Origin of the sequence: Geotalea sp. SG265 (assembly GCF_022808985.1) — a bacterium.
Taxonomy (GTDB): Bacteria; Desulfobacterota; Desulfuromonadia; order Geobacterales; family Geobacteraceae; genus Geotalea.
On sequence record NZ_JAKZFT010000004.1, the window covers coordinates 1 to 57,671 of the forward strand.

The following is a 57,671-nucleotide window of genomic DNA, read 5'->3' on the forward strand; positions in this document are numbered from 1 at the left end:
TCGGAAAGAATCCGGGCCGTACCTTCAAAGGAGAGAAGATCTCCAACCAAACTCACACATCAAGCACTGATCCTGAAGCAAAGCTCTACCGTAAGAGCCTCAACCAAGAACCGAAACTGTCGTTTGCAGCACATCTGCTTACCGAGAACCAGAACGGTTTAGTTGTGATGAGCAGAGTTACACAAGCCGATGGCTTTGCCGAGCGAGAAACGGCCAAGGCAATGATCGGTAAGATCGCTCCTCGCAAGCGTCGGATCACTGTGGCGGCTGACAAGAATTACGATACCTTTGGATTCGCCAAAGCTATGCGGGACTTGAAGGTGACCCCCCATGTCACGCAAAACACAACGAAGAAGGGCCGCCGTTCATCAATAGATGGCCGCACTACAAGACACACAAGCTATGCAGCAAGCCAGAAATTCCGCAAAAGAATCGAGGAGGTGTTTGGCTGGCTTAAGACCGTTGGAATGTTCCGCAAGACCCGCTACAGAGGTGTTAAGAAGATCGACTGGCACTTTACTCTGGCGGTGACAGCCTACAACCTGGTTCGGATGCGAAACTTGGGGGTTGGTGCCACTTAAATCGGGTGAAATGGGTTCAACACCCCCGAAAATTGCCAGGAAATCGGCAAAAATGAGTTTCAAAGAGCATAAATTTACTGAGCTAAACAAATAACTTATGCAATTTTGTCCCATAACGGGGCCTTAGCTGCTCAATGCAGAGGTTTTTCAATGCCCTGATATAGGTATTTATTGACCATTCTGCCTGTTATCCATTTGTTCCCTGTATAGGTAACTTGTTGCCTATATCGGCAACCTCATTTTTAAATCCTTCAGCGATCTTTCTTCCAGCTCTGTCGGGCGAATCAGACCATATTGAATACAGCAATACCTTCCCTGTGACCGACCGCCCATCTTCGCAGGGTTGCAGTAGAAATATCTACCATGATGCACAATTCTTTCCTATTAAATTTATCCAAATGAGAGCACAAAAAAGCCCGCGAATGCGGGCTGTGTGGTACAGGATTCCTTCTGGCTAGCAGCATCAAGGTACTGTGCTTTTCCGGAATTCCATGATGCGGTCGGCAATCTCCTCTGGGGTCAGGGTGTCGGTGTCGACAGCGATTTCTGCCGTCTGCTCGTAAATGGGGTTTCTCCGCTCCAGGACTTCGGCAACTTCCTCGGTAAAGGTCTTGCCGTCGGTCAAGGGGGGGCGTTCGGTGTCGGTTGCGATGCGGGCGACGATAGTGGCGACGGTGGCCTTCAGCCAGATGAAACGCCCATTGCTGGCCAGGGCTTGTATGTTTTCACGGCGTTCGATGAGCCCGCCACCGGTGTCGATAACATGGTTGTCCAAGGCGCCCACTTCCCGCGCCACTGCCGATTCCAGGTCGCGAAAGTATTGCCAGCCCATTTTGGCCACAATCTCAGGGGTGGACATGCCCGCCCTCCTGACAATTTCCTCGTCGGTGCTGATAACCTTCATCTGCAGGCGCTCCGCCAAAAGCTTTGCAACCGCGCTCTTCCCCGTCCCTCGATAACCGATCAGCACCAGATTCATTCCATTTCTCCGTTCTGCATTAACTGAAAAGAGCCACAATCAGCGGCAGGATGATGGCCGTCAACAGGCCGTTCAAAGCCATGGCCAGGGCGGAGAAGGCACCGGCCACCCTGCCCCGCTGGATGGCATGGGCGGTGCCGACGCCGTGGGAAGCCACCCCCAGCGCCATGCCGCAGGCCATTTCATCCTTTACCCTCGTCCGCTTGAGGACAAAGTCGCCGATCACCGCCCCGGTAATGCCGGTGAGGACGACAACCACCGCTGTCAATGAAGGGAGACCGCCGATCTTCTCGGAAATGCCCATGGCAATGGGGGTGGTCACCGATTTGGGGGCCATGGTCAGGAGGATAACCTTGTCTCCCCCCAGAAGCCAGCCGATGCCGACGGCGCTGGCAATACCGGTGAGGGAGCCGATGAACAGAGCGACCATGATGGGGAGGAAGGCTGCTTTCACCGCATGCACCTCCCGGTAGAGGGGGATCGCCAGGGCGACGGTGGCTGGACCCAGGAGGAAATGAATGAACTGGGCGCCGCGGAAATAGGTCTGATAGTCGGTGCCACTGATCTTGAGCAGGACCACCAGCAGTATCACTGCCGTCAGCACCGGATTGAGCAGCGGGCTGCAGTCCAGCCTGCGGAACAGCCAGCTGCCAATCTGGTAGGCTATCAGGGTCAGGGTCAGCCAGAGCAGCGGGGTCGCAGAGAGATAGACCCACAGTTCCCGTATATCGCAATTCATGATTGCCTCTCCTTGTGAATCGGACTCCTACGCCGATTCAGGTACTGCATGACCAGGCCGGTAACGGCAATGGTGACCATGGTGCCGATGATGATGGCCCCGGCAAGGGGTGCAGCAGATTTTACCAAGAGATCCAGGTTGCTGATGACGCCGACGCCGGCCGGTACGAATAGAAGCGACAGGTAGCGCAGCAGAAAGCCACCAACAGATTCCATCTCCTGGGGAATACCCCGGCGCACCATGAGCCCCGTAAAGAGGATCACCATGCCCAGCACCGGACCGGGAACAGGCAGTCGTGCGACCCTGGTGACCACTTCGCCGAGCAGCTGGCAGATAAGTATTATTGTCAGGTTTTCCAGCATAAGAATCCCTTAGTATCCCAGAGGCGCTTTCAGGAAAGGAGCATCTTTATACTACAGTCAGTCCAGATGCAAAAGGGGAAATTGGATCAGCTGCGCCCTGCTGAATAAGGAAAGGCCACCCTGGGTCCCCACCGTTTCGATGGCTATGACCGCATCTGGGTCTTCGAAGGCGGTCTTGCCGGGGGTACCGGCTCGCGCCAGATGATGGAGGAGGAATTCGTCGAGAAATCGCTCCTCGTCCATGCTGGAAAGCTTCCCCCTGAAACCTCGCCGGTGCATGCGCACATGGAAACGGGCGTTTGCAAGCCGCGGAATGTAGCCCATGACCTTCTCACGGCAACGCTCTTCGAATTCCTCAGGCGATTGAAAGGTGATGAGCCGCTCAAGGGGCATGAAACGGGAAATCACCAGGGATAGGCCAGGATCGGCGCCGAGCTCCCGATGAAGCTCCGCCAGGACCTGGAAAGGGTCGGCGCTGCGCAAGAGCAGGACGTTGAAAAAATCGGACTTGGCAACGATGCCGTGCCGGTCCAGGAGCCGCCGGGCTTTGGTAAATCCGCCGTCGTGGACGGTCACCACCGCATTCCATTCGCGCATAATGGCCTCCTCTGCCGGTTTCAGCCATGCCGCCTGCAACCGGTGTCGTTATTGAAAGTCTAGCATCCTTTTCCTTCGGGGCACCGGGTGCTCCAATCGCGACAAAATCCTGTGATACAATTTACAAAGCATTTACTGGGGAATGATGACGTCCGGGACAGGCATCATACATGACATGTAAATTGTGCGGCTCCGAAAAAATGCAGGTCTTGCTGATCGTGACGGTCTACGTCGTCTTCAGTACCCTGTGGATATATGTGTCGGACAGGCTGCTGTTTCTAGTAATTGCCCCTCAGCTCAGGACCAACATCTCCATCTATAAGGGAGAGGCGTTCGTTTTACTTTCGGCAGGACTGCTGTACCTGCTGATCGTCCGGTATGCAAGACGTCTGAAAGAGGCTTCATCTGCCGGCGAAAAGAGGTTCCGCCTCATTGCCGATTATATGCCCGGCTTTGTCTGGACGATCAGGCCCGACGGCACGGTGGATTTCTCGAACAAGTTTTTCAAAGAATTCACAGGGCTTGAATCCTACAACGATACATCTTTCGTCCATCCCGATGACCGGGCCTTGACGGAAGCCATCTGGCGTAAGGCCATGCAAACCGGAACTCCATATGAGGTCGAGCATCGCTTCAGGCGACATGACGGCGTCTACCGCTGGTACCTGTGCCGGGCGGTCCCGGAGCGCGACGCTGCTGGAAAGATCGTCAGGTGGTACGGCACATCCACTGACATCGATGACCTGAAGACTACTTCGGAAGCATTGCGATCAAGGACTGCAGAGCTGGAATCGCTCCTTGCCCATGCACCCATCGGTTTTGCCTTCTTCGATCAACGACACCGCTATCTGCGGGTAAACAGAGCTCTCTGCCTGATCAACGGACTAAGGGAAGAAGAGATGCTGGGAAAGACTATACAGGAGGTGCTCCCGGTCAATGCGCGGGCGGCGGACCCGATACTGGACCAGGTTTTCCGTTCCGGCTTAGCGGTGGAAGCGGAAATTGCCGGCGAAACCCCAAAAGAACCCGGAGTGGAAAGGTACTGGCTGACCGGTTTCTATCCGGTCTTCGCCTCCGCAAAGGAACCGATCGCAGTCGGCGCCTATGTGGTCGAGATAACCGAGCGCAAGCGTGCCGAAGAAGCCATGTCCCGTCTTGCGGCCATCGTTCGGGCAGCTGAGGACGCGGTATTCAGTGAGGATCTCAACGGCATCGTCCAGACCTGGAACCGTGGCGCAGAGAAACTTTTTGGCTATTCGGCCGAGGAGATGATCGGTAAACCCATTTCACTGGTCATTCCTCCGGAACTGACAAGCGAGCTGAAGGAAATGACCCGCAAGACGAAGCAGGGACTCCAGGACCATTACGAAACGGTCCGTCTCACCAAAGGAGGGAAGCGAATCTTCGTTTTCCTGACCATGTCCCCCATGCGAGATGCTGCGGGCCAAATCGTCGGGGTCGCGAAAATAGTCCGCGACATTTCGGACAAAAAGAGAGCGGAAGAAGATCTGAAGGAAACGGTCAAGGCCCTGCAACGGACCAATCACGAACTGCAACAGTTTGCCCATGTGGCCTCCCACGATCTGCAGGAGCCGCTGCGGAACGTGACGCGGTACATGGAGCTTTTCTTCCGCAATTATCAGGACCGGATCGACGAAAAGGGCCGCATCTACATCAATTTTGCCATGGAAGGAGCAAACCGGATTCATGCCCTGGTCAGCGACCTTCTCTCCTACTCGGAGCTGGGGGTGTCGGCCAGGGAGTTCAGGCCGGTCTCCATGCATGCCGTTGCAGAAGAAGCCATGGACAATCTGCGGCACACCATGGAGGAAAGCCGCGCCGTGGTCCTGCTGGATGAACTGCCGGAAGTAATGGGCAACAGGCGCCAATTGGTGCAGCTTCTGCAGAACCTGCTCAGCAATGCCCTCAAGTTCGGAAGAAGCGGCATTTCACCCCGGATCAGCATCTCTGCGGAGAGGCTCACCGGCAACTGGCGCTTCGGCGTCCATGACAACGGCATCGGCATCGAGCCCGAATATTTCGACAAGATATTTGTCATATTTCAACGGCTACACGCGCGATCCAAACACCCGGGCACCGGCATCGGGCTCGCCATTTGCCGCAAGATCGTCGAGCTGCACGGGGGGAGAATCTGGGTCGAATCCCGGCTCGGCGAGGGATCCATCTTTTATTTCACCATCCCTGCCCGCGGAGGAACCGATGAAGGTCATGGAAATACTGCTGGTGGAAGACAATGAGGCCGATGCTTTCCTGATGCAGGAAGTGTTGCAGGAAAGCAGTTATCGCAATAATGTCACGGTGGTGCCCAATGGGCTGGATGCGATGGAATTTCTCCGCAGGCAGGGACATTACGGCGGCGCGCCGCGCCCGGACATCATTCTGCTCGACCTGAACCTGCCGAAAAAAGATGGCCGAGAGGTGCTGGAGGAAGTGAAGAGCGATCCCGACCTGAAAATAATTCCGGTGGTGGTGCTGACCACTTCGGAATCGGAAGAAGATGTGAGAAACAGCTACGGCTCCCACGCCAACTGCTACATCACAAAGCCCATGGAGCTGGACCAGACCTACAGGACCATCCAGGGAATTCAGGACTTCTGGTTCGGCACAGTGCGGCTTCCCAAGGGAAACGGATAAGCGGCCGGAACCCCGTCAACCGACAATATGCAGCAGGACGGAAAGAGGTATGGCACTGTAACCGGCCAGGAAGATGACGGCGAGGCCGCTGCCGACCTTGATGATCACCGGCCGGCTTCTTTCGCTGCTCCATCCCATTGTCTGGAAAAAGCTCTGGATGCCATGGACGAGATGGAGGAAGAGCACCGCCATGGCCGCCACGTACAGCGATACCACTGGCAGGCGGCGAAAGCTTGCAACCACCATGGCAAAGACGTCGTACCTCCCTGCCGCATCCATTTTCTGCACCACGTCCGGGGTAACCCGGATGGTGAACTGGAGGAGGTGGAAAATGACGAAGATTCCCAGGAGCAGTCCCGTCCAAATCATGGTCTCACCTGCAAAACCGGCGGTCAAATATCTCCGCGCGACCGTTTGATGCGGTTTGGCAGCCCGGTTCTCCAGCGTCAGTCGGATTCCGTACCAGGCATGGGTAACAAAAAAGACGAGCATGGACAGGCGGAACATCCAGACCAGCGGGGGAAAGCGCCGCAGATGCTCTGCATAGGCGTTGATGCCGTCGGGGCCTTCGAAGATAAGTGAATTGCCGATCAGATGCACGATAACGAAGAGAACCATCGCCTGGCCGGTGACGGCCATGACCATTTTTCTCCCCACCGAACTGCTGAAAAAGCCCATCGGTTCCTTCCTTGATCGAGACGTTTCATGCCAGAGGCACAGGAAGGTTAAATTATACCAATAAAAAAGAGCAGTGCCACAGGCACCGCTCATTTTTTTCATTCAGCCCTATCAGTGGCGATGCCCTTCTCCGGGAGCGGCATGCTCCTTGGTGCCCCCGCGATGGGCGCCAGTCTCCCCGGCAGACTGCTGCAGCCGCTCAAGATAATGGGTGTAGTCAACGTAGGCCGCCACATACTCGCGTCCCTTGGCGACGTTCTCGTCCTTGTGCTTCAATGCCTCGGCCACCCGCTGAAAGCGCTCGCGAATGCCTTTGTTGACCGTTCCGTCCACCATGGTGATCAAGCCGTCGGCAGAACCCTGCTCCAGCGCCTTGTCGGCCATGGCGATGACCGGTTCCACCGTTCCGGCGGGCTTCAATCCCGTGAAAGCAGCCCCCTCCCCTGCCCTGTGAATGCGCACCATGGACTCGAAGAACTTCATCTCTTCAGCCTGCTGCTGTTTCTTCCCCTGGGCGGCCATAGCCCTCGCAAATGAAGTTTTTACCTGCTTCTCGTCCTTTGCCTGAACCCATTTCAGGACCGGCGTCACGTCCCGGGCCGCCAGCGCCTTGCGGGCATCCTGGACGACCGGACCGCCCAGCGTGTCGCAATGGGCACCGGCATGATTACAGACAGCCATCACCAGCACAAGTACAGCAACAGTCGTCATGATCTTCATGGTTTTCATGGCTTTCCTCCTTTCAGGCAACAAGTATACCGTATCGGGTGGAAGGCTGAGTGTCACCTGATTCCCCGGCCGGCTGCCGCAATCAGCACCCTGACCTCGGAGTCCAGGTTGGAGGTATCCAGTCTGGCCCGTTGCAGTAGTGCCCCCCAGCTTCGCCCCTCCTTTTTCACCTCGGAGTAGAGCTGCATGGCCGGCTGACGGGTTCTGGCGGCAAGCAACCCGGCCAGAATCAGCTCCTGGTTCCCGGTGCCCGCCTTCCGCAGTGCCGCCAGCTCCGGTTCTCCAAGGAAGCGAAAGCGCAGCAGCAGCTCATCCACAATGGCACCGGCAATCGTCCCATCACCGGCATCGGTCCGAAGTGCTTGGGCAACTCGTTCCCCCATGGATCGGACAGGAATGGCGAGCGGCGCGGCGACAAGCTTCCAGGAGCCTCTGCTGTTATGGTCCTGCAGTAGTAATTCCGGATCTGTCCCAGAGCGGGCAGCAAGCCAGTAGGCTATCCACAGGTCTTCGGCGGAGCTCCCCCGCTGTTTTTTCATGACGATGGTCTTTTTATCGACGGCAAAAGCTGCCGCGAAAAAGGAGTTCTGAGTGGTGGCCAGGAAATAGGGATCTGCCGCGGCAGGACGTGCGGCATCGTAGGAACGGTCGGTGAAACAATGGCAGGTGATAGCGGATAGGGCCAAGGCCGGCACGGGGCTCAGGAGAAGCAGCAAAAGTGCTGCCGAAAAGCTACTGCGGATAAGGGGTTGCATGGGAAATATCCTTTCTTGCACTACAGCCAATGTTTCGGGTACGAGCGGTGAAACAGCGCCGTTTCATGGCATGCCCATCCTCTCAATGGCTCAGCTGCTGCACCAAGGGCAGGAGCCGCTGGTAATCGGCGAAGGTCAATGAGCTCTGCCAATGGTCGCTGACAATGCCGACGCCGATCCCGCCGAAAAAGACGAAGAGCACGACGGCTGGATATACCCACACGGAAAGAGGCCGCTTCCGGAAAGCTGGCTGCATGGCCAGGACATGCCGTTCGGGGCAGGCGGCCGTACAGGTGAGACAGCCGGTACATTCGGGCGAGGAAACGGCGGTGGCGGAATGGACGGCAAGACCGGAGGGGCAGGCGGCGGTGCAGCGCCGGCAGGCGGTGCAGCCTTCGGCTTCCCGCCGGATCTTGAACGGGCTGAGCAGGCTGATCAGGCCGAGCAATGCCCCATAGGGGCAGAGGTAGCGGCACCAGAAATTCTTGAAAAGCAGGGACAAGGCGATGAGAATCCCGAGAATTGCCATGGTGGTCAAGGACATGCGGGTGAAGAAGTGGAGCATCTTTACGTCGCTCACCGCCCAGTAGGGAGCATCCAGGAATCCACCCACCGCCTCCCCCGGCATATCGATGAGGATGATTTTCACGAAAAAGAAAAGGAGCAGGTACTTGATGCCCCGCAGCGGGATGTCCAGCCAGCCCCAGACATGGAAATTGCAGCCGAAGATTTTCACGCCCAGCTTATGGGCAAACTCCGAAATGGTACCGACCGGGCAGAGCCAGGAACAGAAGGATTTCTTCGCCACCAGACTCATGGCCAGAATGGCCAGGAATATGACCAGCGCAGCCGGATGCACAGGGTGGATCTGCCCCGAGACGAGCCAGTACTTAAGGCTGGTCAGGGCGCCGATGGGAAGAAAACCCTCTACGCCGGGAGGGCGCGAAACCAAAGGAACCGACGTCCCTCGTTCAGCGGATGTGATGAACATGGCGAAACGGATGCCGATGCCGACGGTCCAAATGAAAAATGCCCACTGGACAATGCTTCGTAACCTGGTGACTACTTTCACTTGCTTTTGCATGCGCTCTCTCATCTAAATGTGCCTTGGGGGGGAGATGTCTGTCGCCGCTGTGGCTCTGTCACTCACTCCCGAAGCCACGACAGGCATCCGAGGGAAAGATCTGCTTGAACCAGGCTTCGGTGATGGACGAAGTCGCGGCAGAAAACCCTTCCACCGCAACCACGTCAATATACACTACTTTTCGGCAAAGGTCTTTGATCTCGTGCTCAGGCTTGAACATGAGCTTTTCGCCCCCCGGATTATCCATATGCTGGGGAAGATGATAGCCCCTTCTTTTTTGGTGAGAATTGACCCAAGTCAAAGAGTCGCAGGTTTATGAACGGAGGATGTGATGATTTAAATTTCGGAAAGGCTGGAGTATTACTGGTGGCGTGCTGCAGGGGCGTCCAATGATGGAGCATCCCCTGGATCAGAACAACAGCTGGGCCTGAATCCTTATCTGGTGGTCATCCGTCGCGAAGGGACCTCGGTTAAAGGCCACAGCACGCTGTTTATGGATGGCAGTATAATCGCTCTGAAGCTTGAGATTGTGCTTTTCGAAGTACCATGAGAGCCCCCCGGACGCTTCCACCCAGTGGTCGTTGCCCACCGCGCGGTTCGGATCGAGATAGGAGAAACGACCTGAGGCCTCCAGATGGGACGGAATCAGGAAAAATCCCCCTTGGACATACCATCCTTGCCCCCGCAGCACGGTTCCGGTCAGCTGCCCTTCCCCCTGGGCGAAGAAATATTCCGCCTGCAGTGAAAAACCGTGCCACTTGAAGACGCCGTCAACCCCGACAATGTTAAAATCAATGGGCTCTCCAGCGCTGAATCTTACTCCCGTCGGCATGATCTGGCTGCCGATGGCGAACCACCCCGTGTTCTTACCGAAGTAGAGCGCGTTGCTCTCGCGCCCGAAGCTGCTCCCCCCATTGAGGGTGTCACGAAAGTAATTGGCGCCAAGGGAGACTAACGGTTCGACACTCTGTTCAACGTCAGATTCGGAATACTTCACCTCACCCAGTGGGTCCAATGTGAGCCGGACGACAAAGGCATTGTCACGGGTGCTGCGAAAGGTATTCTGTCCAACGCCGCCATATCCCCCGATCCTGTAGTTGAAGAGCCCGTCGCCAAGCTTCCCATGCAGCATCAGACCGATGTCATAGCCGGGAACGAACGCAGTTGTCACCACCGACAAATCTGGAAACTGGAGAAGGGCGGTGGAGGTGATGAATTGCCTGCCGAAGGGAACCTTGTCCTGACCGAAGCGGAATTGCACCGCATCCCGCAGGCGATAGTTGAGGTAACTCTCCTCAAGAATGCCGCCGTTCATGGTGGTACCCCCCTGAAGGTTTGCGAAATTCAGCTGCAGCTTGTAGGTCAGCGCCTCGGTGAATGCATAGCCGTTGAAATATGCTTTGATGCGGCGAAGCTCGAATTTGCTAAAGTCCTCCGCCTGTTTCGATGGGGTGTTGTCGGCATCGTCGGCGTCGAGCAAGGTATAGCGGATCTGCAGCATGCCGCCGATCGCCCCCTTGAATCTGCCGTCCGGTGATATAAAAGTGAAACCTTCCGCCGGCTTGTAAGAAACCATCTTCTTCTCATTTACCTGGCGGTAGTCCTCCTCGGTGATAACCCCCTTTTCCATCAGGATGTCTTCCAGAGTCTTGGCATCAACAGGACCGGCCAGCGCTGCCAGAAGACATATCGCCATTGCTGAAAGTCTCACCGTGCACCCCCATTAAATTAATAAAATTTTATTATAATGGGGCCGGGGCCGAAGTCAAATGCCCGGTTTCATCTATACCTCCTTTGCTCGGCTGCTAACACTTTCAGAAAAAGCCTACCCTTCGAACCGATCCCTTCTGCCCAGGTACCACGGCGCATTGATGACCAGGACCTGAGGGCCGCCACGCAACAGAATGAGCTCCTTCAACAGGGTCGCCCGATGCCGGAAGAGGAAATTGTACCAGCGCTTCTCAACCAGTTCGGGAATGACCACGGCGATGGGACGCTTGCGGTGCTGTGCCGAAAGCCTGTTGATATGCTGGAGAAGCGGGCCGAAGAACTCCCGGTACTGGGACTTGAGCACCACCAGTTTCGGCACGGCATGTCCGGATTTCCGCGCCGGCTCTTCGACCAGGGCTCTCCATTGCGCCGTGAGGTCTTCCGTATTGACCTCCTCGGCCACTATCTGCACAGCATAGACATCCCCCCCGAAAGACAGGGCAACGCGCAGGGCTTTTCGCGTCACCCTGGTCAGCCGCTTCATGGGAACCACCACGATCGGCGCCGGTATATCATCCGTGTCAAGGGGCCCCGAGACCTCTTCCAGCTCATGTTCGATCCTCTCATGGTAGCGGTGAATACGGATGAATGCCATGAGCAACAGCGGCATCACGAGGATGACCAGCCATGCTCCCTCGGTAAACTTTGCAACCGTTATGATGATCAGGGTCACTCCGGTGGCGACGGCACCGACTCCGTTGAGGAACATGGAACGGCGTGCGTGCTTCTCTTCAGAGCGCTTCCAGTGGAAGACCATGCCCAGTTGCGAGAGGGTGAATGCGGAAAACGCCCCGACGGCGAAGAGGGGGATCAGCCGGTCGGTAATCCCGCCGAACGTGATGAGGAGGATGCCGGAAAAGAATCCCAGGAGGATGATGCCGCTGGAATAAACCAGGCGCCGCCCGCGGTGGGCAAATTCGGCCGGGAGGAAGGCGTCGAGGGCGAGAAGCCGGCAGACTCGCGGAAAATCGGTAAAGCTGGTGTTGGCGGAAAGCAGCAATACGGCGAGGATTGCTGAAATACTCACGTAATAGAAGAACCCGCGACCGAGCACGGCGTTGACCAGCTGTGAAAGAATGCTTTCGTAGCCGGCCTGGCCCGGCGGTGTTGCACTGATGCCGTAGGCATGAACCAGCGCGGCAATGCCGGCAAGGAGCAAAGCGAGAACGGTCATAATGGCCGTCAATGTCCTTCTGGCCCGAACCGTTGATGGTTCACGGAAGATGGGGACAGCATTGCTGACCGCTTCGACGCCGGTCAGAGCAGTACAGCCGCTGGCAAAGGCATGGATGAGCAGCCACAGGCCTGCAGCATTGATTGCTGCCGGAATCTTCGGCGGTGGACGGACGGGAACGGGATGCCCCTGCGCGAGAGCAACCTTGACCAGGCCGAGGATTATGGTGACGCCAAGGCAGGCGATGAAGAGGTAGGTGGGAATGAGCAGCAGAAGCCCAGCAGACCGCACCCCCCTGAGATTGACGATGACCAGCAGCGCAAGAATGCCGAGGCAGAAATGGAGCGTGTATGGAAAGAGCTGGGGCACTGCGGAAACAAGGGCGGCCACTCCGGCCGAGGTCGCCACCGCCACATTAAGGACGTAGTCGATACAGAGTGCCGTCCCGGCCAAAAGCCCCGGCAGGACGCCGAGATTTTCCTTGGCAACGGTAAAAGAGCCGCCACCCTGGGGATAGGCGGGTATGGTCTGGCGATAGGAGAGAGCGACCAGCATCAGCAGGACGATGATGAAGCCTGAAATGGGGGTGATATACCCCGACCCACTGTTACCCAGCACAAGCAGCACCGTCAAAGCAGCCTCAGGGCCATATGCCGCTGAGGCCAGGGCATCGAGACCGACCACCGGAATCCCTGAAACGGTCGAAAGCTGCTCCGTCTGCTCCTCGTCGCTTTTCAGCCGCTTCCCGAACAGCAGTTCGCCAAAAGACATGTGAGCCTCGCCTCAAACATCAGCTGCTTTCCTTATAGTTTACCTTATTTCAGCCACTCCTTCCCCATGACAGCGAACAGCATCGCCTCTACCACAAGCCCCAGGTAGGTACCGGCGACGACATCGCTCAAAAAGTGATAATTGGTCGCCAGGAGCAGAAGGCCCAGCACCAGCAGCAATAGGCAGAGGACCCCTTTTAATCGTGGATACATCCTCCAGATCGCTGCAAAAAGGGTTGCAAACACCGCCATATGTCCCGAAGGGAAGCCGCTGAAGTGCTCACCCCCATGCAGCCAGTGGAAACCGTACTGTTGCGGATTCTGCAACCAGTACCTGGTCTCGATCCTGCCGAATGCCACTTTGAGAACGGTTTTCGCGACGAAACTGGCAGGTAGTGCATAGGCAACATAGTGCAAAAGGACGGTAGCCGCATCCTGAATGTGCCGGTGCTTTCGCAGGCGGTAACCTGCGTAGCAGGCAACAGTTATCAGACCGACCATGATCAGCAACGTGTCAGGCAGCTGACCAGTGAGACTCCCCCAGATTCTGTTGCTATAGAGCTTCTCCTGTATGAAACGGCCCACAGGGCGGTCAAGAAAGAGTATGGCAAGAGAAACGATGATCGCCGTGGGCAGAAACCACAGGGATAATGTCGTCATCGTCAGCCCGTCATCGTTTCTTTCCTGCATCGCTGAAATTTTATTTTTTGACATGTCCCACCTTTCGATACGGCCCCACAATCCCTTGCGGGCTCACGGCAAAGCCGCTCTGCAGCGCAGGATACCCCATGAGGGTTTGAAGATACAACGGCAAAAGCGTAAAAGACGGAATTTGGGCGGAGAATAACCACACAGGACTTTAACAGTACCAGTCGTTTCTCGTCATTGGGACGCATGCGTTTCCTGCGGCTGGCTTGACCAACAGTGCCTGGTACAGGTTGAGACGGCCGGTCTCGAAGCCATGGGCGGAGCCGGCCATATAAATTCGCCAGATTCGGTAGGTTACTTCATCGGTGAACCGGCAGGCGGCTTCCCGTGCAGTCTCCAGCCGGTGCACCCAATGTCTGAGGGTCAGGGCGTAATGCTCGCGCAGGGATTCCAGATCCCGCACCTCGAAGCCGGTTGTCTCGGCAGCGCAAAGCGCATCGCTGACCGGCAGGAGTTCTCCGTCGGGAAAGACATAGCGATCGATAAATGACGGCCCTTTCGGCTGAGGATGGCCGAGACTGCTTGCAATGCCGTGATTGAGAAAGGCGCCGCCCGGGTGCAGCAGGTCCCAAGCCCGCCGGAAATACTCGGACAGCCGCCGTTGCCCCACGTGCTCGAACATGCCGACGCTGACCACCTTGTCGAATCCGGCAGTATCGTTCATATCCCGGTAATCGCAGACCTTCACAGAGCAGCAGTCGCCGAGCCCGGCCTTTTCGATGCGTTCCCTGGCCAACTCTGCCTGGGGCTCACTCAGGGTTATGCCGACCGCATCGACCCGGTAATTTTTTGCCGCATGAAGGATCAGTCCGCCCCAGCCACACCCTATGTCGAGCAGGCGATCGCCCGGCTTCAGCCTCAGTTTGCGGCAGATGTAATCCAATTTGTTCAGTTGCGCCGAATCCAGATCGTCACCTGCATCATGAAAATAGCCGCAGGAGTAGACCATCCGCTCGTCCAGCCAGAGCCGGTAAAAGTCGTTGCTCACGTCATAGTGGAACCGGATCGCAGCGCCATCACGCTTGCGGCTATGGGACAGGCCGGTGAGGCGCGCCCCCTTGGCGCCACGCCCCCTCGCCCACCTGCCCAACAGGGGAAAGAAATGCCTGCCATAACTGATTTTGTCCAGAATGCCCCATTTTTTCGCTGAAAGTGCATCGGCCAGCTTGAAGGCAGCGACAATATCCCCTTCTATGTCGAAATCGCCGAAGATAAAAGCCTCGCCGAGGGCCAGTTCATTCGATGCCAGGCAGAGGGTGCGCAGCCCCTCCGGATTATTGACGATCAACGTCAACTGTGTCATCTCTCCAGGGGCCGATTTCCAGGAGGTGCCATCCCACAGACGGAGCATGAAGGGCAGCCGGTCAAGGGATGGCAGAACTCGCTCAAGGAAGGAAAGGTAGCTGGGTAAGGTCACCTCTTTCACCTCCGCGATTGTTGTCTTGTTTGCCTCTTTCCTGCTCTCGGCGCAAGAATCTCTGATTGGTGCTAGTCCCGCACCTGCAGCTCGTTTTTCAACTCCATGGCCCGCTGGACCCCCTTCGCCACCTGTTCGGCCCGAGAGCGTTCCTCCTCAGACCGTACCGTGCCGGTCAAGGTGATACCATCCCTGGAGGCAGAGACACGAACATGCTTCAACCCTGCATCCTTTAAGGCAGAGTGCACCCGCTGGGCGGTGACCTTGTTGTCCAGGAGATTCCCTTCATGGGGGCCTTGCCGCGATGCGCACCCGCAGAGCAGGAGGACGGCCATTGCTGCCGACAAAACGATCGGCCGAAGAATGAGGTATCTCATTTCATATCCTTTTTGTGTTTTTGTTCGGTGGAGTGGCGATGATGGGAGAGGGGGATCGTGGGAGACCAGGCCAGCCATGACGGATCGGGCTTGTCGTAAAGCCTGAAAAAGGTCCCTCCCGGGGCCTCCCTTTGGAACGAATCGGGCGTGGCAAAGGCGATTCCCCCTGTTACCAGGGTCTGGGCCGAGGCGGCGCTGATATCCATCCCGCTGAGCCCGATGGAAAAGTTGATCCCACCCGCATTCCAGAATTTGCTATTTAGCCGCACCAGGGGCGCATATTCCCTTTGGATATCCAGGGCAATACGCACCGCCTGGGAAGTGGGGCCAAGATCGAAATCCCGCACCTGTCCCACCTGAACACCCCGGTAAAGCACCGGCGAATTTTTTTTGAACGATCCCAGTTTTTCCGCCAGAAGCACGATCCGGTGCGTCGCCCCCTCTCCCTCGGTGACGGTGATGGGGGGACCTGCAAGCCCCTGGAAGATGGTCTGCCGTTTCCCTGCTCCCGGCTCAACAGTGACATAATCGCCGGCAACAATTGTTTGCAGCCCGCGGATCTGCGCCAGCCCCACGCGTGGCTTGACGATCCAGAACCGCGACCCTTCCCGTGCCAGCCCCTCCGCTGAAGAAACCAGGGATATTATGACCTCCACCCGGCTGTGGTCTTTGGTCAGCTTAATCTCCTTGACGCTGCCGATCTGGGCGCCACGGTACTTTACCTGCGATTTCCCCTGCTGGAGCCCGGCGGCATCGTCGAAGTAGATATGCAGTTTTGGGCCACTCCTGATGATTTCGGTATAAATGAACCACCCGGCCAGCAGAGCGGCCCCCAGCGGCACGAGCCAGAACAGGTAGGTTCTCCAGTTCTTGCCGACCCTGGCTTGCGGCAGCTGGTCGGCCCAGGCCCGATCACGATCCGAATCGCTCATGGCTCCTCCCTACCCGCATCCCAGACCAGCCTGGGGTCGAAGGTGACGGTTGCGGAAATAGTCAGGACCACCACCGCCGCAAAAGAAAAGACCCCTGCACCGGGATGGACGGTAGCCACCTCCCCCAGTTCCGCCACGGCGACAAGTATCGCCAGCAGGGTGACCTCGAGCATGTTCCAGGGATCGATGACCTGTATGATCTTGTAGACCCAGGTGCGAAACTTCTGCCAGTGTGGCCATTTCAGCGTGATGCACAGGAAGAGGAGCCCGAGGATTTTCAGGGCCGGTGTGAGAATGCTGGTGGTAAAAACGAGGCTTCCCACAAAGTAGTTCCCCTGTTTGAACAGGCCGGAGATGCCTTGAAAAATGGTGGTTTTCTCCTGCATGCCCCAGTATTCGGTGGTGACGATGGGGAAAAGATTGGCAGGAAAGTAGAGGACGAGCGCGCCCAAGGCAAGGGCAAGGGTACGACTGCGACTGTCCGGCTTCCGCCGGTGAACCACAAAACCGCATCGCACACACGAGACGGAGGCGCCAACAGGAGGAGGTTCCTCTAATCGCTGCAGCAAGCCACAGGTCTGGCAGGTCAGGATTCGTTCCACCAATCGCCCCCGATGAGAACTTACTAAGCAAAAGTATACCAGCTCTTTTGTGTTCAGCAGCCCCTAACGGGCTTTTGCACCATGGGAAGGGACCGAAACTTGTTATTCGCGGATTTTTCAATAGTTATGCACAGGACAGGAGATCTTTTTCTCGGCCCCATAGATTCATTACAAAAAAATAATATTAGAACATGTAAATTCATATTGACACGTATTTTCAGCTAGTTACCACATCTGCCTATCTCTTGTGCAGATTGCAGAAGTGCCTGACTAACCGTATACTTTTTTACCTTTATCCACAGCTGGGGGTTATTTATCCACAACGATTGTGGATGAGGGGGGAAAGTGCATACGCGACCGATGTAACGGTCCCAATGGAAGGATTCGGGAAAAGTGATCCACATAAAAAAGGGGTGGTCGTTCGACCGCCCCTTTTGCCGATCACTCACATGATCGCTTGGTTACTTCACCGTATACCAGAATTTGGAGCTGCGTACCTTGCCGTCTTTGAGCTTGAACTTTGACATGATGCCATATTTCCCTTTTTTCGACAGGTCGAAATCGGCACCAAAATGTCCCTGCATCCCCATGAGGTCCTTGGTCTGCTCGCCTTTGTCCGGCCCCTGGACCTTGACCTTTACTTCCCCTTCAGTCAAGGCCTTGCCGGTCTTGGCGTCCTTGAACTCGACCATGATGTGGTGTGTCTCCTTCATCCCCTTGGGCATTTCCATCTTCATGGCCTTCATGTGCTCTTTCATGCTCAAGACCTTGAAGGTGGCCTTGACCCCATCCACCACCTCCTGGTGGGCCACATCACCCATCTCCATCATGGATCGATCCCCATGACCACTCATGTCGTGGGCCTTGCCATGATCGGCGGCAAACGCCACCGGTGCCGCCAGAGCCATCAGTGCTGCGAATACAACTACCCCTTTTTTCATAGTAATCTCCTTTGCTGCTGTTTTTTTGCTTTTCCTACCGGTTTCGAGATTTGCGTCAGGTCGGCGCACCCGCAGGAAAACCGGCGGAGGCGTAGCAAGGCTACGCCGCACAACAAGTTTTTCGAGGACGCGTCGAGATGGCGTAAAGGTCGGAGCCGTTTTAGTGCTTCATCCCGCTATATTTAAGTGTCCCCTTCCTCAATTCCCGCTTCTTCATCAGGACAAATATCACCGGCGTCATGATCAGCACATGCACCGCCGACGAAATCATCCCGCCGATCATGGGTGCGGCAATGGGTTTCATAACGTCGGCGCCCGTGCCCGACGACCACATTATGGGAATCAGACCTATCAAGGCCACGGCCACGGTCATCAGTTTCGGCCGGAGCCTTAAGACCGCCCCTTCGAAAGTGGCGTCGTAGATGTCCTGTTCGGTAATCGGTCCCTTGATCAGCTTCTTGTCCAGGGCTTCGTGGAGATAGATGACCATCACCACCCCGGTTTCCACGGCTATGCCGTAGAGGGCGATGAAGCCGACCCAGACCGCCACCGACATGTTGTAGCCCAAGGCCGCCACCAGATAGACGCCACCCACCAGGGCGAATGGGACGGAGAGCATAACCATGCTCGCCTCCAGGGCCGAATGGAAAGTAAAATAGAGAAGGATGAAGATGATCAGCATCCCCGCAGGCACCAGCATCTGCAGTCGCGCCTTGGCCCGCACCTGATTTTCCCATTGCCCCGACCAGGCCACATAATAGCCGGGGGGAAGCTTCAGCTGCTTCTCCAGCACCTGCTTGGCCTCATTGACGAAACCACCCATATCGCGGCCCCGGACGTTGAGGAATACCAGGGAACGGAGGAGTCCCCCTTCGCTGTTGATCTCCGGTGCACCTGTGGAGATTTTGAGTTTCGTCACCAGTGACAGGGGTATCTGTGCCCCCTCCATGCCCGAAACGAGGATGCGACGAATGGCTGGGATACTGTCGCGATAGTCACGCAGGTAACGGATGCGGATCGGAAACCGGTTTCTTCCTTCCACTGTCGTAGAGAGCATCTCTCCGCCAAGAGCCGTTTCAATCACATCCTGTATGTCACCAACGTTTACCCCATAACGGGCAGCCGCTTCTCGATCGATGTCGATGTCGATATAGTTTCCGCCGGTGACCCGCTCCGCAACCACGTCGGCAGCGCCGGGAATAGGTTTCAGGATTGCCTCGGCCTGGACTGCCAGGTCTTTCAACACGTTAAGGTCCGAGCCGAAGATCTTCACCCCCAGGTCGGTACGCACCCCGGTGGAAAGCATGTTGATCCGGTTGATGATCGGCTGGGTCCAACCGTTGCGCACCCCGGGAATCTGAAGTTTTGAATCCAGCTCGGCAACGATGTCCGCCTTCTTGATCCCCGGTCGCCACTGGTCCTTCGGCTTGAGAATAATGATGCTCTCGAACATGGAGACCGGTGCCGGGTCGGTGGATGTTTCCGCCCGCCCCACCTTGCCCAGCACATGTTCCACCTCGGGGACGCTCTTGATGATGGCATCCTGCTCCTGGATGATCCGCTTGGCTTCGGTTATGGAGATATTGGGAAGAGTCACCGGCATGTACAGCAACGACCCTTCATCGAGCGGCGGCATGAACTCGGAACCCAGATGTATGAACATTGGGATGGCAATGGCCAGCGCCACTACATTGAGGGCAATGGTAGTCTTTTTCCACTTGAGCACCCAGCGGATCACCGGCGAGTAGAGCCTGATGAAGAAGGACGATACCGGGTTGGCGCTCTCCGGGGGCATCTTGCCCCGCATGAAGAAATACATCAGCACCGGCACCAGGGTGATGGCAATGAAGGCTGAGCCCATCATGGAGAAGGTCTTGGTAAAGGCCAGAGGATGGAACATCTTTCCTTCCTGCCCTTCCAAAAGGAAGACCGGGACGAAGGAGAGGATGATGATGGCCAGGGAAAAGAAGATTGCCCGCCCCACCTGTTTGGCGCTGGTGATGATGACTTCAAGCCGCTTCTCTTTCCGCTCTTCCGGTGGCATCTCCGACAGGTGGCGGTAGCAGTTCTCCACCATGATGACACCGGCATCCACCAGCACGCCGATGGCGATGGCGATCCCCCCCAGGGACATGATGTTGGAGGTGACCCCCATCAGCTTCATGGTGATGAAAGACATGAGCACGGCAATGGGCAGGGTGAGAACGATGACTACAGCGCTCTGGAAATGGAGGAGGAAGATCAGGATAACCAGGGAAACGACGATGGACTCTTCCAGCAATGAGTGCTTTAGGGTGTCGATGGCTCTGGCGATCAGATCGGAGCGATCATATGAAACCATGATCTTCACGCCCGGTGGCAGCCCCTTTTCCAGTTCCTTGATCTTCACCTTGACCCGGTCGATGACATCCTTGGCGTTCTCGCCGTAACGCATGACGACGATGCCCCCAACCGCCTCACCCTGGCCATTCATATCCAGCAGGCCCCGGCGGATTGCGCCCCCCATCTGGACGGTGCCCAGATTTCTTACATAGACGGGGGTCCCCCTCATGTCGGCACCGACAACGATGTTCTCCAGATCCTCCTTGGACTTCACATAGCCACGGCCACGAATGAGGTATTCGGCATCCGCCTGCTCGATGAGTTTCCCACCAACATCCTTGTTGGAAGCCTTGACCGCATCCATGACCTTATTGACCTTGATCCCATAGGCAAATAGCTTGTTGGGGTCCAGATCGATCTGGTATTCCCGGACCAGGCCACCAATGGAGGCGACCTCGGCCACCCCCTGCACCGTGTTCAGCTGGTAGCGGACGAACCAGTCTTGGAGCGTCCGCATCTGCTCTAAGTCATACCCTTTGCCTTCGATGGTGTACCAGAAGACATGGCCGACCCCGGTGCCGTCGGGACCAAGCGTGGGGACAACCCCCGGCGGCAGCAGTGATGCTGCATAATTCAGGCGTTCCAGGACCCGGGTCCTGGCCCAGTAGATGTCGGCCTTGTCCTCGAAGATGACATAGATCATGGAGAAGCCGAAGGCGGAAGAGGCACGTACGGCACGGACCTGGGGCAGCCCCTGGAGGTTGACGGCCAAGGGATAAGTCACCTGATCTTCCACAACCTGTGGCGACCTGCCCGGATAATCGGTAAAAACGATGACTTGGTTGTCGGAAAGATCCGGAATGGCATCTACCGGCGTTTTATAGACTGACCACACCCCCCAGGCGATGATCAGGGCGAAGATCATCAGGATGATGACCCGGTTACGGGCTGAATAATCGATAATTTTCTCTATCATGGCAGCAATCCTCTTGGGAAAAAGTCATTCTCACATAACATCACATCTTCATGTCATCCATACCCATCGGCTTCTTCCCAGGAGCGGCAGGCTGCGCCCCATGCCCTGCATGCCCGCCTGCAGCCGGAGCCTGCCCCGGTGCAGCAGGTTTCTGTTCATTCATCTTCATTCCCGGCATGTTTTCGTGGCCACCGACCCCACCTTTTAACTGCGATTCCGAATCAATGAGGTAACCGCCCGATACCGCCACCTTGTCACCGGGGTTTATCCCGGAGAGAATCTGGATTTTATCATCGGTCTGCTGGCCGACCTGCACATCACGGGGCTCGAACATCCCTGGCGAGCTTTCTACCCACACAACTTTTCTAGTTCCCGTATCAATCACAGCGGTAACCGGCACCACAATGGCCGATCCCAGGGGCACCTTGATCACGGCGTTGACGAACATGTCAGGCTTGAGCTTCATGCCTGGGTTGGGCATCTCCACCCTCGCCTTAACAGTTCTGGTCTTGGGATCGAGGAACGGATAGATGTACGAGACCTTGCCGCTGAAGGCCTTGCCTGGAAAGGACTGGGAGCGTATCTCCACCCTCTGGCCGATGTGGATGTTGGGAAACTCGTTCTCGTAGACCTCCACTTCCACCCAGACCGTGGACAGGTCGGCGATATTGAAAAGGAGCTCGCCCGTATTCACATATTGCCCCTGCTGGACCATCTTCTCGATGACCACGCCGGACAGTGGGGTATAGATGGGAAGACGAATATTCGGCTTCCCGGCCTTTTCCAGTGCAGCAATCTGGCTCTCCTTGACCCCGAAAAGGAGCAGCCGCTGTTTGGCCGATTGCACCAAGCCTTCACCATTTTGAGAAATGGAGGCGATGGGAGATTTCTTCAGCTGGTCGCGGCTCTTCACCGCCAGCAGATATTCCTGCTGCGTTGCCACCAGGTCGGGAGAGTACACTTCGGCAACCGGCCTGTTCTTGCTTACCATGGCGCCAACCGTGTCAACATTGAGTTTGTCGATCCTGCCCCCTATCCATGCCGTGACCTTTGCCTGGCGGGACTGGTCGAACTGCACGATACCGACGGCATTGATCTCCTTGTTCAGGTCTGAGCGTCTCGCCTCGATAGTCGCCACATTGGCCATGACCATCTGGGTTGGAGAAAGAGAAACATGACCAAGCATCTGGGCCTGCTGTTTCTGCTCAGGTGTTTCAGCGCCTCCTCCGGCCGCATTGTCGATCTTCTTGATCAACTCCATGCCGCAGATGGGACAGGTTCCCGGTTTGTCCTTGATGATGAAGGGATGCATGGAACAGGTATAAAGCTGCTTGCCCTGGGCCACCGTTTGTGCGGTAGTTTTAGCAGCAGTTTTTTTCTGCCACAGAAACCATCCCCCCCCCGCAGCTGCAGCAATCAGCACGATTATCAATGGAACAGCAATTTTCTTGTTCAGGCTCATGGTCATACCTCGATAAGAAGAATATTCAAAATGGTCGCAGCATTGGGTCAGTTCATAACTATTTCGCCGTGGATGCGACAGGTTCAGCAGTTTTCAGGGGCAGTTCGCCACCAACCAGCGCCTCCAGCTGGGCAAGCTTCATCATGTACTCAGCCTGAGATTCGTACAGTTCCCGTTCGTAGTTGAACAAGTTGACACGCCCATCCAGCAGGGATAGGAAATCCACCTTGTTCACCCGGTAACTGATGATCGCCGATTCCAGGGATTGTTCCGCCTGGGGTATGATTCCCCCCTTGTATAACTCGACCAGCTTTTGACGGCGCTCCAACTGGGCCAGGATATCGTTTATGGAATAGGTAATGTTATTTCTCAGCCCATTGAGCTCTTCCAGTGACATGTTGGTTTCGGAAGCCGCCTCGGCAACCATGGCCCTTCGGCGTTCACGCTGAAAAGGCAGATTGAAGGTGACTCCCACCGTGAACATGTTGTCCCCAGGATCTTTCGTCATCTCCGTATTGATCGCCTCCCTGAGCATGTATTCAAAGGAGACATTGAAGTCGGGGTAATACTCTTTTTCCGCCAGGCGGCGGGAGGCATCTCCCTTGTTGGCCAGACTGATCAGGCTTTTTATCTGCGGCCTTTTGGCAAAAGCGGTTTCCTTCAGTTGTTCGGCTGACAGAGCTGGTTGTGGCAGCTCGAAGTCCGGGATCGGACCAATGGGAGTAGTTACGGGCCGGTAGAGCAGGCTGTTGAGATTGGCTTCAAGGCTCTTGCGCTGCTGTTTGAGGGTAATCTGCATGTCCAGCATCTTGGATTTTTCCAGGCCAGCCTTGTAGATATCCTGTTGCCCCCCTTGACCTACGGAATACTTGGACTCGGCAATGGTGATGAAGTCGTCCATGATCTGCAGGTTCTTGTCGATGATCTGCAGAAACCTGTCCACGGCATAGATCTGGTAATAGGTCTCTTTCACCATCCGGGCCAGCTCCAGTTTCCGCTCATCGATGGTCCATTTGTAGGAATCTGCTTCATACTGGGCCAATTCCTGCTTAATGGCACGTTTGCCCCAGAAAGGAAGTTGCTGGGACACACCGATAACCTTGGCAGTCATGGTATCCTTGTCGAAAGAGAGGGGGTACTTTGCCACCATGTTCTGGAGTTTGAACATGAACATTGGATCTTCCAGGGCCGATGCCTGCTTGATGCGATTGGAATACATCTGCCAGCGGGCCTGGGAAGATTTGAGTTCAGGATTGTTATCAAGGGCGGTAGAGACAAGACGGGAGAGATCTTCAGCCGGCGGCTTACCCCCTTCTGCCCATGCCACGGTTGGGGAAACAGCCAATAGAACCAGTAAAGCAAACGTGTATAGTCTTTTCATGGAAACTCCCAGACATAAATTCAATGCAGTTGCAATTACACAGGTTGTGCCAACTTATATGTCGTTGAAATTACTAAGATAGTTCCTAAGGGTGGCGTCTTGATATGGAGAATATTCTCCACAGCTCATGAATTTTCATCATCTCGTCCATTACAGGTACCTATCGGAAAATTCCACTCGAAATTTAAATCCATCTCCAGATGTTCAAGGCCGGTGCTCGTTAAATCTGTCAGGCAGTCGCCAATGGTAATGGTATCGCTAATTCTCATGATGAGAAGGTACGATTCTTACCCTTTGGCTCTCTTTTTGGAATTCCACCCGTTACTCACACGCCCGCAATGTCAACAGCCAAGGGGCAGATAATAAAGTTCAATAGGAAAAATGGTGAAAATATGGAAGGTGAACAGGTTTTCAGGTAGTGGAACTGAGGCAAAGGAGTAACTATAATGACAGGATGCAGCGCTCCTTTTGTATTCATTTCGGCATCTATCGGGGATGCCTCGGGCCAACTAACCACCTTCTCCATTTGTCGCCCTGATTTTTCTCAAAATCGAGTTGACCGATTCGTCCATCTGCTGTTCAAGGCTGGATCGCCGGTCTGTATTGATGGCGACCAGCGGCACAGTTGCAGCTACGTCCCCTTCGGCCTCCTCAATTATCGGCCGCCCGCTCGCTATCCGCTCAAAGTGGACATGGGGACCAGTGGATCTGCCGGAATTACCTGAAAAGGCCACCACCATACCCTGTTCAACCATGTCGCCCGCTTTTACACGTATCAGCGAATTATGGCCGTATAAGGTGCGGTCTCCATTTGCATGTTCAACCACCACGGTCGAACCGTATCCGCTGCGTTTCCCTGCAAAAAGACCCGCCCTTTGCGAATGGCGTGAACAGGGGTACCCGTCGGCACGGCGATATCTATCCCGCGATGCAGAACTAGCTTGCCGCTGCCGAAGGGATCAAGCCGCAGTCCGACACCGGAAGTGATGACACCGGCCTCAACCGGCAGGTTCATTTCTGCCAGCGCTGGGAGAGGGGTTAACAGCAAGGTTATGAAGAATATCAGTTTCATCTTTGGTGGAGTGAGCCTTAAGCCGAACCGACAACCATGCCGTCCTTCAAGCTTATGGTTCTGTCTGAATAGGCCCCGTTTTCAGGGTTGTGGGTTACCATCACCACCGTCTGCCCGGCAGCGTTCAGCTCCCGGAAAAGTGCCATGACTTCTTCACTGGTCTTCGAATCCAGGTTTCCGGTCGGCTCGTCAGCAAGAAGAATGTGGGGATTATTGACAATGGCCCTGGCAATGGCCACCCGTTCCTGCTCACCGCCGGAGAGTTGGTTCGGGAGTCTGCCGATCTTGCTTCCCAGCCCGACTTTCTCCAGGGCTTCCCGTGCCGCCGCTTTCTTGGCATTGGTGCTCATCTTTACGATGGCCAGGGGCAGCATGACGTTCTCTGCAGCGGTCAGATACGGAATCAGGTGAAATGATTGGAAGACGAAGCCGAGATTCTTTGCCCGGAAATCGGCCAGCTTCTCACCGGGAAGGTCATAAAGACGTACGCCGGCCATGGCAACATCTCCGGAAGTGGGATGGTTCATCCCCCCGAGGACGGAAAGCAGGGTGCTCTTGCCGGAACCCGACTGTCCCATGATGGTGATGAATTCACCGGCTTCGATGCTGATATCCACCCCCCGCAGGGCTTCCACCTTATCCTCGCCGCTGGTGTAATGCTTTTTCACGCTGGTCATTTCTATAAGTGCCATGTGCTTTTTTCTCCACCTTCCATGTTTGCAGGCGTAACCCCTCCCGGCCTCCCCTCAATCTAAGGGGAGGAGCGTCGGTTCCCCCTCTTAAGTTAAGAGGATCCACAGGGCCTAAAGGAGGCAGGGAGAGTTACTCATAAAGCTCTCAATGCCTCAGTCGGATCCATCTTACTGGCATGCAGCGCAGGATAAAGGCTTGCCACAAGACCCAGTATCACTGCCAAGCCGATTGAGCCGACAGCTACAGTTGCATCCCACACCAGGTGTGCATTCTTGGTTTCAGCCATGAATGGAAGTGCCAGTTTAGCTCCTCCCATGCCTGCTGCATATCCCAATACCCCGGCCAGTAAGCTGACCAGGGCCGCTTCCAGCAAGATAATGCGCATAATATGGCTCTTGCGGAAGCCAATCGCCCTGAAGACGCCGATCTCCGTGGTGCGCTCGTTGACGCTCCCCATCATGGTGACGAAGACGATCAGCGAACCGATAAAAACGACCACCCCGGCCATGGCATAGGAGAAGCGCTTGAACTGGTCCAAGGCCTTGAGCCGCCCTTCCACCACCTGCTGGATTGCCGACACCTTCGCTTCGGGCAGCTTTTCGGCAATCTGGGTCACCATGTCACCGATGGGACAGCCGGAACAAAGGGCCGCCACCTCTGCCAGGGTGATCTTCCCTTCCTTGCCGAGAATCTTCTGGGCCATCGGCAGGGATGCGAAGACGAGAGCGTCGTCCTGGGAGCCGGTCTGATCCAGGACGCCGGCGACCGTAAAGCTCTCCCCCTTGATCCGGATGCTTTCGCCGGAGCTCACATTAAGCACCTTGGAAGCATCGCTTCCCAGCAGCACCTCATTATCCGCCTTGGGTGCGTCGCCAAAGATCTGCCACCACTGCTTCATTTTCAATTCGCTGGCGAAGTCTACCCCGACCAGCAGGACATCGTGACTGCCGACCTTGACTCCTCCCAACACCTTGGGGGCAATGGCGGAGATATTCTTGCTGTTCCGGATGGTCCTGATCTTTGCCAGGTCCTCTTCCCGTATCTCCCGCTGATCGAAGGTGACCCCTCCCAGGCTGATGCCGCCGTAATTCATGGACAGGCCGTTACTCTGGGGAGTAACCAGGATGTTGGCACCGAATTCATCCATCTTCCGCTCGATGTCGCTGGACATGGAGCGGGTCAGGGTGACGAGGGTGACGATGGTGGCGATTCCCACCATCAGGCCGATGGTGAGAAAAGCCATTTTCGTCTTACGTCGCTTCAGGTTGTTGATGGAAATGGTATGGAGTTTCATATTCCTTCCCGCTTAACTTGCTAAAAGTATTTTGCGCCGCTCTGCAGGTCTCCCGATTTGATAATTACGCTGCCTCCCTGAATGGTGCTGGGGAGGTAGGATGGATTGCAGCCCCCCACCGCGTGTGGACCTATCTTGGCAATGGCGAAGCGCTGATTGCAGTTCTTGCAGACCATGAAGTCCCCCTTCTGCTCATAGCCCTTCTTCGCCTTGTAACAGACGTCACAGCTGTCGAAGGCGGTATGCAGAGCACCGTCGGCACCCTTGACGATAAAGAACCCTATATCCTTGCCGCCTTCCTTGATGCGGTAGAAATGGGCCTCGCCGTCGGAAACCTTGGCCACCGGAATGGAGACCACCCCGTTGACCGCCTTGACCTTCTCCACCTTGGAAAAGCCCGGGATGTTCAGGGCGAAGACCGTCGCCACCCCCACCAGAATCAATAACCCCGTAAAAATGCCCAGACGCAGACCTGTACCCATAGTGTTCGTGCCGTGATTCACCGCTGTCTCCTCCTCATCCCGTTTTTATTGAAGTGCCGCAAGGACTGCTAACTGCCGCAGCCCCCCTTGCAGCCCCCTTTTTTCGAGCCTTTCGCTCCGAAATCCCGTCCTGTTACTTTTTTAAAGTCGGCAATGGTCATCTTTTCCATCAGCCAGCTCCTGAAGCCGGCGCCGTTAACTGCCGCCGCAAAAGTCTCGGGCTTGGCGGATGCCGAACGATAGCCGACCAGCACCCACCCGCCTGCCACGTCAACTTCGACACCGACCGTGCCAGGCAGACGGAGAAGGGCATTCTCGATCTTGCCGGCGCAACTCCCGCAGGTCATGCCCATGGTTTTCAGCACGGCCACTTCCTCGGGGGGTTGCTTGATCTTGACCTGGAAGGCGAGGTAGACCATCAGGGCGACCACGGCGACAACCAGAAGAATATTAATGATACGTTTTTTCATATGCCTTTACCTGTCATTGGTTACAGCGACCTGTAGTTGCTTTCCATCGGTATCAGCAATAAGCTTGCCAGCTGCTCTCACGGGTTACAAGACATTGAAAACAAAGATATTTGTGAGAAAGAGGAGGTGCTTTCGTCCCAGGAATTAGAGAATATCGTGCACCCCTGTTGAATATTCCGCACCCAAATTTCCGGGGAAGGCAGTCGTGGCATCGGGAGAGGGCGACGAGCTGCAGCGGCGAGCGGACACCCGCCGCACGTGGAACAGAGACAACGGATCTACCGGATGAACAAAAAAGGGCCGGCACCCCACGCTGTATAAGCAGGGATGCCGGCCCTTAGAGACAGACTTCTGGAGCAGATAAACTGGCTATACCTTCTCGAACAACCCCGCCAGGGCATCCTCCTGCACCTGGACCTTCGCCTTGTAGTGGAGCAGTTTTCCCGTAGCGGTCATGGGGAGGGTGTCCACAAACCGGTAGTATCTGGGCCGCTTGTAATTGGCCAGCATGGGATGTTGCAGGCAGAATTCGTCCAGCCCCTTGGCGGTTAATGACCCGTCGGACTTTATCACGTAGGCGACCACCATCTGCCCCCATTTGGGGTCGGGCATCCCCACCACCAAGCTGTTGATCACCTGGGGATGCTCGTTGAGAACCGCTTCTACCTGGACCGGATGAATGTTTTCGCCGCCGGAGATGAACATGTCGTCTTTCCTGCCGACGACGGTCATGAACTCCTCCTCGTTCCAGGTGCAGAGGTCGCCGATGTAGAGCCAGCCCTTGTAATACTTCGCCTTGGCATCCTCCGGACGGTTGACGTAGGTAAACGAGCACTTGCCCGCCGCCCGGACGATCACCTCCCCCACCTCGTTGCCGTCCTTCGCCACGTGGTCGTCCGGTTCCGCCAGCCGGTCCGGGTATACTTTTACCACCGCCATGTCGTCGTCGGTGCAGGACCGTCCTGCCGATCCGGCCATCTCCGGCAGGTCGTAGGGGCGCAGGAAGGTATTCCAGAAGGCTTCCGTGCTGCCATAGCCGTTGAAGATGTTGGGAGTGAGCACCTCCTGAAACCTGATGCAGGCCGCCCGCTCCAGGGGAGCTCCCATGGTGACGATTCCCTTCAATCGGCTCAGGTCCCGGCGTTTTTTCTGCTGCTCGTCGGCCAGTGCCGACAGTGTGACCGGGGCGCCGATAAGGAAGCTGAGGCCGTGCTCCTCGGTAAGATTCACCACCGTTGCCGCGTCGAAGTGGCGCAGGGGCACCAGTTCCCCCCCCACGTAAAGGGTGGGATTGGGCCCCCCGGCATAGAGCCCTCCCCGGTGAAACCAGGGGGTCATGTTCAGGGTCTTGTCCCTGGGGGAGAGGGGAAAATGCATTATGACGTCGTGGGCGCTGAAGATCTCGTTGATGTTGTTCAGGGGCACCCCCTTGGGGCGTCCCGTCGTGCCCGAGGTGTAGAGGCGTGTCACCTCGTCGTAGATATGGGTGGGACGGGGAATGTCCGGATTGGTATGGGGTTGGTCGCGCACGTAGTCCTCGAAGGAGACGGCACCGGCAAAGGGTTTGGCTGTGCCGAAGGTATCGACCATGACCACCGTTTTCGGCTTATGCTGTGCCGTGTTGAGCGCCTTTTCCGCCGCCTCCCCATCGGCTCCGTCATAGAAAAAGACTTTGGGCTTGCTGTCGTCGATGATTGTCGCGGTCTCACCGTAGGAGAGGCGAAAGTTGATCGGACAGTTGATGGCGCCGATCTTCTGGGGAGCCAGGTAGATGAAGACCCATTCAGCACAGTTGTACAACTGGTACATGACGATGTCGGCCTTGCCGACGCCATCTTTTATAAGGGCATGAGCCAGGCGGTTGCAGTCCTCGTTGAGCGCCCGGTAGGTCCACTGGCGATTGCGCAGGTAACATGTCAGCGCGGTGCGGTCGGCATAGCGGTGGGTATTCCTGAGAAAGCCGTTGAGATAGGTGAAGTCGTTTTCAAAGGTGTCGCGGAACATGGAAATATCGTAGGTATAGTGTCTGTCATCCAGCATGTAATTTCTCCTTTTCAGTGGCAGAGGGGCTGCATGAACGCCTCCAATTTATATAACACTTTTTTACTACATTGAGTGTGCCAATTTTATTTATTCTATCACCAGTTGCAATAATTTGATTTTAAAGACTTTTCTGGAGAGATATTATCCGATACCATGTATTACAAATCACATGTTGTAGCCGCCCAGAGACGATTCACCCTTGTCCCGCCACCAGCGGTCCTCCTCGGGTGTAGCCAACGGAAGACATGTTCCCCAATGGCTACATTGCCGGGCGGAGCCGATGCTGCAAACCTCAATGGAGGGATTTGAGAGGCCGGCGGAAGGCGATGCTCAATTAGTTTTGGAAGAAGGAGGCTGCCGCGATGGTAAAGCTGAAAAAGAAAAGAAAGGTTGAGAATCAGGATCAGCAGGCGAAAGAATTGGCCCTGGTGGCGAGGATGGTGATGATTTCCGGCACCAGCCGTTCAAGGACTGCGGTGGAATAGCCCCCCTCCAGGAAGAAACCGGCTTTCCCTCCGCAGTAGTCCCGCGCCGTTTCCTGGATGAGGCGCACCGCCTGGAGAAAGTGCCGGTCTTCCACGTTCATCACCCCGAAAGGGTCCTGGCAATGGGCATCGAAGCCGGCCCCTACCAAAACGTAGTCCGGCTGGATCTTGCGGACCGCCTGGCGCAGGTTGTCGCTAAACTGGCGCAGCCATTCGTCCCCCGACGTCTCCAGGGGAAGAGTGATGTTGCAGGTGAAACCCGCCCCCGGCCCCTGACCGGTTTCATGGACATAACCGGAATGGGGGTAGATATGATCGGGGGTGCCATGGAGGGAGTAGTAAAAGACCGTGGGGTCGTTGTAGTAGATGTAATCGATGCCGTTGCCGTGATGGACATCGAAATCCACCACGAGAAAATTCGCAGCCGGGTGCCGTTTCCTGATGGTCTCAATGGCCAGGGCGATATGGTTGACGAAGCAGAACCCCTCGGCGCTCCTTCTGCCAGCATGGTGTCCCGGCGGACGGACCAGGGCAAAGCCGGCGCCGTTCTCCAGCAGAGTCTCCCCCAGGGCCAGGGCGCAACCAGCGGCGGCAAGCACAGCCCGGAAGGTATCGGGGCAGATATGATTGTCGGGGGTCATGAAAAGGGAGTCCTTCTGTCGGCAGGCTGCCTCCAGGTCCAGCAGGTACTTCTCTTCATGAACCAGTTGCAGCTGCGCCAAGGTAGCCGGAGGTGGAACCTGAAAGGACACGGGAAGGGAGTCGGGCAAGGCGGCACATCCCCGCAGAATACTCTCCAGGCGGGCGGGAGTTTCCGGGTGGCCTTCCCCCACTCGGTGCAGGAGGCAGTCGGGATGTGAAAAGAGCGCGAAGCGCCCCTCTCCCGAGGGAAATCGCTTCTCAAGGCTCCGCATGATCCTCCAGGGTAAGCAGGTAGCGCAGCTCAGAGGGGTCTTCCGCAGGGGCCGCCGTGAAATAGAACTTTTCGAATACTCGCCGCATGGGGGGGTTGTCGGCACGGACGTTACCGATCAGCACCTTCAGCTTTCTGCTGCGGGCGATCTGGATGAGCTTCTCCAGGAGCAGGCTGGCAAATCCCTTGTCTCGCATGGATTCATGAACGACGAAGGCCGCTTCCGCCTCTTCTCCCCCGTCCAGTACGTAGTAGCGCCCCACGGCCAGGATCACCTCCCGGGGGCCCTGGCGCTCCACGATGCACAACGCCATGTCCCTGCTCAGGTCAGTATTCACCAGGCGGTAAGCCTTGGCCGTACCCATTTTCTTCGGTTCGTTCCGGTAGCGCTGGAAGAGGGTCGCCTTGTCGTGGGAATAGAAAAAGGTCTGCAAGCGCCGCTGGTCCGAAGGGCGCAGGGGGCGCAGGAAGTAGTCCTCCCCCTTCACAGCCAGCCTGATGACCTCCGTCTCCCCCAGTTCCTTGACCGGTGCCGGTGTATCCCGTTGATAGGCGGGGACTTTGTAGGATTTCAGCATGTCGTCCAGGAGCTGGTCCCGGAACTTGGGATGGGCGATCTGGATCAGTTCCATGACCCGCTCGCGGATGCTGCGGCCGCGCAGGGTGGCGATCCCGTATTCGGTCACCACGTAATGCACGTCCCCCCTGGTGGCGCCAACACCCGCGCCGGGGCTGACCACCGGGACGATACGTGAAATGGTTCCATTCTGCGCCGTGGAAGGCATGGCGATGATGGGGCGCCCGCCGGGGCTCATGCCCGCACCGCGGATGAAGTCCACCTGACCGCCAAGTCCGCTGTAGAACTGCCCTGCCACCGAATCGGAGACGATCTGCCCGGTAAGATCAACCTGGGTGGCGCTGGTGATGGAGACCATCTTGCGGTTCTGGGCGATGACCGAAGGGTTGTTCACATAGGCGGTGCCGTGAAATTCCACGTGGGGATTGTTGTCCACGAAGTCGTAGACCTCCTGGCTGCCGAAACAGAAGGAAGCGACGGTTTTCCCCTCGTGCAGCCCCTTGAACCGGTTGGTGATGTTGCCGTTCTTGTACAGGTTCAAGAGCCCGTCGCTGAACATTTCCGTGTGGACCCCCAGGTCGTTGTAGCCGGTCAATCGGCGCAGCACCGCATCGGGGATCTTGCCGATCCCCGCCTGAAGGGTGGAGCCGTCCTCGATGAGGAGGGAGACATACTTGCCGATCTGCAGGGTCACCTCGTCCATCTCGAAGGCGGGCACCTGGGGGAGGGGCTGGGAAACTCGCATGAATGCCGCGATCTCGTCCTGATGCAGATAGCATTGGCCGAAGGTGCGCGGCATTTGGTCGTTGATCTGGGCGATGATGTATTTGGCCGATTTGGCCGCCGCCAGGACGATGTCCACGGCGACCCCGAGGGAGCAATAGCCTTGGGCGTCGGGGGGAGTGACCTGGATGAGGGCTACATCCACGGGAAGCACATCTTCCGTGAAAAGCGCCGGAATTTCCGAGAGGAAACAGGGGGTGTAGTCGGCCCGGCCGGATCGCACGGCGTCCCTGGTTCCCTGGTCGAGAAAGAAGGTATTGACCCGCAGGCTGTGCTCGTATTTTGGATCGGTCCAGGGGGTCTCGCCGATGGTGAGCAGGTAGACCAGCTCCAGGTCCATGAAGTACCTGGCCGACTCCAGGAAATGTTCGATGAGCGTATGGGGACAGGAGGCTCCGGAGCCGAGGAAGATGCGATAACCGTTTTTGATGAATCTGGTCCAGGAACTGGCGGTGATTTCTTCCATGGCTCCCCCTCATTCTTTCCTTGCCGCATTGCCTTGCTGACTGGACAGTAATCGACAAAGGGTACGGATGTAAAGGGAATTTAACTGTACAACCAGGATCCTGCCAATGGGGTGAGCCGCCTTGATCAGTTACCCCCGGAAGCCGCAATGGGCCTGGGTGGGCGAATTTGATCAGGTTGAGCGCCCCTTGCCGTAAAATCTCTTCAGCGGAACTGGTTTTCCCGGTAGACCTCCCGGGGATCACGATCCGGAAGAGGCCGGGAAACCGGGGAAGGCGCCGGTTCGGCGTCCTCCCCTACCCCCCCTGCCACGGCATCGTAGCCCTTCTTCAACAGCTGCCCCCCCAGGGGCACCCCGTGATCGACCGATTCCCGCGGCACCCAGATCTTTTCAGGCGCGCCGGGATAGAGGGTCAGTGTGGGGTTGTTGATCTCCACGTATCCCCCGCGATCGGCGACCGCCCGGTTTTCGGCGCATCCGGCAGCAATCAGCAAGAGAAACAGCACTGCAACGCGGTAACCTGTCATGTAATCCCCCCAGGCTAGAAAAAGTAAATCAGCGAAAAACGGAAGACATTGGCGTGCCCCAGGTCGGAAGTGCCGGCGGTGACATTGCCATAGCGGGTGCTCACGTACTGGTATTCCGTGGCAACCCTGACGGCGGCGTTCAGGTCGTAGGCAACGTTGGCATAGGCCTGGGAGCTGGATCTCTGGAAGTCCTTGATGCCGCTCTTCACGTAGCTGGCCTGGTTCCGCGCCCCGCGCATGCCGTAGCCGGCGGTAAAGCCCAGGTTCTGGAGGGGATAGAAGATGGCCTGGCCGAAATACCCGTACCCTTTGGCGCCGGTCTTGTCCCCCGCCGGTCCCACCAGAGGACTGACCGTGGCATAGTTGAAGGCCATGTTGGCGGCCGTATAGGCCTGCCCCTCGAAGGAGGCGGTCATCTTTCTGCTTTTGCCGTCGGCGGACTTCAGGAGCGGAACGAAGGTGTAGAAACCGTAGCCCCAGGAGTCCACCGTATGGGCATTGCCCGCCACCTCCTGATTCCCGTACAGGCCGAAGAGACCGGCGGTGAACGAATTCATGGGCAGCCCCCAGAAACCAGGGGCGACCCCCAGGGCCTTGCTGACGAACATGGCCTGTCCGGCAATATTGGGCTTGGCCCCCCAGGTCTCACCGGGGGTGCCGTTGGCCGTATTGCTGTTCTGAATGGGGTTCTGCAGGGCGGCGATCAACTTCAGGGAGTTCCGGTCGTCCAGGTTCACCTTCCGGGTCACCCGCAACTGGGGGACGCGCGGCGTAGTGGGATTGCCCGCCGTCTGGCCGTGGCCGAAGTCGAGAGTCGAGGCAGCCGCCGGGGCAAAGAGGTCCCAGGACTGGCCGAAGAGCAGCTGAGTATCGGCCCAGTCGAGGGAGCCGTAGGCGAGCCGAATCCGCATGTTTGCCGATTCGGCGCTGCTCCCCCCCGAGCCGAAGAAATCGGTTTCGATGAGGGCGCCGGTCTTGGCCCCCAGGAGAGGCGGACCGTCGGCCTTGAACCAGAGACGGCTCTGGCGGGCGCTGAACAGGGATTGGTCCTGTTTGCCTGCAACAGAACTGGATTTGGGTATGCCATTCGGCTGCAAAGTGGCAACCGTGCCGATGGTGTTGGCCGAACCCAGATTGACCGAGTTGTAGATGTAGTCCAGCTTGACGAAGCCGCCAATGGACAACTTGAATTTGCTGCTGACCGGGGAGGCCATCTTGCCGTAAATGCCGGGGCTCACCTCGCAGGCCGGATCGAAGTCGCAATTGTAGGTAGTCTGGGGCACATCCCGGGGAATTTCCTGGGCCGCCGCCGAAACTGCCAGCATCACTGCGGCCATGGTATACATAAAGAGTCTGCGCATCTGTATCGCCTCCTGTGTCATGCCTCAAAAGGTTCATGATTTAAATTCTGTTCATGCTGCGCGCCGCTTCCGTCAGTTCCCGGCGAAAGTCGGGATGGGCGACGCTGATGAGATTAAGCGCCCGTTGCCGGGCAGTCTGCCCCCTGAGCTTCGCCACCCCGAATTCGGTGACCACGTAGTCCACGTCATTCTTGCCGGTCGTCACCGACGCCCCCGGCTTGAGGGTCGGCACAATCCGCGAGATGGTGCCGTTTTTAGCGGTGGAAGCAGTGGTGATGAAGCCTTTGCCCCCATGGGAGATATTAGCCCCACGGGCAAAATCTGCCTGGCCGCCGGTACCGCTCCACTGCAGATGGCCGAAGGATTCGGAACAGCACTGGCCGAGCAGGTCCACCTCCAGGGTCGCGTTGATGGAAACCACCTTGTCGTTCTTGCCGATGTTGTGGGGGTAGTTCACATAGTCCACCGGGTGCATTTCGATGGTGGGATTTTCGTCCATGAACTCGTAGAGGCGTCGCGTCCCCAGGGCAAAGGTCGCCACCGACTTGCCCCGGTGGGTCTGCTTGCGGGAGTTGTTGACCGCGCCCGCCAGGATGAGATCGACCATGCCGTCGGAGAGGAGCTCCGTATGGATTCCCAGATCCTTCTTGTGCAAGAGCGCCTTGCAGACCGAATTGGGGATGCCGCCCCAGCCAAGCTGCAAACACGATCCGTCCTCCACCAGTTCGGCTATGTAGCCCCCTATGGCCTCCTCCACCGGTGAGATGGGGGGAATGGTCAGTTCCTCCAGGGGCTCCGCGCACTCGATGATGTGGTCCACCTCGGAAATGTGGATATGGCAATTGCCATGTGTCCGCGGCGCCTGGGGGTTCACCTGCACCACCACCTTCTTCGCCTTCTTGACCGCCTCCATGGTATAGGCCACCGACAGGCTGCAGGTGAAGTAACCGTGCTCATCCATGGGGGATACCACCGTCCCGGCCAAGTCGATAGGCCAGTATTCCCGCAGCAACCTGGGGACCTCGTGAAAATAATTGGGTATAAAATCGGCCCACCCCTTCTGCACCGCCTCCCGGGAAACATGGCTGGTGAACCAGGCGTTGACCCGGATGTGCGGGGACGAGTCTTCAGTGAAATAGTCGGGACAGAGGTGGTGCTGCTGATTGACGATTACCCCATCCAGTTCGTGTTTGCGTGCCGCCAGCGCCCTGACGAGGAGCGTCGGCTCGCCGACACTGATGGGAAAGCAGAGTGCGTCTCCAGATTTGACAACGGATGCAGCTTCTTCCGGAGAGCATAATTTCTGCCGATATTCCAGTTCATAGCCGCTTTTGGCATTTTTTACGCTGTCCATAGCGATGACTCCTTTGATGAATTGTGTCGGCAATGAACGCCCTGTAGGCCCCCTACTGGAGCAATAAGGCCCTGCCGGTAACCATGCGGGTGATCTGGTTGGTGCCTGTGTAGATCTGGGTCAGCTTGGCGTCGCGCATCATTCGCTCCACGTTGTTCTCTTTCATGTAGCCGGAGCCCCCCAACACCTGGACCGCATCGGTGGTCACCTGCATGGCAGTGTCGCTGGCAAAGGTTTTCGCCATCCCCCCATAGATAACGGCGCTTTTATCGTGTTCGTCCACCAGCTGGGCGGCCTTCCTGGTCAAGAGCCGCGATGCCTCCACGGCAGTGGCCATGTCGGCGATCATGAACTGGATGGGGGTCAGGTGGGCTATGGTCTGGCCGAACTGGACCCGCTCCCGGGCATGGTTCATGGCGATCTCCAGGGCTCCCTGGGCAATACCCACCGCCTGGGCGGCGCAGAATATCCGGTTCACGGAGAGGGTCTGCATGAGGTTGGCGAAGCCGGTCCCCTCTTCACCGATCAGGTTCTCGGCGGGAACTTCCATGTTCTCGAAAAAGAGCTCAGAGTTAATGGAGCCGCGCATCCCCATCTTGACCTCATCGCGGCCATAGATGAGGCCTGGTGTCCCCCGTTCCACGACAAAGGCGCTGATCCCCTTGGCCCCCTTAGAGGGGTCGGTATAGGCGTAAACGACAGTGACGTCGGCGACGGAGCCGTTGGTGATGAAGCATTTCTGGCCGTTAATGACGTACTTGTCCCCCTTACGCTCGGCGCGGGTCTTCATGTTCAAAAGGTCGGAGCCGGCGTTCGGCTCGGTGGCGCCGAGGGCGGTGAGCAGCTTGGATTCACCACTGAATCTGGGGAGGAATTTTTCTTTCAGTGCCGGACTGCCGCCATGGATGATGGGGAGCATGCCGTCGAACTGGCCGATGAGAAGCAGCGCCGTTGAGGCGCAGACGCGGGCGATCTCCTCCAGCACCAGGACGACGGTGGATATACCCATCTCGGTGCCGCCGTATGCGACAGGCAGCAGCGGATTCAAGAGCCCCAACTGGGCAAAAAGGTCCCGGGCATGTTCGGGGAAAAGGGATTTCTCGTCGAGCTCCTGGGCTCTGGGCGCCAGTTCGCGGTTGGCCACGTCGCGCACCATTTCTACGGTTAATCGCTGTTCTTCGGTCAGGTGTTTCATTGGTCGTCTCCTTATTTCAGTATTCGGATATTTCCGGGAAGGCAGTCGTGGCATCGGGAGAGAGCGACGAGCTACAGCGGCGAGCGGACACCCGCCGCACGTGGAACGGAGGCAATTCGCCAGTTCGAGCATCGTCACCATTACGCGGGCGGCACCGCAAGGTCCGCAGCTGTGGCGACAGAGCGAACGGACGATGTCGCGACTGCCTTTTTTCCATCAAGTTCCCGGATGAACCTTATTTTTCTCTGCTGTCCGCCTATTCTTTTCAGACAGCCTCTTTCAGTATTTCCCTGGCGATGACCAGCCGCTGGATCTGATTCGCCCCTTCGAATATCTGGGTGAGCTTGGCATCCCGGAACATCCGCTCCACCGGATAGTCCTGCATATAGCCATAGCCGCCGAAGACCTGGATGGCGTCGGTTGTGATCTTCATGGCTGCGTCGGAGGCAAAAAGCTTGGCCATGGAAGCGAGCTTGGTGTTGCGCTGCCCCTGGTCATAGAGGGCGGCCGACCGGTAAACCAGACCACGGGCAGCCTCTATGGCCGTGGCGCTGTCGGCGATGATCTGCTGAATCATCTGGTGCTCGCAGAGGGCCTGGCCGAAGGTCTTTCTTTCCCTGGCATGGCGGAGCATCTGGTCGAAGGCCCCTTCGGCGATGCCCAGTGCCTGGGCGCCTATGGCGGGCCGGGACATGTCGAAGTCCTTCATGGCCAGGTGAAAGCCCTTGTTTTCCTCGCCCAGCAGGTTCCCCACAGGGACCCGCACCTCATCCAGGTACATCTCCGAGGTCTTGGAACCACGCTGCCCGAGTTTCTTCTCGATCTTGCCCACGCTAAAGCCCGGAGTGTCCCGCTCCACCAGGAAAAAGGTCAGGCCATTGCGCCCGTTCTCGGAGGTGCGGGCAAGAACCGTATAGAAGGAGGCGACGGGGCCGTTGGTGGAGAAGCATTTGGTGCCGGAAATGACATAGTGGTTGCCGTCCCTCACGGCAGTGGTGCGGATATTTCCCACGTCGGACCCGGCCCCGGGCTCGGAAACGAGGTAGGCGGCCAGTTCACGCTCGGCAACGATCCGCGGAAGCACCCGGCCAAGGAGCTCTTTGCTGCCGCCATGGAGCAAGGGATAGCTCCCCACGGCCTGGATGATCAACAGCAGTGCCGACGAGGCGCAATGGCGGGCGATTTCCTCCACTGCCGTACAAAGGAGCGTCCCCTGGCTCTGCTCCGCCCCCCCATGTTCCGGGGGAAAGACCAGGGTCATCAGTCCCAGGTCCCAAAGCAGGGTCGCCACTTCTGGGTTGAGCTCCCCGGTGGCGTCGATAGTTGCGGCCAGGGGAGCTATCCGCTCCCGCGCCGCCTGACGGATGGTATCCGCGGCAATGCGAATCTCTTCGTTATGGGTAAACATTCTTGTTCCTCCTGGGTGCATCGGAAATGTCTTCTTTATAACGCTTTTTTATTACACTGAACGTGCCAACTTATTCAGCAGCGAATATATTTTATAACATACCGTAATTTAAAGCTATTTTTGCTATATACAATCACAATACCCTGTGCTACAAATAACATTATGTAGACATATGTCTACAACCATGCCTCGCCCCACCGCCAAACCGTCTGCGCGAGGCGTATCCAAAAGGAGACATGTTGACCTATGGATACACTTTCCATGGAAACCGAACTCAGGAAGGCCGCCTATTGCCGCTGCGGAATCATATTTATGAACGAGGTCGGGCAGGTTGCCGCTCTAAACAGAGACTTCTTCGAGCATGCAGGTCTGGACATCAATGAGGGAGCTATGCTTCCCCGGGAGCTGCGGGAACTGAACCCGGGGGAATGGGCTTTTTGGGGGAAGGAATGGTTCGTTCAGGCAGAAGGTTGTGACGGGCGGGTCCAGGTGCTGGTCATCCGGCCGGTCCGGACTGCCGATCAGATACTGGGTCCCTACGGGATCTCCACCCTCAATGAGGAAATGGTCCGGCTTGTTCTGGATAACCCTTACGAGGGATTGACGGTTGTGGATACCAAGGGTAAGGTGACGCTGCTCAGTTCGTCCAATGAACGCTGGCTAGGGCTCAAGAGCGGTGGAGGGATGGGACTGGATCTCACGAATATCGCTCCCAAGAGTCATCTGTCGGATGTGGCCCGCACCGGCGTGCCCGAACGCGCCCAGGTGGTCGATCTGCGCGGCAAAACCAAGGTGACGGTAAATCTTCCCATCAGGCGGGAAAACAGAGTCATCGGCGCCTTCGGCAGAATCCTCTTCAAAAACACCGAACAGGTGGAAGAATTGGCCGGGCGGATGCGGGCCATGGAGCTACAGGTGGAGCGCTACGAAACCCTGCTGGACGAGATGCGCGTGCATCGCTGCTCTTTCGACAATATCCTCACAAAGAACCCGGCCATGCTGGATCTCATTGACCAGGCGCGCCGCATTGCCGATTCTTCCGCCACCGTTCTGATTCTGGGAGAGAGCGGCACCGGCAAGGAACTCTTCGCCCAGGCCCTCCACGAGGCATCGCGGCGCAGGAAAGGCCCCTTTGTCGCCATCAACTGCGGCGCCATTCCCCGCGATCTGATCGAGTCGGAACTGTTCGGCTACGAAGAAGGGGCCTTCAGCGGAGCAAAAAAGCGTGGAAAACCCGGGAAATTCGAACTGGCAAATGGTGGAACCCTTTTTCTCGACGAGGTAGGGGAGCTCCCCCTGGACAGCCAGGCCAAGCTGCTGCGGGTCCTCGAAGATCGCAAGATCGACCGCCTGGGAGGCACAACCCCCGTACCGGTGGATTTCCGCTTAGTGGCCGCCACCAACCGCGAATTTGGAACCATCGTCAACAGCGGCAGGTTCCGCAGCGATCTTTATTACCGTATCAACGAGTTCCCCATTGAGCTTCCTCCCCTGCGCTCACGCCCCGAAGATATACCGTTTCTTGCCAAACACTTTCTGACTGAAATCTCCCGTCGCGAACGACTTCCCACGCCGAAGGTCTCCCCGGCAGCCCTTGACGCTCTCATGTCCCATAATTGGCCGGGAAACGTGCGAGAACTGCGCAGCCTCATGCGCCAGATGGCCTGGAAGGCCCAGGGGCTGACCATCGAGCCGCACCATCTCCCCCCCACCCTCCACAAAGGGCTCAATGCGGCAGTTTCCGGAACGCTGGAGGAGCAGCTTGCCCAGGCGGAACGCACCGCCATCGAATCGGCCCTGCAGACCGCCGAGGGCAACCGGGCGTTGGCGGCCCGCATGCTGGGCATCCATCGTACCGCCCTCTATAAAAAGATGGCCAGACTGGGGATGGATGACATTAAACCATAGGTTTAAAAACTTAGTATAAACAGCCACTACCTGGATGTGACCTTCCGGCTATGATGTCTGTTTGCGACATCACTACACATACCATCACACCAATTGCAATTAAAATTTGAACATGCTAATCCAAATGATATAGTTTCATCTATAGCCTTGCGCTACCGATTACCATGCGCAAAAAACAAACAGAAAGAGGAGGAACAACGATGAAGAATGTAAAACGCCTGGTTTTCACCGCTGCAGCGTTGATTGCTCTATCAGGATTTGCTTTCAGCGCAAGTACCAGCGGTAGCAGTATGGGCAGCTCTTCCGGCTCCGATACTTCTTCCGGCATGACTGGCAGCGGTTCCGGTGGTTCGACGACGGGCTCCTACGGCAGCGATACAGGCAGCAGCACCGGCGGCAGCATCGGCGGCAGCATGGGTGGTTCAACCAGCGATACTTACGGCACCGGCAGTGGCGGCTCGACCTCCGGCGGTTCTACCGGCGGCACTGAAACAGGCACAGGCACCGGCGGATCGACAGGCGGCTCTTACGGGTCGGACATGGGCACCGGCGGCGGCACCGGCGGCTCCATGGGCACTGGCGGCTCAATGGGTGGCACCTATGGAACAGGCGGCAAGGGGACCATGGGTTCATACACCAGTTCGACCCGCGGACACATGGGAACAAGAGGATACTGATAGTTCTCTCCACCTCAACGCAAAAATGGCCTGCTGATGCAGGCCATTTTTTGTTCATCACATTTCCGAGGAGGGCAGTCGTGGCATCGGGAGAGAGCGACGAGCTACAGCGGCGAGCGGACACCCGCCGCATGTGAACGGAGAGGCAACCAGCAACTTCAAGTATGGTGCCACATACGCGGGCGGCACCGCAAGGTCCGCAGCTGTGGCGACAGAGCGAACGGACGATGTCGCGACTGCCTTTTATTTCCAGGAAGTACCGGGATGAACCATTTTTGGGCAGCGCCACAGATGGGGGTGTTTCACAAACTTCCAAGGCTGATCAAACGCCCCCAGGTGCAAGGCGCCCGAAGTGCGAGGGGTGAGACGTACTTCCGGTACGTCGCAGCCCCGAGGATGAGGGCAACGCCGCAGATGGGGGTGTTTCATCAGCCGGTCTTCAACCAGCATCGCAGCATCTCCGCCACGCTCCATGCCTGAGCCACACACCCCCGCGGCGAATAGGGTTCTTCCGCATCGAATACCTCGTTGATGCTGCCGACGCATTTCTGGTTCAGCTGGTCCGTGAGTCCCTCCAGGAATCCCCGCGCCCCCCGCTTATCATCGGGATGCAAGCGGAGCCAGGCATCCACGAAAGGTCCCAGCAGCCATGGCCAGACCGTTCCCTGATGGTAAGCCGCATCACGGGACCTCAGGTCGCCGAAGTATTTCTCCTTGTAATCCGGATGGCCCGGGGCCAGGGTGCGCAGGCCCACCGGGGTCAGCAGCCGTTCTTTCACCACCGTCATGACCCGCTCCCAACGCGAGGAATCCAGCACCGGATGGCGTAGGGAGATGGCAAAGACCTGATTGGGGCGACAGGCTGAATCATCTCCTTGCTCACCGTCTACCACATCATAGAGGTACCCCCCCTCTTCATACCAGAAGCGCTTGTTGAAGGAACGACTCGCCTGGTCGGCAAGGGAGCCCAGCTGGGCGGCGTGCTTTTCATCGGATTCCTCCCGGCTCCATTTCTCCAGAAGCCGCAGGGCATTGTACCAGAGGGCGTTGATCTCCACTGCCTTCCCCCGGCGCGGCGTCACGACCCAATCCCCCACCTTGGCATCCATCCAGGTCAACTGGTAGCCTTCAGCCCCCTGGCGAAGGAGGCCATCCGTGGGATCGATGCCGATGCCGAAACGGGTTCCCGCCAGGTGCCGGTCGATGATTTCCTTCAGCTTGGGCAGGATCAGAACAAGGGTAGCCCGGTCCCTGGTTATCTCCACGTAGCGGTCCAGGGCATGGAAAAACCAGAGGGTGGCATCGGCGGTATGGTAAAGCCCCTCCGCCTTCCCTTCGGGAAACATGTTGGGTATGAGGCCGTCGCGAATGTATTGGGCAAACGTCCGAAGAATCCATCCCGCCTCGTTCAGCCGCCCAGTGCACAGGGTAAGCCCTTCCAGGGAGATCATGGTATCCCTGCCCCAGTCGGTAAACCAATGGTAACCGGCGATGACCGTGCGGATCTCGTCTCCCATGGCATTGGCCCGAACATAATCCTCGACCCTGCCGGTGGGAGAAATGATGAACTGATCGGCAGCAAAAACCAGCTCTGCCGGCAGGCCCGACTGCGCTTCCGGATGGGCGGCCGCCAACAGAAGGCGCCGTCGCTCCTTCTCGAACCTGAAGGCTTCATCGGTGGAAAGGGCGGCGATGGTTTCCCATTTTTCCGTTGAGGCCACGAGGGTGGCGTCATCCCCCTTGGCCAGATCGACGGCGAAATAGCCGGGGGTCCAGAGATCCCCCCTGTCTTCATAGCCACGGTTGTGCTCGATCCGATAAAAGATGTCCGGAATGGTCTTTTCTTCCAGGGTGAAAGTCCCATGCTGCCCGTGGAGCACCAGCCTGAGCTGCGGTGATTTTCTGCCGGAGGAAATCTGGTAGCGGTTTTCCACGGCCGAAAAGACATAGGAATCGATGGCCGGGGTATTCACCGGTGCATCATGGGGGCGAAAGTGGACGGTTGGCTGCAGCTTGAGCCTGACCCGCCGGTCCCCCTCCAGCATTCGGTAACTGACGTGGACGGTGTTCTGCTTGTGCAGGAGAAAGATCCTCTTTTCGATCACCGTCCCGTTCACATGGTATTGCCAGACCGGCAGCCCATCCTCCAGGACGAAGGAAAAGAGGTTATCGGCACCGAAGAGCTCGACCGAGCCATCCCCCTTCTCGTTGCCCCCCAGCATGACGATGGTGCCGTCATCGAACCTGAGGCGCTCGGTAACCTTGCTGAAAACCATGTTGCGTCCCATGGGGGTGGGATAGGCGGCAACGAGCAGACCGTGATAGCGGCGGGTCAATGCACCGCTGACCGTCCCCGCTGCATAGCCCCCGAGGCCGTTTGTCACCAGCCACTCCCTTTTGAGGAGCACTTGTTCCCGGCTCATGTTCTCTGCCGTGAAAGGCATCTCCCTGCGCACTGATGTCATAATCCTCCTCCAGTGGGGGCCGGAGCCAGAACAACGGCAGCATGGCCCAGAATTCTCCAGAAGTTTTCCGTCTCCGGCTCGGGGTAGCCCGAACCGCCGTATTCCGGCCTTTCGCTTGACCAGAGCACGTTCCATACTCCATTCCCAGGGGGAGCCAGCAGCGGTTCGGGCGCCGGTCGCAGCTTCAGTTCCCGCCCGAGATTCACCAGCAGCAACCGTTCTTCCTCCCCGTACAGATACCTGATGACGAAGCCCTCCGGGCCGAGAACGGCCCCATCCACAAAAGACGAAGCGCCGGCGCTGAAAACCACATCCTCACGCCTGAGTCTCAGCAGGTCCCGGTGCATGGCAAAGATCCGATGATGCTTCTCCCGTTCCTCCGGATGCAGGCACGACCGCTCGAATGTTGAGAAAGCGGCGGGGCTGTCCAGGCTCTCGATCACCTCAGCGGAGGCTATATTTGTGAACTGGCTGAGGAATTCCACCCTCCCCTTACGCACCAGGGTGGTCACCTCGGCACTGAGATCGGCGAAATAGAGGAATGGTGTGGACGCGGCAAATTCCTGCCCCTGGAAGAGCATGGGTGTACCGGGAGCCAGAAGCAGCAGCGTTGTGATGGCCCTGAAACTGCCTGGGCTCGTCAACTGGTGGATGCGGAATCCCCAGGCCGAATTGGCGACCTGGTCGTGGTTCTGGATGAAATTGACAAACGCCGATCTGCGTACCCCCCTGGTCGAACTTCCGCGGCGCTTGTCCTGCCAGAAATACCGCTGTCCCTGGTACAGGTAGCCGTATTTAACCGCCGAGACCAGCTCCTGGGGGGTCCCCAGGTATTCGCTGTAATAGGCCTCGTTATAGCCGGTGACGGCCGCGTGGGCGCAGTGGTGAAAATCATCGTTCCAGACCACGTCGAAGCCGAAGCCATCCTCATCCACCGGTAGCAGGCACCGTATCTGCTGGGGCTCGTTTTCCCCCACGAGGAAGACCGACTTGGCCCCCGCGGCCTGCCGCACCTTTTCGTTAATGCACGCCAGGATGTGACGGAAAGAGGCATCGTAAATCTGCTGGGTGGCGTCGACGCGCAAACCGTCCAGATGGAACTCTTCGATCCAGTAGGCAGCATTGGCAATAAAAAACTCCCGGACCGGACCGGATCCCTCGCCGTCGAAATTGACCGCCTCTCCCCATTCGTTCCTGTATCTATCGGTGAAATAACTATCGGAAAATTGTTGCAGGTAGTTCCCTTCCGGCCCCAGATGATTGTAGACCACATCGAGAATGACTCCCAGGCCGCAGCCGTGGGCCATGTCGACGAAGGCCCTGAAATCGTCCGGCCTGCCGTAGAGCCTGGTGGGGGCGAAAAGATTCACACCGTCGTACCCCCAGCCGAACCTGCCGGGGAAATCCGCCACCGGCATGACCTCGATGACGGTAATCCCCAGTTCAGCAAGGAGGGGCAGCTCCTTTATCGCCCCCTGCCAGTTTCCTTCACAGGTAAAGGTCCCCAGATGCATCTCGTAAATGACATTACCTTCGGGGCTTATGCCGCTCCAAAAGGTATCGCTCCAGGGGTAGGCGGGATCGATGATGCACGAAGGGCCATGGGGACCGATGGGCTGAAAACGGGAAGCGGGATCGGGAAACGCACCGCCGCCGTCAAGAAGGTAGCGGTAGAGATCGCCCGGTTTTGCATCTCGGGATTCCCCGGAGAAATAGCCATTTCCCTCCGCCGATAACCGCACCGTGAAGCGTTCAACCGGTTCGCCCTGGAGATTACCCTCCACCAGGGCTTCCACAAGCTTATGTTTTGGCGCCCAGACGCGAAAATGCACACCTCCATCCGCCATCACCTCCGCTCCGACGGGCAGTCTTCTGGCACCTATCATGGAGCCCCCCCTCAAATGAACATGTTTTAATAGTACCACACTCCCGCCACAAAAAAATATTTGACACCAAGCCCGACACTGCTAGTATTGGTAATGTTTAATTATGTATGATTAATTACAAACCGCGCCCTCGTTCCCTTTGAGGGACAGGAATGGGGGGGTGAGGCGCTACCTCACATCCTTCTGCTTCACCCTCCCCCTCGCCCCCTCCCGCTTATGGAGGGGGTATATATTTACCGCCAGGCGGAAAAAAATCCCTAACTGCCTAATCCGAAGGAGGATTTTTTATGACCTGTGGCAGCGTGCTTATAACGGGCGGCGCCGGATTCATCGGCTCGCACTTGGGGGATGAGCTGCTCCGGCGCGGTTATCGCGTCCGTGTACTGGATAGCCTTCTACCCCAGGTCCACGGACCGGAAGGGCGCAGACCCGAGTATCTGGATAGGGAAATAGAATTGATCAAAGGGGATGTTCGCGATCCCGACACGGTAAAAAAGGCGCTGGAAGGGATAGACGCCGTATTTCATCTGGCCGCCATGGTTGGCGTCGGCCAGAGCATGTACGAAATCGAGCGATACACCTCTGTGAACAACAACGGTACTGCCGTGCTTATGGAAGCCATTGTCCACAGCGGCAGGGTCGAAAAGGTGGTCGTTGCGTCCAGCATGAGCATTTACGGCGAGGGGCTTTACCATGACAGCCGGGGAAACGTGTACCACGGAGGCCGGCGAAGCCTCGAACAACTCAAGACCGGCACCTGGGAGCTCTATAACGATGAAGGGGAACATTTGATTCCTGTTCCCACCCCCGAGTCGAAAAATCCCAATCTCGCCTCGGTCTATGCCCTTTCCAAGTATGATCAGGAACGGATGGCCATCATCGTCGGCAACGCCTACCGCATTCCGGTGGTGGCCCTGCGTTTTTTCAACGTCTTCGGCACCAGGCAGTCCCTTTCAAATCCTTACACCGGCGTGCTGGCCATCTTCGCTTCGCGGCTTTTAAACGGCAATTGTCCCCTGATCTTCGAAGACGGGCTGCAGCAACGGGATTTCGTCAGCGTCTACGATGTGGCCCAGGCATGCAGGCTTGCCCTGGAAGTCTCCCAGGACTCCGGCCAGGTTTTCAACGTGGCAAGCGGCACCAGCCACAACATCCTTGAGGTCCTCGAACAGCTTGCCCAGCTCCTGCAGTGCGAACAAATCAAGCCGGCCATAACCAACAATTACCGTGCCGGCGACATCAGGCATTGCTTCGCCGATATTACGGCAGCCCAGACGCTGCTCGGCTACCGGCCGCTGGTGAGCTTCGAAGAGGGGCTGGCGGAGCTGGCGGAATGGCTCCGGGGGCAGATCCCGGAAGATTATGCCCCCATTGCCCACGCGGAACTTTCCGCTCGGGGGCTGACCCTATGAGTTTTCCGGCCAAGGAGGCGAAAAAGGCGGAGACGCTCCCCACCCATCTGGGCCTCGTGGAATGGTTCCGGCCGGGCGAGTTCGCCCGTGTCGAGAATGTCCTAGCCCTCATGAAAAAAATCGGCATCAGGAGCCTGAGGACGGGGGTGTCGTGGGCAGACTGGTATACGGCAGACGGAACAGCCTGGTACGAATGGCTGATTCCGCGCTTGGCCGCCGAAGTCGAAATTCTCCCCTGTTTCCTCTACACCCCTCCGTCAATAGGCATCGAGCCCAAAACCTCATCCCCTCCTGTGCGCAGCAAGGACTACGCCGACTTCCTGGACCTGTTCACCAGCCGTTTCGGCAGGCATTACGAATGGGTGGAACTATGGAACGAGCCCAACAATCTGAGCGAATGGGATTGGACCCTTGATCCCCACTGGACGAAATTCGGCGAAATGATCGGCGGCGCCGCCTACTGGATGAAGCAGCGCGGTAAAAAGACCATCCTGGGGGGCATGAGCCCGGTGGACGGCCACTGGCTCTGCCGCATGTTCGAGCTGGGGGTCATGGACTACGTGGACGTGGTCGGCATTCACGGGTTTCCCGACATTTTCGATTACACCTGGAAGGGCTGGGGAAAAAACATCGAGATGGTGCAGGAAGTACTTAACAGCAAGGGAAGCGGGTGCCAGATCTGGGTGACGGAAGCGGGATTTTCCACCTGGCAGCACGACGAACTGAAGCAGATGGGGGTATTTCTGGACTTTCTTCAGGCTCCGGCCGAAAGAATCTACTGGTACGGGGTCGATGACCTGGATCCGGCCCTTGCCGCAGTCAACCGTTTCCATCTGGACGAGCGAGAGTATTTCTTCGGGTTGCGCAAGTCGGATGGCGCCCCCAAACTCTTGTGCCGGCTCATGGAAGATGGAGGACTTCCGGCCGTTCGCCGTATTGCGGAAGGTTTTCCCGCTCCGGTCGCTTACCCCGGGGAAAAGGGAAAAGGGATACTTATCACCGGCGGCGCCGGCTTCATCGGCACCAACCTTGCCGATCGGCTGCTGGCTGCGGGGGAACGGGTCATCATCTACGATAACCTATCGCGGATGGGAGTGGAGAAGAACCTGCTCTGGCTCCGGGAAAAATACGGCGACCGGCTCGAAGTGCGCATTGCCGACATCCGCAACACCCTCTCTTTGGAACAGGCGGTTGCAGAGGCAAAGAACGTCTTTCACTTTTCCGCCCAGGTAGCCGTCACCACCAGCGTGGAAAATCCCGCAGCCGATTTCACGATCAATGCCGCCGGCGCCTTTGCCCTGCTGGAGGCCATCCGCAAGGCGCCCTCTCCCCCGACGCTACTGTTCACATCGACCAATAAGGTCTATGGGGCGATGGACGGGGTGAAGCTGCTGAAGAGGAGCCAGCGTTACGAACCTGTCGATGCTGCCCTGCAGTCCTTCGGCATGGGGGAAGATGCTCCCTTGAATTTCCTGAGTCCTTACGGCTGCTCCAAGGGATGCGTCGATCAATACGTGCTGGACTACGCCCACACTTACGGCATTCAAGCTGCCGTCTTCCGCATGAGCTGCATCTACGGCCCCCATCAGTTCGGTACCGAGGACCAGGGCTGGGTTGCCCATTTCGCCATACGGACCCTTTGCAACCAGCCCATCAGTCTCTATGGAGATGGCCGCCAAGTGCGCGATCTGCTCTTCGTGGAGGATCTGGTGGATGCCTTCCTTCTCGCCCGGCAGTTGATGCCCCGGATATCGGGACAGGCCTTCAATATCGGCGGGGGACCGGAGCGGTCGGCAAGCCTTCTGGAACTCCTCCAGCTGCTCCAGGAGATCCATGGCGACCTTCCTTCCATCAGCTTCGGCGACTGGCGAACCGGCGATCAGCGGTACTACATATCCGACATCAGGAAGTTTTCCCGCATTTCCGGCTGGAAGCCGCGCCATTCCGTGGAAGACGGAGTGAAAAAACTATACGAATGGCTGGCGGCCTCCCTAAAAACCGGCAGGCGGACCACCTCTAGGGATTTCCCCACCCCTCCCATCTATCCCTCGGCAGCAGCGGAGGCAATGACGTGATGCATTCCATGCGGGCAGCAGTCATCACAGGTCCGGGACAGGCCGGACTGACCCAGGTTCCCATACCCGATCCGGGGCCAGGCGATCTTTTGATAAAGGTCGAAGGATGCGGCGTCTGTCCGTCCAATCTGCCCCTGTGGCAGGGAAGGCCCTGGTTCACCTATCCAGCCCCCCCCGGAAATCCCGGACATGAAGGATGGGGAACCGTGGCAGCAATCGGTCCCTCTGCCAAAGGCTTCGCCCAGGGGGACCGGGTGACCTTTCTGTCGTCACAGGCTTACGCCGAGTATGACCTGGTCCCGGCCGAAGCGGCGGTGAAGCTGCCCTCCTCCTTGGACGGCAGGGCCTTCCCCGGTGAGCCGGTCGGTTGCGCCGTCAACGTCTTTCACCGCAGCCGCATCGAAGCGGGTCAGACGGTTGCGGTCATCGGTGCCGGATTTCTCGGCATAGTCTTTACGGCGCTGGCAGCCGCAAAAGGTGCCCGGGTGGTTGCCATGGGCAGGCGTGAGACAGCCCTCGATCTGGCGAAGAAATACGGCGCCGCAGAGACGGTCCGGATGGACGACCACTACCGGATCGTCGAGTACATGAAGGAGATGACCAATGGAATGGGCTGCGACCGGGTCGTCGAGGCGACCGGCTTTCAGTGGCCGCTGGATCTGGCCGGCGAACTGGTCCGGGAACGAGGCGCCCTCGTCATAGCCGGCTATCACCAGGACAGTCCCCGGCAGGTCAACCTCCAGCAGTGGAACTGGAAGGGAATCGATGTGATCAATGCCCACGAGCGGGACCGGAATGTTTATCTGGAAGGAATCCGGGAAGGTATCAAAGCGGTAGAAGCAGGACTCTTCCGCCTCGACGACCTGATAACCCACGACTTCACCCTGATGGAGCTGAATCGAGCCTACTTGGCACTGACCGAACGCCCCGAAGGGTTCATCAAGGGAATAATCCGGATGTAATCTCCTAAGAAAGGAAAACGAATGGGCAAGAGTCACACCCGCCGGCCGCGACTGGGCTTTCTCGGCACCGGCTGGATCGGGCGGCACCGCATGGAGGCCATCCACCGTTCCGGTGCGGCGGAGGTTACCGCCATCGCCGACATCGCGCCGGAGAATGCACGGCAGGCGGCACGGGTCGCCCCGGATGCGGTTGTCGTCGATTCCCTGGATGACCTTTTATCCATGAGGACTCTGGACGGCATCGTCATCGCCACCCCCAATGCCGGCCACTCCACCCAAGCCATCCAGGCTCTGGAAGCAGGTTTCGCCGTCTTCTGCCAGAAACCCCTGGCCCGCACCGCCGAAGAGACCCGGCAGGTGGTGGAGACTGCCCGCAGGGCGGACCGGCTCCTCTCGGTGGATTTCTCCTACCGGTATACGGATGGCTTTCAGAAGATCCATCAGCTGGCCACATCGGGGAGCCTGGGGGACATCTACGCCGCCGATCTGGTTTTCCACAATGCCTACGGCCCGGACAAGCCCTGGTTTTACGATGCCGCCCTCTCCGGCGGTGGCTGTCTCATGGATCTCGGCATCCACCTCATCGACCTCGCCCTGTGGGTCCTGGACTTTCCCCGGCTAAAGGCCGTCTCCAGCTCCATCTACGCGGGTGGGAGCAAGCTCAATGGCCCGGGAATGGTGGAAGACTACGCCGTGGCATCGCTGGGGACTGAAAACGGCAGCATCGTCCGCATCGCCTGCTCCTGGAACCTCCCAGCAGGCCAGGATGCGGTCATCGAATCGACCTTTTTCGGCACCAAGGGGGGAGCCCGTTTCAGCAACATCAACGGCTCTTTTTACGACTTCACGGCGGAACGTTTCACCGGCACCTCCCGGGAAACCCTCTCCGTTCCTCCGGAGGAATGGGGAGGACGGGCCGCACTGGCCTGGGTGGAACAACTGCAACATGGGGGCGCTTTCTCCCCAGCGACGGAAAATCTCCTGCTGACCGCAGCAGCACTGGATGCAGCCTATGGCCGTTAAATCTGCAACGAGGAAAAGATTCAGCGCCTGGAAACAGAAACAGGGCTTATCGGGAAAACCGTCGGCGTCCCCTCGGCGCATCCTCATGACTACGGACACCGTCGGCGGCGTCTGGAACTACTCCCTGGAACTGGCGCGGGGCCTGGCCAAGTACGACGTGGAAGTGGCCCTTGCCACCATGGGGCCGCTCCCCACCCAGGAGCAGCGGCGCCAAGCCTCCCACATCCACAATATCACCCTCCATGAAAGCGGATTCCGCCTGGAATGGATGGAGGACCCATGGGAAGACGTGGAGAAGTGCGGCGAATGGCTGATGCGCCTGGACAATGAGCTGAAGCCGGACCTGGTGCATCTGAATGGATACAGCCATGCCGATCTTCCCTGGAGCTGCCCCTGCATGGTGGTAGCCCATTCCTGTGTCCTCTCCTGGTGGCGGGCGGTTAAGAAAGAACCGCTTCCCCGGCGGCTCGACCATTACAAGGAACGGGTGGCACGTGGGCTGGCCCGGGCGGACCTGGTGGCGGCACCGAGCATGGCAATGCTGAAAGCCGTCGAGGGTAGCTACCTTCCCCTGGCCAATACCCGGGTCATCTACAACGGCCGTTGCAGAAAGAGATACCGCCCCGACAACAAGATCAACTTCATCCTCTCCGTCGGAAGGATCTGGGACGAGGCAAAGAACATCGGAGCCGTCGCCGGGTTGGCCCCCGCCCTCCCCTGGCCTGTCTTCGTCGCTGGAGAGGAGAAACACCCGGAGGGAGCAGCATCCCTGCTGGACAATGTCAGCCACCTGGGAAACCTTCCCCCGGCGAAGCTTGCTCCCTGGTTTGCCTCCGCAGCCATATACGCCTTGCCGGCCCGCTACGAACCGTTCGGCCTGACCGTCCTGGAGGCGGCACTCTCGGGATGCGCCCTGGTGCTGGGGGATATTCCCAGCCTGCGGGAACTGTGGGAAGGGGCCGCGGTCTTCGTCCCTCCCGACGACACGGATGCACTGGCCGATGTTCTTCAATCCCTCTGCGACGACCGCGATTTACGGGAAAGAATGGCGGAAAAAGCCTTTGAGCGAAGCCGCTTTTTCAACCCGAACAAGATGGCTGCCGAATATTTCGCTGCCTATATGTCCCTGAATTCCCTGAATTCGGATCTCCGCGGACAGGGAGCAGATGAAGCGGTGAATTTCGGCGGTTGAAAGGAATCAACGTCATGCGTATCGCCATGTTCTATCACTCGATTGTTTCCGACTGGAATCACGGCAATGCCCATTTCCTTAGGGGAATCGCCACGGAGCTCCTGGGCAGGGGCCACCAGGTCGATGTGTATGAGCCCAAGGACGGGTGGAGCCTGAGTAATCTTCTGCGCGAACAGGGAGAGATTGCCATCAGGCAGTTCCGCCGCATGTACCCGCTCCTGAACGGAAAACCGTACGTTGCCGATCGCCTGAACCTGGACCGGCTGCTGGACGGGGTGGACCTGGTCATCGTCCACGAGTGGAACGACCACGAGGTAGTGCGAAAGATCGGCGAGCACCGCAAACGGAACGGCCATTACCATCTCCTCTTCCACGACACCCACCACCGGTCGGTCACCGATTACGACTCCATGAGCGCCTACGACCTGTCCGGCTACGACGGAGTGCTGGCCTACGGCACCAGGATCAGGGATATCTACCTGAAAAGCGGCTGGACAAAGCGCGCCTGGGTCTGGCACGAAGCTGCGGATATTCAGGTCTTCTATCCCCACAGCCGCATGGATTATGCGGGGGATGTAGTCTGGATCGGCAACTGGGGAGACGAGGAGCGCAGCGAGGAAATCTGCGAGTTTTTCGTGGAGCCGGTGCGACGGTTGAAGTTGAAGGGAATGGTCTATGGGGTCAGGTACCCGGAAAAGGCACTGAAGCTTCTCTCCCGGGCCGGCATCGAGTATGGCGGCTGGCTTCCGAATTTCGACGTGCCGAAAATCTTCAACCGCTATCGCATGACCATGCATATCCCCCGTCGCCCTTACGCCACCGCCCTTCCCGGCATCCCGACCATCCGCCCCTTCGAAGCGCTGGCATGCGGCATCCCGCTGATCTCGGCCCCCTGGTCGGACTGCGACGGCCTTTTCACCGCAGGGGAAGACCTGCTCTTCGCCCAGGACGGCTTCCACATGGAACGGCAGATCAAGGCTATCCTGGAACAGCCCCTGAGAACCGAACAGATGGTCAACCACGGCCTGAAAACCATCCGGGAGCGCCATACCTGCAGTCATCGGGTTGACGAGCTGCTGCGCATCTGCACCGAGCTGGGGATGGATACCACCCTTCCCCGGGACCGGAAAATCGGGGGTAACGGATGAACAAAGGATTCTCCATCGCCTTCTTCGGCTCCAGCCTGGTTTCCTCCTACTGGAATGGGGCAGCCACCTATTACCGGGGCCTGATCCGCGCCCTGCACGGTCTGGGGCACAGGGTAACCTTCTTTGAGCCGGACGCGTTCGACCGGCAACAGCACCGGGATATGGAAGCCCCCCCGTGGGCAGAGGTCGCGGTCTATCCGGCGACGGAGGAAGGGGTCTTTCGTTCCCTGGAAGCCGCCAGGGGAGCGGATATCGTCGTCAAGGCCAGCGGGGTCGGGGTCTTCGACGAGCTCCTGGAGAAGGAAGTACTCTCCCTGAAGAACGTCCATAACCGGGTGGTTTTCTGGGATGTGGATGCCCCGGCCACCCTGGAGAGGATTGCCGGCAATCCCAGCGACCCCTTCCGCCCCCTCATCCCCGCCTACGACCTGATCCTCACCTATGGCGGCGGCGATCCGGTCGTCGCCGGCTACAGCGCGCTCGGCGCCAGGGAGTGCATTCCGATCTACAACGCCTTGGACCCGGATACCCACCATCCGGCCCCCTCGAATCATAATTTCTGTGCCGACCTGGCTTTTCTGGGCAATCGGCTGCCGGACCGGGAGAAGCGGGTGGAGGAGTTCTTTTTCAAGGCCGCCGACATGCTTCCAAACAAGAAATTCCTCCTGGCGGGGAGCGGCTGGGAAGATAAGGAGCGGCCGGAAAACGTCGCTTACCTGGGGCATTTGGGAACGGCCCATCACAACGCCTTCAACTGCAGTCCTCTGGCGGTGCTCAATATCAGCCGGGACAGCATGGCAAAAAACGGCTTTTCCCCCGCCACCAGGGTCTTCGAGGCGGCAGGCGCCGGAACCTGCATCGTCACCGACAACTGGCAGGGCGTCGAGCAGTTTTTCGAACCTGGCAAGGAGATACTGGTGGCCGATTCGGGGGAACAGGTGGCCCATATCCTGGAGCGCCTGACGGTAAAGGAGGCCTCCATCATTGGCCTCCATGCCTTTGCCCGGGCACGGGCCGAACATACCTACGCCCACCGGGCGAGAGAGGTGGAAGCGATCTTTATGGAAGAAACTGTCAATGTCCATTCTTTTGCAGGAGGAGCAGCATGAAAATCGTCATCTTCGGTCTGTCCATTACATCCTCATGGGGAAACGGCCATGCCACCACTTACCGGGGGCTAGTGCGGGAACTGGCGAAGCTCGGCCATGAAGTCCTGTTCCTGGAACGCGATGTGCCCTGGTATGCTGCCAACCGCGACCTCCCTTCCCCCCCCTATTGTCGGACCGTGCTCTATAACTCGGTGGATCTGCTCCTGGGGGACTACGGCCGGGAGATAACGGAAGCGGATTGTGTCATCGTCGGCTCCTATGTGCCGGACGGCATCGAGATCGGCAGATGGGTAACCCGCAAGGCCAAGGGAATCACCGCTTTCTACGATATCGACACCCCGGTGACCCTGGCAAAACTGGAACGGGGGGACTGCGAATATCTGATCCCCGAGCTGATCCCCATTTACCGGCTCTACCTCTCCTTTACCGGCGGCCCTATTCTGGAGCGGATCAAGGAGCAGTACGGGGCACGGGAAGCGCTGCCGCTCTATTGCTCGGTGGACCCGGAGGTGCACTATCCCCTGCAGCAGGAGGTCAAGTGGGACCTGGGCTACCTGGGCACCTACAGCACCGACAGACAGCCCCCCCTGGAGCGCATGCTCTGCGAACCGGCCGCCCAGTGGAAAGAAGGGCGCTTCGTCGTCGCCGGCGCCCAATATCCGGCCGGGCTCACCTGGCCCGAAAACATGCAGCACATCGAGCACCTCCCCCCGGAGCGGCACCGGGAATTCTATACCGCCCAGCGCTTCACCCTGAACGTCACCCGGAAATACATGATCCAGGCCGGTTATTCTCCCAGCGTCCGCCTGTTCGAGGCGGCAGCCTGCGCCGTGCCGGTCATCAGCGACCAGTGGCCCGGCATCGAGGAGTTTTTCATTCCCGGAGAGGAGATTCTCCTTGCCTCGACAGCCAACGAGGTGCTGGCGTATCTGCAGGAAATTTCCGATGAGGATCGCGCCGCAATCGGCCAGCGCGCCCGCAAAAGGGCGCTCCGCTCCCACAGCGCCGTACGCCGTGCCACTGAACTCTTGAATTACATAGCCGGCTGCGAAAACTTCAGGAGTAAACTTCCCCTGTCAGGTGGTACCCATTATGGATTATGCCGACTCTAACGGTATTGCCGATAAGATAAAGGCCCTATCCCCCTGGTTCCACAACCTCCACTTCGAGGACGGCACCCAGTCCGCGCCGGACCATTTCCTGGGGGACTTCCCCCGGTTCAAGTGGCTGCAGGTGGCCCCCTTCATCCCCGAAGACCTGAGCGGCTGCCGCGCCCTGGATATCGGCTGCAATGCCGGATTCTACACCTTCGAGCTGGCCAAACGCGGCGCCATGGTCACCGGCATCGACATCGACCAGCGCTACTTGGAACAGGCGAACTGGGCGGCTCGGCAATACGGGCTCCAGGACCGGGTGAATTTCAGGCAGATGCAGGTCTACGACCTGGCACGGGAGAGCGGCACGTACGACCTGGTCCTCTTCATGGGGGTCTTTTACCACCTCCGCTACCCACTGCTCGCCCTGGATATCGTCGCCCAGCGGGTCAAGGGGATGATGGTCTTCCAGACCCTGGCCATGCCCGGCAAGGAGATCTACAAGCAGGTGGACCACCCCATCAACGAACGGGCCTCGCTCCAGGAACCGGGCTGGCCAAAGATGGCCTTCATCGAGTACCGTTTCGCCGGTGACCCCACCAACTGGTGGATACCCAACCATGCCGCCGTGGAAGCCCTGCTCCGCTCAGCAGGCATGCGCATCACCGGCTATCCCGGCCACGAGATTTACCTCTGCGAACCGGACGAGGAAGCACCTTCCTGCATCACCACCTGGAATCGCGCCGAATACCTGGCGGCGCTGGGGGTCAAAATCGAGAACTGAAACTATAAAGCAGCTACCACGGCCGGGTCATCAGCACCCGGCCGTTTTGCATTTCCACTTTCTTTCCTTTTACAATTCAGACCATTAACAATTCTTTTAATTTTCCAATTGAGATGACCACATTTTTGGTGTAGTGATGGTGGTGGCTGACACTTTCGGATTGGTGCCCGATTAGTGGACCTGCTGGGGACGAGGATTTTGCGGGGAAGTTCACCAATTCACGGGCAGTGGACCCACGGCCACAGCGGCTGTGGGGATTCAGTAAGGGGAAACGATTGGAAACAGACCTAGATCGACCATTGAACCGGTGCAAGCCAGGCCAAAGGGGAAGTGCAATTAAGTAAGGTATTCCCGGAATTTCCCCAGAGTCAACTGCCCTGTCATTGGATAAAGGATAAGGAATGAGTAGGCCAATTAAAATCCCGGAACAGCAACTTGAGCGAGTTCATCGGCTAGAGAATATTTTGGCAGATGCAGCAGAGTCTGGGGACTTAAAAAAGGCAAAGATGGCACTTGATGATCTCCGCCCTGTCTTGGAGCGTTACCAGCACAGGCATAGAGTTCTTGAGGCCTATCTTAAATTATACGAATCGGCACTTGAAGCTTGGGATCTCGACACTGCGAAACAAGGATTCAGCTTTGTTCGGCGCGAGGCCAGCAGAAATACACGCCTCTTTTTAGAAGCTACAGTATTGTTGGCAGTAACTCACCTTCGTTGTCAGGATCTGCTATTAGCTGAACCACTTATGGCAGAAGCTCTTCGCAATGAGAACATTATAAGCTCTAAAACACAACGTGACATTTTCCGTCGTGAAGCAATTG

At 57.7% G+C, this 57,671-nt stretch carries 51 protein-coding genes (1 of these 51 running past the window's edge); 15 read left to right on the plus strand and 36 right to left on the minus strand.

The window, feature by feature from the left end; all coding sequences use genetic code 11:
- A partial coding sequence (locus ML541_RS05835) for a transposase (protein WP_243371640.1) occupies positions 1-581 on the plus strand: 581 nt, incomplete at its 5' end.
- Between the two features lie 463 nt (positions 582-1,044).
- On the opposite strand, the gene ML541_RS05840 is transcribed toward ML541_RS05835, so the two are convergent.
- Genes ML541_RS05840 through ML541_RS05855 form a run of 4 tightly spaced genes read right to left on the minus strand, consistent with a single transcriptional unit; the run spans position 1,045 to position 3,258 of the window.
- Positions 1,045-1,560 (minus strand): shikimate kinase, encoded by a 516-nt coding sequence (locus ML541_RS05840; RefSeq protein ID WP_243371642.1) that lies wholly within the window; start codon positions 1,558-1,560, stop codon positions 1,045-1,047.
- 19 nt (positions 1,561-1,579) lie between these two features.
- Positions 1,580-2,299: an LrgB family protein gene (locus ML541_RS05845; protein WP_243371643.1), complete on the minus strand. Its 720-nt coding sequence runs from the start codon at positions 2,297-2,299 to the stop codon at positions 1,580-1,582.
- On the minus strand, positions 2,296-2,661 hold the full coding sequence (locus tag ML541_RS05850; protein WP_243371645.1) for a CidA/LrgA family protein: 366 nt from the start codon (positions 2,659-2,661) through the stop codon (positions 2,296-2,298). Before ML541_RS05850 ends, ML541_RS05845 begins: the two co-directional genes overlap by 4 nt.
- 57 nt (positions 2,662-2,718) lie before the next feature.
- Positions 2,719-3,258 (minus strand): hypothetical protein, encoded by a 540-nt coding sequence (locus ML541_RS05855; RefSeq protein WP_243371647.1) that lies wholly within the window; start codon positions 3,256-3,258, stop codon positions 2,719-2,721.
- 170 nt (positions 3,259-3,428) lie between these two features.
- Between ML541_RS05855 and ML541_RS05860 the strand changes: the two genes are divergently transcribed.
- Together ML541_RS05860 and ML541_RS05865 are read left to right on the plus strand one after the other, a co-directional pair.
- Positions 3,429-5,516 carry a PAS domain S-box protein gene (locus ML541_RS05860; protein ID WP_243371649.1) on the plus strand — a complete coding sequence of 696 codons (2,088 nt, stop codon included), beginning with the start codon at positions 3,429-3,431 and terminating at the stop codon, positions 5,514-5,516.
- Positions 5,479-5,913 (plus strand): response regulator, encoded by a 435-nt coding sequence (locus ML541_RS05865; RefSeq protein ID WP_243371651.1) that lies wholly within the window; start codon positions 5,479-5,481, stop codon positions 5,911-5,913. Before ML541_RS05860 ends, ML541_RS05865 begins: the two co-directional genes overlap by 38 nt.
- Positions 5,914-5,928: 15 nt before the next feature.
- On the opposite strand, the gene ML541_RS05870 is transcribed toward ML541_RS05865, so the two are convergent.
- From ML541_RS05870 to ML541_RS06015, 30 genes are all read right to left on the minus strand, one after another.
- The gene (locus ML541_RS05870; RefSeq protein ID WP_347710788.1) at positions 5,929-6,684 is read right to left on the minus strand and encodes a succinate dehydrogenase cytochrome b subunit; all 756 of its coding nucleotides are present in this window, start codon (positions 6,682-6,684) and stop codon (positions 5,929-5,931) included.
- A gap of 18 nt (positions 6,685-6,702) precedes the next feature.
- A complete protein-coding gene (locus ML541_RS05875) occupies positions 6,703-7,320 on the minus strand; it encodes a DUF6448 family protein (RefSeq protein WP_279342376.1) in 618 nt (205 codons plus the stop codon).
- A gap of 53 nt (positions 7,321-7,373) precedes the next feature.
- Complete coding sequence (locus ML541_RS05880) at positions 7,374-8,075, minus strand: hypothetical protein (protein ID WP_243371653.1); 702 nt, start codon at positions 8,073-8,075, stop codon at positions 7,374-7,376.
- A gap of 82 nt (positions 8,076-8,157) precedes the next feature.
- Complete coding sequence (locus tag ML541_RS05885; RefSeq protein ID WP_243371654.1) at positions 8,158-9,159, minus strand: 4Fe-4S binding protein; 1,002 nt, start codon at positions 9,157-9,159, stop codon at positions 8,158-8,160.
- A 58-nt stretch (positions 9,160-9,217) separates the two neighbouring features.
- A complete protein-coding gene (locus ML541_RS05890) occupies positions 9,218-9,379 on the minus strand; it encodes a hypothetical protein (RefSeq protein WP_243371655.1) in 162 nt (53 codons plus the stop codon).
- Positions 9,380-9,568: 189 nt separating this feature from the next.
- Complete coding sequence (locus ML541_RS05895; RefSeq protein WP_243371656.1) at positions 9,569-10,855, minus strand: porin; 1,287 nt, start codon at positions 10,853-10,855, stop codon at positions 9,569-9,571.
- Between the two features lie 129 nt (positions 10,856-10,984).
- A complete protein-coding gene (locus ML541_RS05900; RefSeq protein ID WP_243371657.1) occupies positions 10,985-12,874 on the minus strand; it encodes an APC family permease in 1,890 nt (629 codons plus the stop codon).
- Between the two features lie 44 nt (positions 12,875-12,918).
- Positions 12,919-13,587: a phosphatase PAP2 family protein gene (locus ML541_RS05905; protein ID WP_243371659.1), complete on the minus strand. Its 669-nt coding sequence runs from the start codon at positions 13,585-13,587 to the stop codon at positions 12,919-12,921.
- Positions 13,588-13,732: 145 nt separating this feature from the next.
- Complete coding sequence (locus ML541_RS05910; RefSeq protein WP_243371660.1) at positions 13,733-14,998, minus strand: cyclopropane-fatty-acyl-phospholipid synthase family protein; 1,266 nt, start codon at positions 14,996-14,998, stop codon at positions 13,733-13,735.
- Positions 14,999-15,069: 71 nt separating this feature from the next.
- Positions 15,070-15,375: a BON domain-containing protein gene (locus ML541_RS05915; protein ID WP_243371661.1), complete on the minus strand. Its 306-nt coding sequence runs from the start codon at positions 15,373-15,375 to the stop codon at positions 15,070-15,072.
- Positions 15,372-16,307, minus strand: coding sequence for an MlaD family protein (locus ML541_RS05920; protein WP_243371662.1), 936 nt, complete (start codon positions 16,305-16,307; stop codon positions 15,372-15,374). The genes ML541_RS05915 and ML541_RS05920 overlap by 4 nt, the downstream gene beginning before the upstream one ends.
- Positions 16,304-16,909 carry a paraquat-inducible protein A gene (locus ML541_RS05925; protein ID WP_243371663.1) on the minus strand — a complete coding sequence of 202 codons (606 nt, stop codon included), beginning with the start codon at positions 16,907-16,909 and terminating at the stop codon, positions 16,304-16,306. The genes ML541_RS05920 and ML541_RS05925 overlap by 4 nt, the downstream gene beginning before the upstream one ends.
- 461 nt (positions 16,910-17,370) lie before the next feature.
- On the minus strand, positions 17,371-17,850 hold the full coding sequence (locus tag ML541_RS05930; protein WP_243371664.1) for a hypothetical protein: 480 nt from the start codon (positions 17,848-17,850) through the stop codon (positions 17,371-17,373).
- Positions 17,851-18,010: 160 nt separating this feature from the next.
- Positions 18,011-21,148, minus strand: a complete 3,138-nt coding sequence (locus tag ML541_RS05935; RefSeq protein ID WP_243371665.1) for a CusA/CzcA family heavy metal efflux RND transporter — start codon at positions 21,146-21,148, stop codon at positions 18,011-18,013.
- A gap of 40 nt (positions 21,149-21,188) precedes the next feature.
- On the minus strand, positions 21,189-22,610 hold the full coding sequence (locus ML541_RS05940; RefSeq protein WP_243371666.1) for an efflux RND transporter periplasmic adaptor subunit: 1,422 nt from the start codon (positions 22,608-22,610) through the stop codon (positions 21,189-21,191).
- A gap of 58 nt (positions 22,611-22,668) precedes the next feature.
- On the minus strand, positions 22,669-23,991 hold the full coding sequence (locus ML541_RS05945; RefSeq protein ID WP_243371668.1) for a TolC family protein: 1,323 nt from the start codon (positions 23,989-23,991) through the stop codon (positions 22,669-22,671).
- Positions 23,992-24,500: 509 nt separating this feature from the next.
- Positions 24,501-24,821, minus strand: coding sequence for a M23 family metallopeptidase (locus tag ML541_RS05950; RefSeq protein ID WP_347710784.1), 321 nt, complete (start codon positions 24,819-24,821; stop codon positions 24,501-24,503).
- Entirely contained in the window at positions 24,767-25,063 is a 297-nt protein-coding gene (locus ML541_RS05955) for a hypothetical protein (RefSeq protein ID WP_243371669.1), read from the minus strand. The genes ML541_RS05950 and ML541_RS05955 overlap by 55 nt, the downstream gene beginning before the upstream one ends.
- Before the next feature lie 17 nt (positions 25,064-25,080).
- Entirely contained in the window at positions 25,081-25,755 is a 675-nt protein-coding gene (locus tag ML541_RS05960; RefSeq protein WP_243371670.1) for an ABC transporter ATP-binding protein, read from the minus strand.
- 134 nt (positions 25,756-25,889) lie between these two features.
- Positions 25,890-27,050: an FtsX-like permease family protein gene (locus ML541_RS05965; protein ID WP_243371671.1), complete on the minus strand. Its 1,161-nt coding sequence runs from the start codon at positions 27,048-27,050 to the stop codon at positions 25,890-25,892.
- Between the two features lie 20 nt (positions 27,051-27,070).
- On the minus strand, positions 27,071-27,532 hold the full coding sequence (locus ML541_RS05970) for a DUF2318 domain-containing protein (protein ID WP_243371977.1): 462 nt from the start codon (positions 27,530-27,532) through the stop codon (positions 27,071-27,073).
- Positions 27,533-27,600: 68 nt separating this feature from the next.
- The gene (locus ML541_RS05975) at positions 27,601-28,002 is read right to left on the minus strand and encodes a heavy metal-associated domain-containing protein (protein ID WP_243371672.1); all 402 of its coding nucleotides are present in this window, start codon (positions 28,000-28,002) and stop codon (positions 27,601-27,603) included.
- Positions 28,003-28,371: 369 nt separating this feature from the next.
- The gene (locus tag ML541_RS05980; RefSeq protein ID WP_243371673.1) at positions 28,372-30,042 is read right to left on the minus strand and encodes an AMP-binding protein; all 1,671 of its coding nucleotides are present in this window, start codon (positions 30,040-30,042) and stop codon (positions 28,372-28,374) included.
- Between the two features lie 406 nt (positions 30,043-30,448).
- Positions 30,449-31,444 carry a histone deacetylase gene (locus ML541_RS05985; protein WP_243371674.1) on the minus strand — a complete coding sequence of 332 codons (996 nt, stop codon included), beginning with the start codon at positions 31,442-31,444 and terminating at the stop codon, positions 30,449-30,451.
- The gene (locus ML541_RS05990) at positions 31,431-33,269 is read right to left on the minus strand and encodes a GNAT family N-acetyltransferase (RefSeq protein ID WP_243371675.1); all 1,839 of its coding nucleotides are present in this window, start codon (positions 33,267-33,269) and stop codon (positions 31,431-31,433) included. Before ML541_RS05990 ends, ML541_RS05985 begins: the two co-directional genes overlap by 14 nt.
- A 203-nt stretch (positions 33,270-33,472) precedes the next feature.
- Entirely contained in the window at positions 33,473-33,796 is a 324-nt protein-coding gene (locus ML541_RS05995; protein ID WP_243371676.1) for a hypothetical protein, read from the minus strand.
- A 14-nt stretch (positions 33,797-33,810) separates the two neighbouring features.
- On the minus strand, positions 33,811-35,157 hold the full coding sequence (locus ML541_RS06000; RefSeq protein ID WP_243371677.1) for a hypothetical protein: 1,347 nt from the start codon (positions 35,155-35,157) through the stop codon (positions 33,811-33,813).
- A 40-nt stretch (positions 35,158-35,197) separates the two neighbouring features.
- Positions 35,198-36,511 (minus strand): acetyl-CoA hydrolase/transferase C-terminal domain-containing protein, encoded by a 1,314-nt coding sequence (locus ML541_RS06005; RefSeq protein ID WP_243371678.1) that lies wholly within the window; start codon positions 36,509-36,511, stop codon positions 35,198-35,200.
- A 52-nt stretch (positions 36,512-36,563) separates the two neighbouring features.
- Positions 36,564-37,706: a cyclohex-1-ene-1-carbonyl-CoA dehydrogenase gene (locus ML541_RS06010; RefSeq protein ID WP_243371679.1), complete on the minus strand. Its 1,143-nt coding sequence runs from the start codon at positions 37,704-37,706 to the stop codon at positions 36,564-36,566.
- Positions 37,707-37,971: 265 nt separating this feature from the next.
- The gene (locus ML541_RS06015) at positions 37,972-39,114 is read right to left on the minus strand and encodes a cyclohexane-1-carbonyl-CoA dehydrogenase (protein WP_243371680.1); all 1,143 of its coding nucleotides are present in this window, start codon (positions 39,112-39,114) and stop codon (positions 37,972-37,974) included.
- Positions 39,115-39,360: 246 nt separating this feature from the next.
- Here ML541_RS06015 and ML541_RS06020 point away from each other — a divergent pair, with 246 nt between their 5' ends.
- Positions 39,361-41,022, plus strand: a complete 1,662-nt coding sequence (locus ML541_RS06020) for a sigma 54-interacting transcriptional regulator (RefSeq protein ID WP_243371681.1) — start codon at positions 39,361-39,363, stop codon at positions 41,020-41,022.
- A 200-nt stretch (positions 41,023-41,222) separates the two neighbouring features.
- Positions 41,223-41,699, plus strand: a complete 477-nt coding sequence (locus ML541_RS06025; protein WP_243371682.1) for a hypothetical protein — start codon at positions 41,223-41,225, stop codon at positions 41,697-41,699.
- A 428-nt stretch (positions 41,700-42,127) separates the two neighbouring features.
- Here ML541_RS06025 and ML541_RS06030 read toward each other — a convergent pair whose 3' ends face one another.
- The gene (locus ML541_RS06030) at positions 42,128-44,164 is read right to left on the minus strand and encodes an amylo-alpha-1,6-glucosidase (protein ID WP_243371683.1); all 2,037 of its coding nucleotides are present in this window, start codon (positions 44,162-44,164) and stop codon (positions 42,128-42,130) included.
- Positions 44,161-46,050: a malto-oligosyltrehalose trehalohydrolase gene (treZ, locus tag ML541_RS06035; protein WP_243371684.1), complete on the minus strand. Its 1,890-nt coding sequence runs from the start codon at positions 46,048-46,050 to the stop codon at positions 44,161-44,163. Before treZ ends, ML541_RS06030 begins: the two co-directional genes overlap by 4 nt.
- A 287-nt stretch (positions 46,051-46,337) precedes the next feature.
- On the opposite strand from treZ, the gene ML541_RS06040 reads away from it, so the two are divergent.
- The 10 genes from ML541_RS06040 to ML541_RS06085 form a co-directional block, all read left to right on the plus strand.
- Positions 46,338-47,462, plus strand: coding sequence for an NAD-dependent epimerase/dehydratase family protein (locus ML541_RS06040; protein ID WP_243371686.1), 1,125 nt, complete (start codon positions 46,338-46,340; stop codon positions 47,460-47,462).
- Complete coding sequence (locus ML541_RS06045; protein WP_243371687.1) at positions 47,459-49,537, plus strand: NAD-dependent epimerase/dehydratase family protein; 2,079 nt, start codon at positions 47,459-47,461, stop codon at positions 49,535-49,537. The genes ML541_RS06040 and ML541_RS06045 overlap by 4 nt, the downstream gene beginning before the upstream one ends.
- Positions 49,537-50,499, plus strand: a complete 963-nt coding sequence (locus ML541_RS06050) for a zinc-binding dehydrogenase (protein ID WP_243371978.1) — start codon at positions 49,537-49,539, stop codon at positions 50,497-50,499. The genes ML541_RS06045 and ML541_RS06050 overlap by 1 nt, the downstream gene beginning before the upstream one ends.
- A gap of 21 nt (positions 50,500-50,520) precedes the next feature.
- Positions 50,521-51,522 (plus strand): Gfo/Idh/MocA family oxidoreductase, encoded by a 1,002-nt coding sequence (locus tag ML541_RS06055; RefSeq protein ID WP_243371688.1) that lies wholly within the window; start codon positions 50,521-50,523, stop codon positions 51,520-51,522.
- Entirely contained in the window at positions 51,512-52,714 is a 1,203-nt protein-coding gene (locus ML541_RS06060) for a glycosyltransferase family 4 protein (protein WP_243371689.1), read from the plus strand. The genes ML541_RS06055 and ML541_RS06060 overlap by 11 nt, the downstream gene beginning before the upstream one ends.
- A 14-nt stretch (positions 52,715-52,728) precedes the next feature.
- Positions 52,729-53,862: a glycosyltransferase gene (locus ML541_RS06065; protein WP_243371690.1), complete on the plus strand. Its 1,134-nt coding sequence runs from the start codon at positions 52,729-52,731 to the stop codon at positions 53,860-53,862.
- Positions 53,859-54,971: a glycosyltransferase gene (locus ML541_RS06070; protein WP_243371691.1), complete on the plus strand. Its 1,113-nt coding sequence runs from the start codon at positions 53,859-53,861 to the stop codon at positions 54,969-54,971. Before ML541_RS06065 ends, ML541_RS06070 begins: the two co-directional genes overlap by 4 nt.
- Positions 54,968-56,083: a glycosyltransferase gene (locus ML541_RS06075; protein WP_243371692.1), complete on the plus strand. Its 1,116-nt coding sequence runs from the start codon at positions 54,968-54,970 to the stop codon at positions 56,081-56,083. Before ML541_RS06070 ends, ML541_RS06075 begins: the two co-directional genes overlap by 4 nt.
- Positions 56,064-56,849 carry a TIGR04290 family methyltransferase gene (locus tag ML541_RS06080; protein ID WP_243371693.1) on the plus strand — a complete coding sequence of 262 codons (786 nt, stop codon included), beginning with the start codon at positions 56,064-56,066 and terminating at the stop codon, positions 56,847-56,849. Before ML541_RS06075 ends, ML541_RS06080 begins: the two co-directional genes overlap by 20 nt.
- 401 nt (positions 56,850-57,250) lie before the next feature.
- Positions 57,251-57,671, plus strand: the 5' portion of a protein-coding gene (locus tag ML541_RS06085; protein ID WP_243371694.1) for a hypothetical protein. The gene runs 554 nt beyond the window's last position; only the first 421 of its 975 coding nucleotides appear in the window; the start codon lies at positions 57,251-57,253; the stop codon falls past the right edge of the window.

Coding starts and splice junctions, on each gene's coding strand:
- ML541_RS05840 (WP_243371642.1), bottom strand. CDS start 1,560: ATGAATCTGGTGCTGATCGGTTATCGAGGGACGGGGAAGAGCGCGGTT.
- ML541_RS05845 (WP_243371643.1), bottom strand. CDS start 2,299: ATGAATTGCGATATACGGGAACTGTGGGTCTATCTCTCTGCGACCCCG.
- ML541_RS05850 (WP_243371645.1), bottom strand. CDS start 2,661: ATGCTGGAAAACCTGACAATAATACTTATCTGCCAGCTGCTCGGCGAA.
- ML541_RS05855 (WP_243371647.1), bottom strand. CDS start 3,258: ATGCGCGAATGGAATGCGGTGGTGACCGTCCACGACGGCGGATTTACC.
- ML541_RS05860 (WP_243371649.1), top strand. CDS start 3,429: ATGACATGTAAATTGTGCGGCTCCGAAAAAATGCAGGTCTTGCTGATC.
- ML541_RS05865 (WP_243371651.1), top strand. CDS start 5,479: ATGAAGGTCATGGAAATACTGCTGGTGGAAGACAATGAGGCCGATGCT.
- ML541_RS05870 (WP_347710788.1), bottom strand. CDS start 6,684: ATGAGCGGTGCCTGTGGCACTGCTCTTTTTTATTGGTATAATTTAACC.
- ML541_RS05875 (WP_279342376.1), bottom strand. CDS start 7,320: ATGAAAACCATGAAGATCATGACGACTGTTGCTGTACTTGTGCTGGTG.
- ML541_RS05880 (WP_243371653.1), bottom strand. CDS start 8,075: ATGCAACCCCTTATCCGCAGTAGCTTTTCGGCAGCACTTTTGCTGCTT.
- ML541_RS05885 (WP_243371654.1), bottom strand. CDS start 9,159: ATGCAAAAGCAAGTGAAAGTAGTCACCAGGTTACGAAGCATTGTCCAG.
- ML541_RS05890 (WP_243371655.1), bottom strand. CDS start 9,379: ATGTTCAAGCCTGAGCACGAGATCAAAGACCTTTGCCGAAAAGTAGTG.
- ML541_RS05895 (WP_243371656.1), bottom strand. CDS start 10,855: ATGGCGATATGTCTTCTGGCAGCGCTGGCCGGTCCTGTTGATGCCAAG.
- ML541_RS05900 (WP_243371657.1), bottom strand. CDS start 12,874: ATGTCTTTTGGCGAACTGCTGTTCGGGAAGCGGCTGAAAAGCGACGAG.
- ML541_RS05905 (WP_243371659.1), bottom strand. CDS start 13,587: ATGTCAAAAAATAAAATTTCAGCGATGCAGGAAAGAAACGATGACGGG.
- ML541_RS05915 (WP_243371661.1), bottom strand. CDS start 15,375: ATGAGATACCTCATTCTTCGGCCGATCGTTTTGTCGGCAGCAATGGCC.
- ML541_RS05920 (WP_243371662.1), bottom strand. CDS start 16,307: ATGAGCGATTCGGATCGTGATCGGGCCTGGGCCGACCAGCTGCCGCAA.
- ML541_RS05930 (WP_243371664.1), bottom strand. CDS start 17,850: ATGAAAAAAGGGGTAGTTGTATTCGCAGCACTGATGGCTCTGGCGGCA.
- ML541_RS05935 (WP_243371665.1), bottom strand. CDS start 21,148: ATGATAGAGAAAATTATCGATTATTCAGCCCGTAACCGGGTCATCATC.
- ML541_RS05940 (WP_243371666.1), bottom strand. CDS start 22,610: ATGAGCCTGAACAAGAAAATTGCTGTTCCATTGATAATCGTGCTGATT.
- ML541_RS05945 (WP_243371668.1), bottom strand. CDS start 23,991: ATGAAAAGACTATACACGTTTGCTTTACTGGTTCTATTGGCTGTTTCC.
- ML541_RS05955 (WP_243371669.1), bottom strand. CDS start 25,063: ATGAAACTGATATTCTTCATAACCTTGCTGTTAACCCCTCTCCCAGCG.
- ML541_RS05960 (WP_243371670.1), bottom strand. CDS start 25,755: ATGGCACTTATAGAAATGACCAGCGTGAAAAAGCATTACACCAGCGGC.
- ML541_RS05965 (WP_243371671.1), bottom strand. CDS start 27,050: ATGAAACTCCATACCATTTCCATCAACAACCTGAAGCGACGTAAGACG.
- ML541_RS05970 (WP_243371977.1), bottom strand. CDS start 27,532: ATGGGTACAGGTCTGCGTCTGGGCATTTTTACGGGGTTATTGATTCTG.
- ML541_RS05975 (WP_243371672.1), bottom strand. CDS start 28,002: ATGAAAAAACGTATCATTAATATTCTTCTGGTTGTCGCCGTGGTCGCC.
- ML541_RS05980 (WP_243371673.1), bottom strand. CDS start 30,042: ATGCTGGATGACAGACACTATACCTACGATATTTCCATGTTCCGCGAC.
- ML541_RS05985 (WP_243371674.1), bottom strand. CDS start 31,444: ATGCGGAGCCTTGAGAAGCGATTTCCCTCGGGAGAGGGGCGCTTCGCG.
- ML541_RS05990 (WP_243371675.1), bottom strand. CDS start 33,269: ATGGAAGAAATCACCGCCAGTTCCTGGACCAGATTCATCAAAAACGGT.
- ML541_RS05995 (WP_243371676.1), bottom strand. CDS start 33,796: ATGACAGGTTACCGCGTTGCAGTGCTGTTTCTCTTGCTGATTGCTGCC.
- ML541_RS06000 (WP_243371677.1), bottom strand. CDS start 35,157: ATGCGCAGACTCTTTATGTATACCATGGCCGCAGTGATGCTGGCAGTT.
- ML541_RS06005 (WP_243371678.1), bottom strand. CDS start 36,511: ATGGACAGCGTAAAAAATGCCAAAAGCGGCTATGAACTGGAATATCGG.
- ML541_RS06010 (WP_243371679.1), bottom strand. CDS start 37,706: ATGAAACACCTGACCGAAGAACAGCGATTAACCGTAGAAATGGTGCGC.
- ML541_RS06015 (WP_243371680.1), bottom strand. CDS start 39,114: ATGTTTACCCATAACGAAGAGATTCGCATTGCCGCGGATACCATCCGT.
- ML541_RS06020 (WP_243371681.1), top strand. CDS start 39,361: ATGGATACACTTTCCATGGAAACCGAACTCAGGAAGGCCGCCTATTGC.
- ML541_RS06025 (WP_243371682.1), top strand. CDS start 41,223: ATGAAGAATGTAAAACGCCTGGTTTTCACCGCTGCAGCGTTGATTGCT.
- ML541_RS06030 (WP_243371683.1), bottom strand. CDS start 44,164: ATGACATCAGTGCGCAGGGAGATGCCTTTCACGGCAGAGAACATGAGC.
- treZ (WP_243371684.1), bottom strand. CDS start 46,050: ATGATAGGTGCCAGAAGACTGCCCGTCGGAGCGGAGGTGATGGCGGAT.
- ML541_RS06040 (WP_243371686.1), top strand. CDS start 46,338: ATGACCTGTGGCAGCGTGCTTATAACGGGCGGCGCCGGATTCATCGGC.
- ML541_RS06045 (WP_243371687.1), top strand. CDS start 47,459: ATGAGTTTTCCGGCCAAGGAGGCGAAAAAGGCGGAGACGCTCCCCACC.
- ML541_RS06050 (WP_243371978.1), top strand. CDS start 49,537: ATGCATTCCATGCGGGCAGCAGTCATCACAGGTCCGGGACAGGCCGGA.
- ML541_RS06055 (WP_243371688.1), top strand. CDS start 50,521: ATGGGCAAGAGTCACACCCGCCGGCCGCGACTGGGCTTTCTCGGCACC.
- ML541_RS06060 (WP_243371689.1), top strand. CDS start 51,512: ATGGCCGTTAAATCTGCAACGAGGAAAAGATTCAGCGCCTGGAAACAG.
- ML541_RS06065 (WP_243371690.1), top strand. CDS start 52,729: ATGCGTATCGCCATGTTCTATCACTCGATTGTTTCCGACTGGAATCAC.
- ML541_RS06070 (WP_243371691.1), top strand. CDS start 53,859: ATGAACAAAGGATTCTCCATCGCCTTCTTCGGCTCCAGCCTGGTTTCC.
- ML541_RS06075 (WP_243371692.1), top strand. CDS start 54,968: ATGAAAATCGTCATCTTCGGTCTGTCCATTACATCCTCATGGGGAAAC.
- ML541_RS06080 (WP_243371693.1), top strand. CDS start 56,064: ATGGATTATGCCGACTCTAACGGTATTGCCGATAAGATAAAGGCCCTA.